The following is a 57671-nucleotide window of genomic DNA, read 5'->3' as shown; positions in this document are numbered from 1 at the left end:
TAATAGTTTGGTAATTGAAGCTGCCAGTAATGACGGCTATATGCTCAAAAATTTTGTCGAACATGATATTCCCGTGTTGGGGATAGACCCAGCCTCTGGTCCTGTAGATGCTGCTATCAAGGCAGGAGTAAATTCTATCTGCACCTTCTTTGGTAAAGAGTTAGCACAAAAGCTGCGAGATGAAGGTAAGCAAGCGGATGTATTTTTGGCCAACAACGTTTTGGCTCATGTACCAGACTTAAATGGTTTTGTGGCAGGAATTTCTATCTTATTAAAAGATCGGGGAGTAGCAGTAATTGAAGCTCCTTACTTAGTTGATTTGGTAGAACATTGCGAATTTGACACAATTTATCATCAGCATCTTTGCTATTACTCTGTCACAGCATTAGATAAACTTTTCCGAAGACATTCTTTATACCTAAACCATGTTGAGCGCACCAAAATACATGGTGGTTCTTTGCGTCTATATGTCGAACCAACAGAAGCAGTCCAAGAATCGGTTAAGTCTTTGCTCAAAGCAGAACAAGAGGCTCAGGTAGATAACATTGCCTACTACCGCGATTTTGCCGACAAGGTAATGACGTTTAAATATTCTTTGATGGATATTTTGTGGAGCTTAAAGAAAGAAGGTAAAACGGTCGTCGGTTACGGTGCTGCGGCTAAAGCCACAACTATGTTGAGTTATTTAGGCATAGATAAAACTCTATTAAACTATGTGGTGGACTTAAATTCTTTTAAGCACGATCGCTATATGGGGATCAATCATTTACCAATATTCCCACCCACTAAGCTTCTAGAAGATAAACCAGATTATGTCTTAATTTTAGCTTGGAATTTTGCTGAAGAAATTATACAGCAACAGCAAGAGTATCAAAAATCTGGTGGAAAATTTATTGTTCCAATCCCCGAACCAAAAATTGTTTAGCTATATAGCTAGTCAAATTTGAAGAAAATTCAGCTGAGGTTTGTCCGTAGCTGACAGTTTTTGAAACAAAATTAAAGTAAAGTCATTTTTTTAAAATTAAATTTCATAGAGGAGTATTTTATCATGATGCAAAATTTGATTTCTACTAGCAGTAATTTAAGAGCAAATACCCAGAAGATTGAGCATTCATGTCCCAATTGTGGTCATCATGAGCTTACTGTTTTCTACGAAGTTCGCGATGTTCCTGTACACAGTTGCTTAATGATTTCTAGTCAAAAGGAAGCAATAGATTTTCCCTGTGGAGACGTGGTTTTAGGCTTTTGCGATCGCTGTGGCTTTATTACCAATACTGAGTTTGATGCTAAATGGTCAGCCTACGCGCCCAACTATGAAGATCAACAAAGCTATTCTCCCACCTTTAACAAGTTCTCGCTGAAGCTAGCCAATCATCTAATCGATAAATACGATCTGCATAACAAAGACATTATCGAAATCGGCTGTAGTAAGGGAGATTTCTTACTGCTGCTATGTGAATTAGGCAACAACCGTGGTGTGGGTATCGATCCTAGTGTTGTTCCTGGAAGAGTAGAAAGCGAAGCAGCAAACCGCGTTACCTTTATTCAAGATTATTACTCGGAAAAACACGCTGAATATGTTGGAGACTTTATTTGTTGTCGTCATACCCTAGAGCATATCCAACCTACCTCTGAATTTATCAAAACAGTTCGTAAATCTATCGGCGATCGCGATACTGTAGTCGTATTTGAAATACCAGACAATACCAGAGTTTTAAAAGAGCAAGCTTTTGAAGATATTTATTACGAACATTGCTCTTACTTCAGTCCTGGTACACTAGCTCGTTTATTCCGCGACAGCGGTTTTGAAGTAACCGATCTTTACTGCGAATATGGCGATCAGTATCTTTTGATTGAAGCCAAACCCATAGCAATGCCTTCTGACAAAGTTCATCCTTTTGAAGAAACCGTTGAAGACGTGGCAGCAGATGTAGAGTTATTTACCGAAAAAATAACTGGCAAGCTCGAATATTGGAAAAAGTATCTCGAAGATGCTCAAGCTAATCAAGAAAAAGTTGTAGTTTGGGGTTCTGGTTCCAAGTGTGTTGCATTTTTAACCACTCTCAAAACCATCGACAAAATTGAATATGCAGTAGATATTAATCCCCATCGTCACGGTAAATTCATCCCAGGCGTGGGTAAAGAAATCATGGCTCCCGAATTTCTCAAGACTTATCAACCAGACAAGGTAATCGTGATGAATGCAATCTATCGCCAAGAAATTAGCGAAATGCTCAATGACATGGGTGTATCAACTGAGGTGGTAGCACTTTAAGTAGTCGTGCAAAATAAATTTCCTAGTTGAAATCGGCGAAAAGGGAAATGGGAAAGGGAAAATAAGAAAATCAAATGTGTAATTAATGAGGACGCGATTTCTGAGGTTGCCTTAGAAATTAAAGCCGTCCGTTTCGCCTAGGCACTTAACAGGATCGAGCATAAGAGATAAGGGATGAGAAAAAATTAATCTTCATCCCTCACTTATTTAAAGCTATTTAACGACAAATAATTTGAACGCAGCTTATTAAAATTAATCATCTATGTATAACTTTGTTATTGTTGGTGGTGGTATTGTTGGCTTGTCTACGGCAATGGCTCTTAGTCAGCGATTTCCTAACGCTAAAATTGCTTTATTAGAAAAAGAAGCATCTTGGGCTGCTCACCAAACAGGACATAATAGTGGTGTGATCCATTCTGGTATTTATTACAAACCAGGCAGTTTTAAAGCTAAACTTTGTCGTGAAGGCAATCTTTCTCTGGTTGATTTTTGCGACAAATACCAGATTAACTATCAAATATGTGGCAAGGTCATAGTGGCAACTGAACCTCACGAGTTATCCTTGCTAGACGATCTTTATCAAAGAGGTTTGGCTAATGAGCTTGAGGTTGCTAAAGTTAAGCAAGAGCAGGTAAAAGAAATTGAACCCCACGTTAATTGTTTGGCAGGAATATGGGTTAAATCCACGGGAATTGTGGACTATAAGCAAGTCTGCCAGAAATACGCCGAGCTTGCCCAAGAACAGGGAGTCGATCTACATAACAACACTCGTGTTCAAGGCATTAAATCCACCCCGGAAGGTCATGTTTTAGAGACTAATCAGGGTGAATACCAAACTAAGTTTTTGATTAACTGTGCTGGGCTTTATAGCGATCGCCTTACCAAACTTGCTAATGAGCAGCCACCAGCTAAAATCATTCCATTTCGAGGAGAATATTACGAATTAACCCCTGAAAAACGTTATTTGGTCAATGGAGCAATTTATCCTGTTCCCAATCCCCATTTTCCCTTCTTAGGGGTGCATTTTACTCCTGGTATTGACGGTAGCGTTCATGCTGGCCCCAATGCGGTACTAGGCTTTAAACGAGAAGCCTATCGTAAATTGGACTTCGATCTCCAGGATTTCATGGAAACCATGACCTATCCTGGTTTTTGGAAGCTGGCAGCTAAATACTCAAACGAAGGGATACAAGAGATGATTCGTTCTTGGAGTAAAACAATTTTTGTTCGTAGTCTACAAAGATTGATTCCCGAAGTCCAGGCTCAAGATGTTGTGCCTACCCCTGCGGGAGTTAGAGCGCAGGCTTTAAGAAGCGATGGCAAAATGGTTGATGATTTTTTGATTCTCAACCGCAACAAAGCAATGCACGTTTGTAATGCTCCTTCCCCTGCTGCTACTGCTTCGATTGAAATTGGTAAACAAATTGTGGCTCAGTTGCCTGATGTAGTCTAGAAATTATCATAAACTCATAATAATTTTATCAAAAAGGCGATCTTTAAGATTTAATAATTAAAGTAATTACTAATTATTTCTTGGCTATTTTTTCCGCAAATCAGGACGGTGATCGCCTAATATATAAGCATAATTTTTCATTGAGTAATTGAGAATAATTTACTATACTTGTACAAGAAAAAAGACAGGTTAGGGTGATAAAAAATGAAAGATGATAACAATCGTCTTGTATACGCTATAAGTGATAAGTACTTAACGATTATCTCTCGCTTTCATTATTAATCAGCAATTACGTTCTTGCCATTTCTGCCATAAATCGGGACGGCGATCGCGAGTGCGTTTGATCTGTTCCTCTTTGCGCCAGTGATCGATAAGCTTATGGTTACCCGAGCGCAATACTTCAGGAACTTGCCAACCTCGATATTCAGCAGGTCTAGTATATTGAGGATAGTCGAGCAATGTTGTTTCAAAGCTTTCTGCCTTTAAAGATTCTACTTTACCTACCGTTCCAGGTAAGAGTCTAGTTACGCCATTGATCAGCGTCAGGGCGGGAATTTCGCCACAGGTTAAAACAAAATCACCTAGAGATATTTCTTTGGTAACTAAATGCTGCCGTATTCTTTCATCTACTCCTTCGTAATGACCGCAGATTAATACTAGTTGCTGATAATTAGTCGCTAAATCCTTAAGTAAAGGCTGATCTAATGGTTGCCCTTGAGGAGTCATTAAAATAATCTCCCTTTGAGGCAAAACGGGTAATGATTCCACCGCGGCAAACATCGGTTCGGGCTTGAGCAACATTCCTACACCACCCCCGTAAGTTATGTCATCCACTTTACGGTGCTTGTCAATGGTAAAGTCGCGGGGGTTAACTAGATTTACAGTAGCAATCTTTTTGGCGATCGCTTTGCCTAATAAACTGCAATTAAGTGGAGAGGTAAAAAAGTCGGGGAAAAGAGTGATAATATCAAAACGCACGATTAATAATTTTGCAAAATTACTCAGAAAAATCAATATCAGTTTAGCTGAATCTAGAATTTAAGTAGTCTTTGACACAGCAGTTAAGTAGCCATCATAGCTACGATCGTTACTAGTCAGAGATTAATCTCTTGCCCGCAAACTCCATTATGATCAATACTGAAGTCAACAATCAAACCACGTATTCCTCACAATCTACCAAAAACGCTATTTTAGTTATTGGCGGTGCTGAAGATAAAGTACACGGCAAGGAAATATTGCAAACTTTCTTCCAACGTTCAGGAGGGACAGATGCCCTAATTGGGATTGTTCCCTGTGCATCTAGAGAACCAAGTCTAATTGGAGAAAGATACTATCGTCTCTTTAGCGAAATGGGAGCGAAAGAAATTCAAGTCTTGGATGTACGAGATCGCTCTAGCGCCGATAATTTAGCTTATCGCAGTTTTGTAGAAGACTGCACAGGAATTTTCTTGACTGGTGGGGATCAACTTCGTCTATGTGGTTTGCTGGCAGACACTACGTTAATGAATCGGATTGTAGCAAGAGCGCAAAAACGAGAAATTAGTTTGGCGGGAACTAGTGCCGGGGCAGCAGTGATGGGACATCACATGATTTCGGGAGGCAGTAGCGCCGAGCCGCCCAATCGCTCTCTAGTAGATATGGCCAAGGGTTTAAATATTATTCCTCAAGTATTAATCGACCAGCATTTTTATAACCGCAATCGTTTAGCGCGACTGTTAAGCGCGATTTCTAGCCATCCTGAACTACTGGGCATTGGTATTGATGAAGATACCTGCGCGATGTTTGAAAGTGACGGCGTAATTCAGGTAATTGGCAAAGGAGCCGTAACCATTATTGACGCAAGAGAAATGTCTTGCTCTAATCAAGCAAAAGTTCAGGGTAACGAACCTTTGAGTATGCACAATCTCAAGCTGCATATCTTAGGTTATGGCGATCGCTATGATCTAAATCGGCATCTTGCTCTCAACTAAATTGGGCGATTAAATTTTGGCAGTGGGTTGTTAAATGCTTATTAAAATGTTCATTTAGAACAGTTTGATAGAACGCTAAAACGAGATGATGAGCTAATTGTTTAGTTACCTCTTGATGCTGCCCCAAAACTTAGAACAGCAAACATAATGAGAATTCTTAAGACTCAAACCTTACGTGGTCCTAACTATTGGAGTATTCGGCGCAACAAGCTGATTGTAATGCAGCTAGATCTAGAAGAGTTAACCGAAAAGACATCCAATGAGATTCCTGGGTTTTATGATGGTGTAATTGCAGTATTACCTAGCTTAATTGAACATCATTGTTCCCGTGGGCATCGCGGTGGTTTCCTTGAAAGAATTAAAGAAGGCACTTTGATGGGGCATATTATTGAACATATTGCCTTAGAGCTACAAGAATTGGCAGGAATGCCCGTAGGATTTGGTCGCACTAGAGAGACTTCCACCCCAGGGGTATTCAACGTCGTCTTTGAATATATCGAAGAACAGGCTGGTCGTTATGCAGGAAGAGCAGCAGTTAGGTTGTGTGAATCTATCGTAGAAACAGGTACTTATTCTAATCTGGAGTTAGAACAAGACCTAGCAGATCTTCAAGAACTTTATGCTAATGCGGCTCTTGGCCCTTCCACAGAGACAATTATTAAAGAAGCTGAAGCACGAAAAATTCCTTGGATGTGGCTTAGTGCTAGAGCCATGTTGCAGCTTGGTTATGGAGCGAAGCAAAAACGGATTCAAGCTACTTTAAGCAATAGCACCAGTATTTTGGCGGTAGAACTTGCTTGTGATAAAGAAGGTACTAAAAATATTCTAGGTAATGCCGGAGTACCTGTTCCTCGAGGTACGGTGATTGAGTATTTAGATGAATTAGAGCAAGCGATCGCCGATGTCGGTGGATTTCCGATTGTGATTAAACCTTTGGATGGCAATCATGGTCGGGGGATCACAATTAACATCAATCATTGGTCAGAAGCAGAAGCCGCTTACGATCTAGCTAGTCAAGCTTCTAAAACTCGCTCTATAATTGTCGAGCAATATTATCAAGGCAACGACCATCGTATTTTGGTCATTGACAACAAAGTCGTAGCTGTAGCTGAAAGAATTCCAGCTCATGTAGTTGGTAATGGTAAATATACTATTAAACAGCTGATTGATATTACTAACCAAGACCCCAGGCGTGGAAACGGACATGATAATGTTCTGACTAAAATTATTATCGACCAAACGTCTCAAGCTGTATTAGCTAAACAGGGCTATAGCTTGGATTCTGTCTTGCCAGCCCAAAAAACTGCCTACCTGCGTGCTACGGCTAATCTAAGTACGGGAGGGATTGCAATTGATCGCACCGACGAAATTCATCCTGAAAACATCTGGGTAGCTCAAAGAGTAGCGAAAATAATTGGTTTAGACATTGCAGGAATTGATGTTGTCACCTCAGATATTAGTAAACCCCTGAAAGAAACCAAAGGGGTAATAGTTGAAGTTAATGCAGCTCCTGGATTTAGAATGCACGCAGCACCTAGTCATGGGCTACCTCGTAACGTTGGTGCATCCGTCTTAGAAATGTTGTTTCCCGAACAGGCTCCTAGCCGTATTCCCATCGTGGCAATCACGGGAACAAATGGTAAAACCACTACTACCAGGCTAACTGCCCACATCTATCGCCAAACTGATAAAATAGTCGGTTTTACCGCCACTGACGGTATTTATATCCAAGAGTATTTAGTCGAACAGGGAGATAATACTGGTCCTTATAGTGCGGGAGCAATTCTTAAAGATCCTACCGTCGAAGTAGCTGTATTGGAAACAGCGCGCGGTGGCATCTTACGCTCTGGGTTGGCTTTCGATAGCTGTGATATTGGAGTGGTATTAAACGTTGCTGCCGATCATCTGGGTTTAGGTGGTATTGATACTATCGAACAAATGGCGCGGGTCAAAAGCGTTGTGGCTGAAACAGTCAAGGCAGAGGGCTATGCCATCTTGAATGCCGATGACCCTTTGGTGGCAGCGATGGCAGAAAAGTTAAACTGCAAGGTGGCGTATTTTTCGATGAACCCTGATAATCCAATCATTATCGAACATAGTCGCCGTAGTGGGTTAGCAGCGATTTATGAAAATGGTTATCTCTCCATCTTGGAAGGTAAATGGACTTTAAGGGTGGAAAAGGCAGTTAATATTCCCATGACGATGGGAGGAATGGCTCCCTTTATGATTGCTAATGCTTTGGCTAGCTGTTTGGCTACCTTTGCTCAAGGTGTTGATATAGAGCTAATTCGACAAGGCGTACGTACTTTTACTACCTCAGCCGAACAAACGCCAGGGAGAATGAACCTGTTTGAGGTTGAGAATTATCACGTGTTGATAGATTACGCTCACAATCCTCATGGGTTTAAGGCAGTCGGCGATTTTGTGCGCAACTGGCATGGAGCAAAAACTAGTATAGTCGGCGGTCCAGGCGATCGCCGAGATGAAGATCTAATCTTGCTGGGTAGTATTTCCGCCCAAATCTTTGACCGAATTATTGTTAAAGAAGATCGAGATCCAAGAGGTAGAGAACCAGGCGAAGTTGCCGATCTAATTGTTAAGGGAATTTGTCAGATAAATCCCAATGCTGCTTATGAAATTATTCTCGATGAAACTAATGCCATAAATATTGCTTTAAATGAGGCACAAGCCGAAAGTTTGGTAGTTGTATTTCCCGAAAAAGTTGAGCTGGCAATTAGTCTAATTAAACAACGTATGGAAAGCGATCGACCTAAAATTGCGCTACCACAACCTTCCTAAACTATAGGTAAAGCAATTTAAACTTATGGAATAACTGAATAATCTCTAAATGTAGATTAAATTAACGTAGCTCTTATCAATATTTTTAGCCAAACAATTTTGCTGTCTTTGTAAAAAGACTTAATTTTAAGGTGAAATAAAATAAAAATAAGGTAATTTTCCGCTTTTAGACCGTGGTACTCTCTAGGCAATCGCAATTATTTGTGTATATATAGAGAAAGCAAGATTAGAAGCGCATATTCATATCTGCTCAGTTAACATTTATAAGCAAAATTGATTAAATGAAAAATAACCGACCAGAAAAGGATTACATTAATCGCAACGTTATGGAAGTATTAGTTTCTGATGAAATCGATAGACAGATGGTTCGGCTTCCTAATAATATCAAAAAATTTATTAATCCTCTTGAAGTAGCCACTTATGCACTCAATAGATTACCCGCTTTATATGCTTCCTCTCAACAAGGATTTAATAAACAAAAACTTAAAGGACGTTCAGAATATAGCGTCAAAATTACTCAAGAAGTGCGTAAAGGATTTGCAGCGGTTCAACAAGATCTTTTGCGTACTTCTACTCCTTTATTAGCAGAAAATGAGGCTGAAATCGACCAAAGTATTCAAGAAGCTCAAGCTGCTTTACAAGAATTAGCTGACTATTTACCAGAAAAAGATTTAACCTGGAAAAACATTATTAAGCTAGTTAAGCCTATATTAGCTGAATTGAAAGCTCAGGATCCCACAGAAGCTAATGCGCGAAAAGTTCGTTCTAGATCTAGTGGTCTTTGGGGAGATTCTGCTTATAAATAATAAAGCTAGCAATTTTTAGACTGCTGTTAGTCGATTATCTTGTTATAGGTTTTTTACCAGGCGATAAAGTCCTGCTGGAATTGCTCTAGAGACAATATTTGGATTCGCTGAGATTGAGATGCTAAATAGCGATCGCCTTGGAGATTATAGCCCCAATCTGCCAAAAATAATTCTACAGATTCTAAGTCAGTCTGTTGTATTACCTGCTGTAAAGCTTTGAGTCGATCCTCGACAAAGAAAATACTAATATCTTCTCCTGGCTGTTGATGTCTGTCTCGCAAAATTCTCAAGGTTTCATATTTAGGGCGTTTACTTTCTTTGCCGAAAATTTGAGCCATAGATAAATTTATGCCCTCTTGTGTTAGTAACTTTTGGGCAAAACGCCCTTCTTTGGTAGTGATAATATACAATTCAACCGCGGAATTAACTATTTGTTGGAGACGCTCAATTACTCCAGGGTAGAAACGATGTAGCTTGAGCCAATCAGCTAAATTATTCTCGATCCAGTTATCTCTAACTCGATCTAACTGTTGCACCACTGCTTGCTTTTTTAACCCTTCAGATTCGGTTATTTGTAAAGCGATCGCCTGAAAATTTTCCAAGATTTCTACTTCAGCAACTCCCAAGACCAACGCTCGTAGTAAAATCGGCATTTCCCAACCAGTTTCAATTACAGGGCGTAAGCGATAAAACATGGGTGCAAGGCTGTCATCCACAGCTTCAGACCATATTTGTTGATAGGCTTGTTTAGTACTGACAAAATACTCAATTAAACCATCACAAATTACACCATCAAAGTCTAATGCCAAGATATGAGGAATTTTTTGAGACATAAGAAATTAACTTGTTAAATTAACTTACTGCTTATAACTATCTTCGGCATCGTAGCACGACCAATATGCCAGAGTTGGAGCGTGAAGACTAAAATTTTTCAATAATTACGGTTTGGTTTTAATCTAACGTCGATCATCATTCCATTAAATTGCATTTATCTAAAGATTACGAATTGGTTAAAAAAATTACCAATGGAGTTACGCTTTGAGCAATCTTGCTGCATAATAGTATACGGCACTATAGATAGGGCCTTGATTAGATGAATAAATCGTCAAGCGCTACATATAGTACTATGCTTTAATATCTTCAACTCGACTAGTACCCGCAATGAAATCATCTTCTGTCGAACAAGCAGAACAAGCTAGACATCTGCTACTCAACGAATTTCAAGAACATCAAACGCCCATAAGTCTGCAAGAATTAGGAGGCAACTTAAGTGAGTCAACTAAGCTGTCTCATCGAACCCTCAAAGAAGCTGCTTGGCGGTTAGTCGAAGAGGGTAAAGCCAAGTTTAATTCTACCTGGGATTTAGAGATTTTATAATTTTCGCTGGGAATACAGCTAAATTATTACTCAAGGCTTACTATCTAGATGATAGTATGTCTTTTTTTATGCCAAATTTTAGTTGATGGTTGCTTATTAATTATGTCGAAAAGACAACAAAGACAGCATAATCCTTTTGGCAATCGGAGAGACAAGCCAGGAGATAGTCGCAAATCTTTTCAGGTAGATCGCGATCGCGTTTTATATTCTTCTGCATTTCGGCGTTTAGCACAAATTACTCAAGTTTTGACGGCGCAAGAAGGTCATGTATTTCACAATCGTTTAACTCACTCTTTGAAAGTCGCGCAGGTAGCTCGCAGATTAGCCGAAAGACTAGCAGCAGAACAACCAGAAGTAGCGAAGGCAATCGGCGAGGTAGATCCAGACGTAGTGGAAGCTGCCGCTTTAGCTCATGATTTGGGACATCCTCCCTTTGGTCATACAGCAGAAGAAGAACTAAATGCTTGTGCGATGAAAGCTGGTTTAACTGATGGTTTTGAGGGTAACGCCCAATCTTTTCGGATTCTGACTAGGTTGGCAATCCATCGCATCGATTACTATGGCTTAAATTTAACCAGAGCTACTCTAAATGCCGTTTTAAAATATCCCTGGTTGCGATCGCCTGACAGTACTTCCAAAAGACATCACAAGTTTTCGATTTATAATCTAGACCGCGAAGCCTTTTTATTTGCTCGCTTAGAACCTGGAGACTCGCAGTCAATTGAAGCTAGCATCATGGATTTTGCCGATGATATTACCTACAGCGTTCATGACTTAGAAGACTTTTATTTGGCTGGTTTAATTCCTTTAGAGCTATTAGCAACAGACTGGGATGAACTAGACCGCTTTATTACAGAATGGCTACGAGTATCTCCCAATAATCGAGTGGCCAAGGTGGTCAAAGCTAATCCTCACCGCTTCCAAAACTTTCTTAATGCAACTTACAATTTAAAAGGGCAATATCCGCCTGGTTCTTTTGAACAAAAAGCCCAAATTAAACGCGTTAGCTCGCAGCTGATTCAAACCTATGTCCAGTCAGTACAGCTAAGCACCGAATATGGCGATCGCGGTTATTTAAAATATAATCGTAATCGAGAAGAAGAACTTAAATTTCTCCAGCGTATTGTTTGGTCTTACGTTATTTCTAATCCTCGTTTAGCTACTCAAAGATACGGACAAAAAAGAATTATTAAAACCCTGTTTGAAATTTATCTCCAGGCAATTAGCGATCGCGATCTCAGTTTTATCCCTGCACGGTTTGTTAAAGAATTTTTAGAAATTGAAGCTAACTTAGACGACACAAAGCAATTGAGCCAAGAACAAACTAGGATGGCGGTAGATATTGTTGCAGGATTAAGCGAAGCAGAAGCAGTAATTCAATATCGTCGTCTCACAGGAATCAGCCAAGGCTCTTTTTTGGATAGTTGGATGTAATTAACTATTCGATCGATAGTCAGAGATTACTCAACATTTTATATTCAATCTGCTAGGAATAAAGAAGGAAGTTATTGCTAAACAAAAACCGTGTTAGATTTACTGCTTATTGTTGCCTTGGGATTTTTGGGAAGTTTTGGTCATTGTATGGGTATGTGTGGCCCTTTAACTGTAGCTTTGGCTTTATCTCAACAAGATAATCATCCCGCTCAAATTAGCGGATTACAGTTCCATTTTCTCTTAAATATTGGCAGAGTTCTTAGCTATACCTTGGTTGGTGCTGCTCTAGGTGGATTAGGTACAATTGTGGTTGCTAGTGGGCAGCTAGCAGGCATTGGCAGCAGTCTAAGACAGTTTATGGCAGTTTTTACGGGGATCTTGCTGATTTGGTTAAGTTTAGGACAGATAAAACCCAATTGGTTACCCCGCTTACCTTTTTTGCATCCTTTACAGGGAAGAATTCATCACCGACTAAGTTCGGGAATGAACCAGCTTTCAACTCAACAGCAATGGTGGACACCTGCTTTACTGGGTGGGGTTTGGGGTTTAATTCCCTGTGGTTTTTTGTATACAGCACAACTAAAGGCGGTGGAAACAGGAAGTTTATTTGCTGGTGCAGTTACGATGTTCTGTTTTGGCTTAGGTACAGCACCGATGATGTTAGGGGTAGGAGTATCCGCTTCCAGGGTAAGCGCAGATCGGCGCAGCCAGCTATTTCGTTTGGGAGGATGGGTAACTTTGGCGATTGGGGTTCTGACTCTATTACGCACAGATGCGATGGTAGACTATACAGGACATGGCGCATTGCTGTTGCTGATGTTGGCTTTGGCAGCACGCCCTTTGAGTAATTTTTGGCAAGCACCCCTACAATATCGTCGGGCAGTTGGAGTGGGAGCTTTTGTTTTGGCACTGGCACATACAGCACATATGTTAGACCATTCACTCAACTGGAATTTAGATGCGATCGCCTTTATGTTACCGCAACATCGTCTGGGGATGGCGGGTGGAATCGTGAGCTTATTTCTAATGCTTCCCGCGGCAGTTACTAGTAGCGATCGCCTACAAAAAAAATTTGGTAAACGCTGGCGCAAAATTCATCTATTAACTGTTCCTGCTTTGATTTTAGCTGTCGGTCATACCGTATTGTTGGGTTCTCACTATTTAGGAGACTTGCAGTTAAGTCTCGATAGCAAATTAAGGGCGATCGCTATTATTTTGCTAGGAGCTTTAATTTTATTAGCAAGATCGACTTGGTTTGGGAAAATCATCGGTCACCAAAAAGCCCATGTTCCACCTAAAAGTTAATTACTAATTACTTACTAATTACTAATTACTAATTACTAATTACTGTCATTGCTTCAACAATGGATTGAGAAATAAACGGTAAAATAGATTTATTCTGGGCGTTATCCTTACCTTCAGTAAAAACGGTCAGTAAATAAGGTGAAACGTTGGGTAGTTCAATATAAGCAGCATCGTGACGTACTCGACTCATCCAGCCAGCTTTTGACCATATTTGAGCATTACTGGGCAAGCTTGCGCCCAAAAAACCAGTGATTTGGTTTTCCTCCTCGCGATCGCTAAATTCTGTCGGATTAAGGCTACGCTTGAGCAACTGCATCATTTTTTGCGATCGCTCTGATGAGACTGCAACCCCGCCAACAATACTATGTAATAGTCTGGCAACCGCATCAGTAGTTAGCATATTGCGATTGTCCATTAATTCTCCTAAAAAGGCTCTTTCTCTACCATAAGCACCATCACACCAAGTTTTTTGATTAACATTAATGCTTTCCAATTCTTCCCATCCCAGAGACTTAAAGTAGCGATTAACTATATTGCGCTGCTGTTGCCAAGTTTCAAACGGCTTGAGGGGTAATTCTGGACCACTAGTAGTCCCTGTCAAAACGTCTACGAGTAAGCCTGTAGCATCATTGCTTGATTCGACAATGGCATCCCGAATCGCCCGATTCAATTCTGTTGACTCTGTTACCATTTCCCCCTGTAACCATTCCTGTATCGCCACCAAATAAAACAGTTTTACTAAGCTGGCAGGATATATTCTTTCAACTCCGCGATAACTAAATCCTTTAACCTGATATTGCCAAAACTCCGCAGCAGACAATGCCCCACCAGTGTTAACAATTACGGGTTGTTCGTAGACGATCCAGGTCAAAGCAATTTTATCTCTAGTTAGAGTCGGAAATTGTTCTCTAGTCCTTTGTAAAATCTGATGAGCAATTTCGGCTAGCTGTTCGTCTTGGCGGAAGAAAGGCATAAAAACAAGAGAAAAGGGACAACGAAACATCAAAATATTAGCATCATTATCTTACTATTTGGTTGATGGTCTTTAGAACTCTAATCATTAATTCTTTGGAGTTTCCGACAAAATTTTGCGACAATAGCAAAGATTAATCGACGATAAATCAAACTTGGAAGTATTAATTTCACTAGAACCACACAAATTAATGGCAACTAGCGATCGCAAATCTCTTAAACCAATTACTGAAGCACCACCAGCCAATTTTCAATCAAAGCAGCAAAATAACTTTTGGTTAGTTTTTAGCTCGACTTTTATCACTATTTTTCTGGCAGAAATGGGAGATAAAACTCAATTAGTTACTCTGTTAATGAGTGCCGAATCCCAAGCACCTTGGATTGTATTTGTTGGTTCAGCTTTGGCTTTAATTGCAACTAGTTTAATTGGAGTTTCTATTGGCTATTGGTTATCCAAAAAACTTGCTCCCGAAACCTTAGACTTATCTGTCGCTATCCTGTTGCTATTTATTACCGCCTGGTTGATTAGTGACATAATTAATCTTTAAGCTAACTCTAAGCTAAATGGTGCAGATTAAATGTTAAATGGAATAGATTGGCAACTTATTGGAATTAGCTTTGTTACCGTTTTTTTGGCGGAAATTGGCGATAAAAGCCAGCTTGCTGCGATCGCTCTGGGTGGTAGTTCTAATAATCCCCGCGCCGTATTTATCGGTTCGACAGTGGCGTTGATTCTGGCTAGTTTGCTTGGTGTTTTAGCTGGAGGTGCGGTGGCGCAATTTTTGCCTGAAAAACTCTTGAAATCTTTAGCTGCGATCGGCTTTGCAACTATGGCATTAAAAATTTTATGGATCGGCGGGGAAGAATAATCGACGTTACACCTTCTTGAAATGGCTAGGAAAGTAGCAAGTAGGCTTTGAGTAATTTATCTTGGTTATAAGTAGCTGGAAACAGAACGTAACTCGTCGGGAATTGGAGTATCTTCAGAAAATTCGAGAAATGTTTCGCGATCGCCTAAGTATCCAGACTCTGTAAAGGAGATTAACATTCTAGCCAGAGCCACCCAAACTTCGCGCTCGTATTCCCAATCTTTATCTCTAGAGGTAAAACAGGCGATCGATTTTAATGCCCAAAAATAACTATTACGTACTACAGAACCACCTTTTTTATGGGTTGGCAAATCTTCATGGTCAATATATAAAATATTGTCTTGTAATCTTACTCGCATTTTTAGCAATCCTTAACTTGTTCACGATAACCGAGCGAAAATAAAGCTGGCTTAGCTCAAAAAGGCTTAAATTTTACTGAAAAATAAACTCCGTTTTCCTGCAAAGAATCTCCCACTGAATCATCATCAATTAAAGGAAATCCCCAATCTATTCGTGTTGTCAAAGTTTCACCTACCGATAGCTGAAGTCCAAAACCCAAAGAAGGCAAGGTATTTAATTCTAAGGGCAAATTATCACAATTCCAAACCCGACCAAAATCAAAAAAAGGATTTAGCTCTAGGGTTAGATCTCGTTTGGGTATTTGCCATAGGGTATTACGCAACTCAGCCGAGAAAAAAAAGCCATTATCTCCTAAAACCCTCTCTTGACTATAGCCTCGAACACTTAACGCACCGCCAGAACTAAACTGCTCTAAAGCAACCAGGGAACGATCTGCTAACTGTAAATCCGAACGCAACACAATAGTAGTTTTCGGAGTTAGCCATTTTAAATATTGTGCCTGTCCTCGCCAAATTAAAAACTTACTATCAGGTACATTATTACTATTAATTGTGGCATCAAAAGCATCAATACCAATACTAAACTGAGAACGAACTGCAAATACATGCTCATTGCTGCGATCGCTATATTCTTGAAACAGACGAAGGTAGGAATTTGAGTTTTTCCTTGGTTATCTGAGCCTCTGGTTAAAAAAGGAAAGCCGCGATCCATTAATAAAAGCTGTGAATTCTGTCGCCTGAAAGTTACGCCAATCGTAATATCCTGTGGTGTCTGATATAAAGGCTGGCGATATGTAGCCTCATAATAGTCGTTTTCGCTGGCTAAATCTAAGTCTTGGAATGGTTCGCTAATAATTTGGTTGTTGCTCAGGCTGTAGGCTAGTCTAACTTCACCGTTATAAGCTCCCAAAGGGATAACATAGCTTAAGTCTTCCAAAGAGTCGCTGCCTTCATTAATAACATAAGAAACATTAAAGCGATCGCCAAATCCTAACAAATTATCCTCCCCGATAGATATTTGGCGACTAAACGAACCAACGCTAGGAGTTCGATAATTATCAAGATTCAACTCGGTGCTAAAAGAATCTGCTTCTTCAATTTTTACCTCTAGAAAGCTTTCCCCTGGATTTATTCCCTTAGATAATTCTGCCGAGATGCTTTCGATCAGTGGATTTAACTGTAATAGCTGTAGCGCATTGAGTAATTTTTCTTGATTTAATAGTGCTTTGGTTGCGATCGCCAGACGGCTACGGACATACTCTCGACGCAGTTGCTTCAGTCCATAAATCTCGATCTCTTCAATTTTGCCTTCAATGATTTCAATTTTGATAGTGCGATTGTTAATTGTTTGGGGAGGAATATAAGCACCAGAAGTAAAATAACCTTGTTCGACGTATAGCTGAGTGATAGCTTGCTGTACTTCTAATAGCTTGACAAAGGTAACAGGACGAAACAAGTAAGGTTGGAGTAATTGTTTGAGTCTAGCTTCAGGAATCACCCGATTGTTGATGATTTTAAATCGGCTTAAAAGAATTGTTCCTGGTAGGTATACTTTCAGGAGTCAGTCTTTGTCGATTAAATTTGCCTAAAGACTCTTGGGAATTGGCTTTGGCTGAAGCAGCGGCAAATATAACGCAGCAAACTAAAAATCTAGCAAATGCGGTAACTAAAGATTGAAAAAAACTTTGATTTAGTTTGAGTGACAACTTGAACTTATTCGCCAATTGAGCAGCAAATGGGCTGTTTTCTCCCATCGATTGACTGCATTTACATTCTGAGATTAGAGTATCATAGCCGATCGAAGCAGAGAAAAATTATAATAAACTGACAATTAAAGCAATTTGTGAGATAACTTGTTAGATATAATATTCTTGTTTACCTAAGCAAAAGATAGTGAATCCTTTATTCGCAAGATTTTTGAGATCGGTGTATCGTAAAGAACCTGTTTCTGGGTTTATCCTTATTTTAGGAGCAACAGATGCTCTGATTGGAGGACTCGGAGGACGGGGGAGCTTACTGTCCATTGGCTTATTTATTGCTTTACTAGGAGCGATCATGCGCTGGCGACAGGGAGAAAAAAAATCTCAGGCGATCGCTACCAAGCCAGTAAGATATTATCTTCCTCCTGATTCATCTCGCCAACCACTCCCTCTTTTGACCAGCAGTAAAATTCGGAAATAGTCAATAATTTTCTCTTTTGAGCTAATTGTGATGCGAAGCGAATCCTTTAGGGCTAATTGCCGACGGTTAATAGCTTTTCTCAACTTATGACCAACAGCAATATAGAACAAAAGCACCCCCAAAATCAAAAGGATCGAATTACAGTCGATCATTTGCTAAAGGTGCAATCAGATCCAGGCGATCGCGAGTTAGTCGAATTAGCGCGTCTGATCATTCGCTATCGTGACTTCCCAGGCGCGCGGGACATTCAACGAGATTTACAGATGACTTTAGATACCTGGCAACTAACGGAAGATGAACTTTATACTAAAACTCGTGCCATTCATGCTGTGGGGACAGTATATCGGCGTACTGAAACGGGAGAAAAACAAGATTGGACATAATCAGTATCAGTGAACAGTCAATAAATAATCAAAACAGGTCTAGCAAATGGAAGCTGAAACAGCGATCGCCTGACCGGCTAACCAAGATGTTGTCCAAGCACTTTGGAAGTTAAACCCTCCCGTTACCCCGTCGATGTCTAATATTTCTCCCGCGAAATAAAGTCCTGGGCATTTTTTGCTTTCCATTGTTTTAAAGTTGATTTCTTTTAAGCTAATTCCACCACAGGTAACAAATTCATCTTTAAACACTCCTTTACCCTTAATTTCATATTGTCCTTGAACAAGTTCGATGACTAATTTGTTTAGCTCTTTTTTGCTAATTTCCGCCCAAACTTTATGTTCAACTCCCACGTAACTAACTAAACTCTGCCAGAGGCGTTTAGGCAACTTAACTGGACAGTAATTAACTATCTTTTTCTGAGGATTAGTTTGTTTTAACTCGGCTAATATTTCTTTTAAACTTTCCCGATTGCATTCTGGCAACCAATTTATTTGTAAGCTGGAATCATACTTAAGATCGTATAAAAATCTCGCTCCCCAAGCGGACAATTTGAGGATAGCTGGGCCACTTACTCCCCAATGAGTAATTAATAATGCCCCTGTTTGTTCTAGCTTGTTTTTGCCTGCGCCTAGCCTAACTTGAGCCTCGCTGACGCTGACTCCTGCCAAATCTTGCAGCCGAGGATCTTTAAGATTAAAGGTAAATAATGACGGTACGGAAGATTCAATTTTATGACCTAAGTTCTTTGCCCAACGATATCCTAAAGGATTACTTCCTGTTGCGAGCAACAGGCGATCGCACTTTATATTTTTACCATCTTTTAATTCAACTTGAAAATAGCTTTTTCCCTCTGCATCAACAAATTGCTTAACGGTTTTGACTCCAACTCCCGTACGTAAAACAACCCCAGCTTGCTCTGCTGACTGCATCAGGCAATTAATAATCGTTTCCGAACTATCGGTAATGGGAAACATTCTGCCATCGGCTTCGGTTTTTAACTTTACGCCACGGGTTTGATACCACTGCACCGTATCTTGGGGTTGAAAGCGGGTAAATGCACCCCGCAAAGCCTTGCCGCCTCTAGGGTAATATTCGACTAAACGTCCTGGATCGAAGCAGTGATGAGTTACATTACACCTCCCCCCACCAGATATCCGAACTTTAGCCAAGGGTTTGCGTCCAGCTTCAATTAGAGTTACCTTGAGCTTAGGATTAGCTTCGGCACAGGCGATCGCACCAAAAAAACCCGCAGCACCCCCACCAATAACAATTACATTCAAATTACTATTATCAGATCGAACTACAAGAACAGTTTAGCAAGTAACTATTAGCTAATAGCTCGATCAGTATCGCCTTGTTTTGATAATTCCCCAAGATAAACCCGATACTACAGCAGTCATTAAAAACGCTGCAATAATTCCTCCTGGCAGAAATGTAATCATACCAAGTCCTCTGAGCAAATATAGGGTGATAAAACCCACAAGGGAAATAAAGAATATCTTGGCTAACACAGCTTTTTTTCAAGTATTAAGTTGAACCATTATCATAGATTTCCTTCAAAGATATAGCAATTTTGAAACTATATTCTCAAACGACAAATTATGAGAATAAATTATTTAAATTTTTCTCGACGTTGCTCGATTAACTCCGCCATTTGAGTACGTTGTTCGGGAGTTAATACCTCTCTAATTTCCAGCATAGTTTCAAAGCGATTAGTGCCTAATTCTTGATGAAGGTTTTGAACAGCCTGATGTCGATCTCTTAACTGTTCGGGAGATGAATCACTAGCTAAAAGCGATCGCATTTCTTGGCGACTTGTTTGCATTTGCTGCATTAGCGCCTGGGTTTCTGTTTTTGATTGTTCTTTTATCGCCTTAATTTGTTCTGATTGTTCGGGGGTGAGATTGAGTTGCTGCATGAGTCGTTCCATTCCTCTGCCTCTACTGCCTCTTTTATCGTGTTTCATTTGAGATAGCTGCATAGTTAAATTTTCTTCGCTAATTTCTGGATTTGCCCTAGCAACATAAGTACCCCAAGGTACGATTAACATAGCTGCGGTTACTGCGGAAAAAGTGCGCCAGTTCATCGATCGACGTCTCCAAAATTGTTTAACTTTATTAATTACTTCAATCTTATAAATTTGAGATATTGACCCACCTCGATCTAAACTCCCAAATTATTTTGGTACTTTAGGACTATGTTGCAAAGTCAAAGCAGAATCAAGCAGATTACAAGTCAAAAGCATGGCTAATATTTGGCACAAGCACCCTTTCCAATTATTTTTATACTTAGAGTGGGTATTATTAGGAATTGCCTTACTCGCTGGGTTTAGCTTTGTCATTCCCCATCCCCGTCATCATTTCATCTCTCATCTACTGTGGTTTAACTTAGCAGGAATTGGCTGTATCGCTATATTAGGCGTAATGGGTTTACGGCTTCCTGCAAATCATAAATTTTTGCCGCAGGTTTATATCGCTATAGGCTTTATGGTTAGCTGGTTGGCGATCGCTTTAATTGGTAGAGAGAGAGTTTTTCCCGCCTTACTCTTAGTGGTGGTAATTCGTGCTTGCTTATTGTTCTCTTGGCAGGGCAGAATTTTAGTTGCTATTTTGGCTTACTGTTCATTTTTGGCTTTGCAAGTGATGGCTTTAATGAGAATTAGTTTTTTGGGAGTTCCTTTAGGTAGACCTTTACCCCCCGTTCTGCGACGTTTACCACCAGAAGAATTGCGCCGTGTTTGGTTGAGCTTTACTTTTAATTCGGCATTGCTCTTTGCTTTTGTCTTGGCATTTGTACTCTTACTGGTAGGTGCTGTATTGGCTGAACATAAAAGCAGATCTGAGTTAGTCAAAGCTCACCGTCGCTTACGGGAATACGCACTCCAAATTGAGCATCAGGCAACGTTACAAGAAAGAAATCGCATCGCTAGGGAAATTCACGATTCAGTCGGTCACTATTTAACGGCTCAAAGTATTCAATTAGAAAATACGGCTTTGTTTTTAGCTGAAGATCGCGCTGTAGCAGCTACTCATTTAGCTAAAGCCAGACAGCTAGGCAAAGAAGCACTAGAAAACATTCGTTCTTCAGTAGCAACCTTAAGAAACAATCAAAATCAAGAGCGATCGCTTTTAGCCTCAATACAACAACTAATTACTGATTTTAAATCGAATACGAACCTAGAAATTATTAGTGAGATTAGCTTAGTTTCTCCCTTAAATAGTGAAGTTAACATTTCCTTATTTCGTATTGTCCAAGAAGCATTGACCAACATCACTAAACATAGTCAAGCGACTAAAGTTATGCTGCACCTGAAAGAAACTGAGAAACAAATCTTGCTGTCCATCGATGATAATGGCCGTGGTTTCGATTTAAATAATAATACTACTGGTTTTGGTTTACAGGGTATGCAAGAGCGTACGGCAATATTAAGAGGTAAATTCATGATTACCAGCAAATATGGTCAAGGATGTCAAATCAAAGTAAAAATTCCTTTATCTTCAGCTAATTATTAGTTATCAATCTTCCCTTACTTTCTGAAACTATGATTCGCGTGTTATTAGTAGACGATCAAAGCATTATTAGAGAAGGTTTATCAAGCCTGCTACAAACTCAACCCGATCTAGAAATCATCGGGGAAGCACAAAACGGTCAAGTGGCAGTAGAGCGAGCGCTTATTTTACAACCTGATGTAGTGTTGATGGACATCAGAATGCCCATCATGGATGGAGTAGCTGCAATTCGGCTACTTCGTGAACAAGCACCAAACATCAAAACTTTAGTCTTGACCACTTTTGATGATGACGAATATGTTGCTCAAGCTATGGCTTGTGGTGCAGATGGCTACTTACTCAAAGATACACCTTCGTCTGAGTTAGCCCAGGCAATTCGCTCAGTTAATCAAGGTTACACTCAAATGGGCCCTGGGTTGTTTGCTAAAGCGATGGCAACTTCTTCTCTGGAGCAATACCCGGCAACTGCTAAACCAATTTTGATGCCGCCAGAATTAACTCTATTAACTACCAGAGAAAAGGAAGTACTCCAATTAATCGCCACAGGACACAGTAATAAAGAAATTGCAGCCCAACTATATATTGCCGAGCGTACTGTGAAAAATCACGTTAATAGTATCTTACGCTCTCTTAATCTACGCGATCGCACTCAAGCTGCCATCTTAGCCAATAAGTATTTCAAATAACTACATTTGCTCTACTAAAAAGATAACTAAGACAGTATTTACCGCATAGCTTTATAAATGTTGACACTTTGGCTCGGATTGACTAAAAATTAACTCTTCTTTACCAAAAAAAAATCATGATTCTTAATCGTTGGGTTTGTGCTGTGAATGAGCTAATAATCTGACCAGTGCGATCGGTATTTATACTTGATTTATAGTTATTTATAGTTTGCTGTTTGTTGGCGTATCCTGCATTTAATAAAGCTTTGAGCAATCTCAACTTGCCAACGCCACATAGTCTATAACTTCGAGGATAAGTTTTTGCTTCACTCAGCAAAATTTATATTTGTCTTTTGTTCTTATTTATTAAATATGCAAGCTTAAAAAATTATCTAAACTCATTTAAGTGTCTTAGTAAGTAAAAAAATGATTTTTTTAGTCCAAAAACAAATATAGTAGCCAATGCTTTAAATATTGCCTATTTGTAAACCTAAACCCCCTTTATTTTCTTAGTCAATTGGCTCATAATTGCAGATATAGACGTGAAGCGGTAACTAGAGCAAGCGTCAGCACTCATTCAATCTTAGATAAATTTTCATATTTAAACGCAGGGGAGAAAAGCAACGTGGGACAAATTAGATTAGCAGTTTATGGCAAAGGTGGAATCGGTAAGTCCACAACTAGCTGCAACATTTCCGCAGCTTTAGCCAAAAGAGGCAAAAAAGTATTACAAATTGGCTGCGATCCTAAACATGACAGCACCTTTACCCTCACAGGGTTTCTTATTCCCACAATTATTGACACTCTTCAAGAAAAAGATTTTCACTATGAAGATATTTGGCCCGAAGATGTAATTTATGAAGGCTACGGTGGCGTTAGCTGTGTTGAAGCAGGTGGCCCTCCTGCTGGTGCTGGTTGCGGTGGTTATGTAGTGGGAGAAACCGTCAAGCTACTTAAAGAATTAAATGCTTTTGATGAATATGACGTTATTCTGTTTGATGTCTTAGGTGACGTAGTATGTGGTGGTTTTGCTGCACCCCTTAACTATGCGGACTACTGCATGATTGTTACCGATAATGGTTTTGATGCCTTGTTTGCAGCTAACCGTATTGCTGCATCTGTCAGAGAAAAAGCTCGTACCCATTCGTTGCGTCTGGCGGGTTTAATTGGTAATCGTACTTCTAAACGTGACTTGATTGACAAGTATATTGAACACGTACCCATGCCTGTTTTAGAAATATTACCTTTAATTGAAGACATTCGCGTATCTCGGGTCAAAGGTAAAACTCTGTTTGAAATGGCCGAAAGCGATCCTTCTTTGGCTTATGTTTGTGATTACTATCTCAATATTGCCGATCAGATTTTAGCTGCCCCAGAAGGAGTTGTTCCCAACGAATCTCAAGACAGAGATTTATTCTCATTATTGTCTGACTACTATCTCAATCCTCCAGCAGGTAAAGAAGAAAGCAAAGAAGACGAATTAGACATGATGATGGTTTAATTCATTGAGCATTGAACATTGAACATTGAATATTTATCAGATTGGATGTAGGGGCTGTTCGCGAACAGTCCCCATTAGGGATTATCGATAAAAAACGACACATCAACAATAAAATTTAGATTCACAATATTTAGATCGAGTTAGAGAGGAGATCAAAACATGACCGTTGCTCAAGAACCTTCAGCATTAAACTTTGAATGTGAAACTGGGAATTATCATACTTTTTGCCCAATTAGTTGTGTCGCCTGGCTATATCAAAAAATAGAAGATAGTTTTTTTCTAGTCATTGGCACAAAAACTTGTGGTTACTTCCTGCAAAACGCTATGGGAGTAATGATTTTCGCCGAACCTCGTTATGCGATGGCGGAATTAGAAGAAGGGGATATCTCAGCTAAGTTAAATGACTATGAAGAATTAAAAAGATTGTGTTTACAGATAAAACGCGATCGCAATCCTTCTGTAATTGTCTGGATTGGTACTTGTACCACCGAAATTATTAAAATGGACTTGGAAGGTTTAGCACCCAAACTAGAATCAGAAATCGGTATTCCCATTGTTACCGCTCGTGCTAACGGTTTAGACTATGCTTTTACCCAAGGCGAAGATACTGTCCTAGCTTCAATGGCGCACAAGTGTCCTACACAAGCACCTAAAGCGGAAGCAGAAAAAGAAGAACGCAATGCTATTTCCAAATTAATGAACTTCGGACGTAAAAAAGAAGAAGTTACCCAAGAGGAATCAGAATATAAAGACCATCCTCCCTTAGTTTTATTTGGTTCATTACCCGATCCTGTTGTAACTAACCTAACTTTAGAACTTAAAAAGCAAGGGGTAAAAGTATCAGGCTGGCTACCCTCCAAACGCTTTACAGAACTACCTGTAATTGAAGAAGGTTACTACACAGCAGGAGTTAATCCTTTCCTAAGTCGTACCGCTACTACCCTGATGCGTCGCCGTAAAACCAAACTCATTGGCGCACCCTTCCCTATTGGACCTGATGGGACTCGTGCTTGGATTGAAAAAATTTGTTCTGTTTTTAATATTGAGCCTCAAGGACTGGAAGAAAGAGAAGCTAAGATTTGGTCAAGCCTGGAGGACTATATCAAATTGATTCGTGGTAAGTCTGTCTTCTTTATGGGTGATAACCTCTTAGAAGTTTCCCTCGCACGTTTCTTAATCCGTTGCGGGATGACCTGTCAAGAAATCGGTATTCCCTACATGGACAAACGCTATCAAAAAGCAGAACTAGATTTACTAGAAAAAACCTGCAAGGAAATGGCTGTCCCTATTCCCACCATTGTCGAAAAACCAGACAACTACAATCAAATCCAACGCATCTACGCACAAAAACCCGATTTAGTCATCACTGGTATGGCACACGCCAACCCCTTAGAAGCTAGGGGAATTAATACTAAATGGTCAGTGGAATTTACCTTTGCCCAAATTCACGGCTTTACTAATGCCCGCGATATTTTAGAGTTGGCTACTCGTCCGATGCGTCGCAATAATAATTTGAAAGAATTAGGTTGGGAAAAATTAGTCAAAGAAGAAGCTAAGATTTAAAAACATAATTCAAATATTTCATGATCAGGGTTTAGTGATGCTAAACCCTTTTTTAGCTTCTGGTCACTAAATAACAAGTTAAAATGACTGTAATTAAGACAATCAAATTGTCAAGAAAAATTGTACAATATAGAATTTGCTTCCAAAGCCGAATGATATACTGAGAAGTTCTCAGCAAGTCTCAAAAATATAAGAATGGCGGAAAAAACAGCAGGTACCAAAATAGTTAGTGATAATCGTCAGGCTCGTTATCTTTACGAAATACTTGAAACTTACGAAGCAGGAATTGAATTAGTTGGCACAGAAGTCAAATCGATTCGTGCTGGTAAAGTCAATCTCCGAGATGGCTATGCTTTTATCAAGAATGATGAAGCTTGGTTAAGTAATGTGCATATATCCCCGTATCAAGCAGGAGGAAGCCATTTTAACCATGAACCGCTGCGAATTCGTAAACTATTGCTGCACCGCAAAGAAATTAGCAAACTTATCGGGCAGACTGAGCAAAAAGGTTTAACCCTCGTTCCTCTTAAAATGTATTTTAAAAGCGGCAGAGTTAAAGTGGCGATCGGTTTAGGCAAAGGTAAAAAACTACACGACAAGCGCGAAACAGTCAAAAAACGCGACGATCAGCGAGCTATAGCAAGAGCAATGAAGCGGGATTAGATAATTACTGATTACTGGTTATTTGTTACTAGCTATTAGTTAGTTATTTTTAATACTTAATCCCAGTTCCTAATACCTAGTCCCCCAATCAACAAATTTTCTATCTAGGGAGATACTTCTCTCTCAAGATCATCATAAAAGCTAGCAATAATGGCTAAAATTAACCACCAGATCGTATTAATTTGGGGACGATACCATACCGTATCCACAAAGCCATGGAAAGCAAGACTAGCTGTAGCAGCGATCGCCGCAATTAAATAAATACCTCGTTTATTTTTAGCGGAGCGTAAACGAACTAATTGGCGTATCCCATGAGTAAAGGTAGCTGCCAAAAGCCACACAAAGCAACCCAAGCCCAAGTATCCCATTTCTACAATATGTTCTAGGTATACTGAATAAGCGCTGAGTGCAGGGTAGCGCGAATCCATATAACGCGGATAAATTTGGTTGAAAGCATCGTTTCCTGGACCAATTCCAATTAGAGGATAGTCTTTAATGATCTTAAAACAGGCTGACCAAACGTTAATCCGAAAGTTATTACTGCTGTCTTCCCTGCCAGCAAAGATGCTTAAGATCCTGATTCTTAAAGGCTCTAAGGAGATAAATGCTACTAAAAACAGTCCCGCTAAAGAGCCAAATACCAGGGGTAATAACCAAACTTGCCAAAAACGAGGTAAATATTCTCGCCACCAAAAATAAAACAGTAATAGCAGCACTCCCACCAGCACCACCATCGCTAACCAAGCACCTCGACTATCTGTGAAGTACAAACAAGCTGAATTTGTCCCTGCCATAATTACCGCCAGGGTTTTTTGAATCCAGCCACGCCAGACAAATATCGCAGCTATGCTCAAGGCGATCGCCGGTAATAAGTAACCCCCCAATAAATTAGGATTTCCTAAATAGCTATAAACTCTAGTATCGTTAGCCAAAACCGACTTAGGATCGTTCCAGGTTGCTAATTGCTGTACGCCAAAAAACTCTTGGCGGATACCGTAAGCACTAACGACTAAGGCAATTAAAAGAAAGCTAGTCAGAATCCAGTTACATAATTTGGGCGATCGCAATATTTGAGCAGCGAAGGAGAATAAAATCAAATACAGAGTCAAAGTTACCCAGCCGTTCAAAGCTGCCGCTTTAACTGGTGAAAAAGCTGTAGCGATCGTGGCAATACACCAGTAGAAAAAAACTAAAACATGGACTGGAGTAATTACTAATCTTTTGGATGCCGTGGCTGTAGTTAAAATCCAGAAGGCAGCTACTGCAATTAACAACACTCCAATTAACGAAGTAGAAACAAAAGGAGCGAACAAAAAAACGAGGCTAATTAAACAAGCTCCAATTGCCTCAGACCATTGAAACAGCCAACTCGACTGTCGCCAGTTAGATAATCTACCAGCAAATCGATAAAGATAACTGCCTTTTTGCCACTGATACAATAGTGGCTTTGAAAGCATAATAGTTGACCAAGACGATTTCATGGATAAAATGATTAAATTTCAAATTTAACATTAACATCCTAAACCAGGTACAACGCCGAATCTAGAATTAGACTAACTAGATCTTCATGACGAACAATTTCAACTATTATGCACCAATTCTACTTGGGGAAACTGCAACAGGTAGCGATAACTAGAACTAGCAGAAACTTGGACTACTACTCTCCCCTCGTGTAGTTCAGTCAAATGACAGCAAAATAGTAATCCCAAAATATCACGGGGAATTTTATTAGTATTTTTATCCAGCGTGCGATCGTCATTAATCACCATCATCAAAGCTGAAGAAGTTAATAATTGATGATTGCTAAAGGCAATGTCATTGACTCCCAAATTAAAACGGTTATTAGAATTACCTTGATTAAAGCTCAAAGCTTGAGTCACAGCCTGAGAGTGAAGTTTTGCCTCACTAAAATCATCCCCCAACCAAGGATGAGAAATACCAACGGCAATATTCAGTGTTTGATTGCGTTTAGAAACATGAATCTTGACTTCTCCTCCAGCTTCAGACATCTCTAAAACGCTAATAATTAGATAGTAGAGAGCTTGACGAATTTTTTCCTTATCTAAAGACCAAATTCTACTTCCTGGCTCAATCGAAAGACACAATTCTTGTTGATGCTGTTTAGCTACGTCTGTTAGGCTGTTAATTACCTGCTGACAGAGCATTTCAATATCCACAGTAGTCAAATTGATGTCCGAACTTTGGTCACTTAAGACTCCCAGACTAACAATTTCATCTACTAAAGTAATCAGGTTTTGACCGCTATCGTGGATGATTTCTAAATATTCTCTTTGTTTGATAGTTAGAGGACCATAAACTTCCCGATGCAGTACGCTTGCCATCCCAATCACCGAAGTTAAAGGCGTCCTCAATTCTTGAGTTAGCTGTGAAAGTAACTTAATTTTGATTGGGTTGGTTGCAGTATTTGCCGTAGCTATGACAGCTTGATGTCCTACAGCTAATTTATTGCTCAAGGCTGCTTCGGTTGACATATCTAAATTGCGATCGGACGGCCAAACCAAACTGTTGACTTTTTGCCATTGTGATGGTTGTTCCAAACTGCCAATTAATTGCTCTGGTTGAGTTTTGAGCAGCTGATTGCGTTCAAATTCTCCTAGACACCAGCGAGCTAGTAGAGCTAGATGATCTATATCTCGATCATTAAACTTTCTCTCGATCCAATCCATCACCTCTAGAGTTCCAATACACACACCAGATGAGCTAATTAAAGGAACTCCTAAATAAGTTTTGATGCCATAATGCTGTGCCAAAATGCTGTCAGCAAAAACCGCATTGCTCAAAGTATTATCGATAATTAACGGCTGCTGACTATCAATGACATAAGTACTAAAAGACTCATCAAGAGATATTTTTCTTTGAGCAGCTAGCTGATTCGTCAAGCCAATGGTCGATAAACCTACTGCTGACTTAAACCATAGTTCGTCTTTGATTACCAAACCCAGAATGCTAATTGGCGCACCAGAAAAAGTAGAAGCTTTTTGAGTAGTTTCTTCAAAGATAGGAACTGCTTCTGAAACTAATAAACCTAAATTGCTCAGAGTTTTCAGTCTTTGTTCTCTTCTGGCCAAAGAAGTTAAACCATCCAAACGGCAAAAAAGTTGGTTTTGCGGTTTAGTCATATTGTTGACTGGTAACCCTAAATCTACTGCTTGCACTTGTATCACTAAATTTTTTAATAAGAGTTATTGTATGTCGATCCAAGGCTATGGCAAGCCCTGTTGTCCTGACCAAAAGCTGATTTGCTCACACAGGATGCAGCTAGTCTCTCGATCTTTTCGTCAGTTGTCGCAAGACAAAGATCTGCCTGGAAGGCAAAGTAATTAGCCGTTAGATTAAACATACTTTGCTGCTAAAAATCTGAATCAATTTAGAACAGAACTTAGGCGAACATAGCATAGTTAATTTCACATATTTAAATTTATCTACAGCATTATGCCAAACATTATTTTGCTTTACCTCAAAATTTACTATTAATTTGGGTGTCCACAAATGCCGTAAGTCCAGAAATTGCAAGAGTAAGAAATCTAAAAAATTGTTCATAGCCTGATAGTTTTATCAAAAACGACTCTATAGTTTTAGAGCTTCAAACTTCACCCGCTAAATTCTTGTCTAAATTTAATCAAAGAGAATTTGCCAGTTTTCAAGTTTGCTAGTTTTAAAGTTCCCGAAAAACAATCCGAACGAACATTTTAAGCAGAAATTCTTAAAATAATAGTGCTTTAGGCAGAAAACTTTTTGAAGATTTAATATTTTAGTTATTACTACAGTCACAGATTACTCCGCCGCTTGCCCGTGCATGATATGCCAATCGCGGATTCACGGATAAACCGCACTCCGCCCTTCGGTCTCGAAGCTTATCCGTAATAGACCAACTTCGTGTCGCACCCATCGCATTGGGGTGCTTGCACCGCATAGTTTGGTGTAAAACGACGGAGACGGCACGGACCGTTGGTCAATGATTCATTAGTCAAAAACAATTTGCGTTTAAGCAAGATTATCCTTGATTAATCATCGTTCCAGGCTGGATGAGTAAAAATGGCGTCAATAACTCTCACTCCTCTTAACTGGTTAGATAAGGGTAAATGACCTTGAGGAGCAGTCAAATCCCAAATAAATTCTTTAGGATAGCGAGTCCAAGTATTACCAGATTTCCAGTCAATTTTGTGCCACAGTTTGGCAAAATCTTTGCCGAGGGACAACCAAATTCGCCTTTGCACTGAAAAGCCAAACTTGCCTTCAGAAGACATCAGCCATAGCCGATCTAAGGTTTGTAAATCTACAATAGGAAAACTTACCACTTCTGTAAAATAAATCCATTTTCGTTCAATAGCTGCTGTCCCAGCTAGCTCACACATTTTTTGCAAAGTTACAACATCAGCTCCCTGAAAATCTTGCTGTGCTAGCAATTGCTGTAAAGGCTGATAATCAATGCCACCTGAGGATACTAATGGCACAACACCATGAGGATAGTTGTCGGCTAAAAACTTTTGAATTTGAGGACTTCGATCTTGATAAAGAGCTTGATATGTTTTGCCCAAAGCTAAATTACCAGATTGGTTTTTTTGAGAAACCATCCAGTCCATGAGAATGTTTAAGCCAGTTTCACCTTCGTCTAATAATTGTGAAACGATTTTCAATTGATTTTTCTCAGATTCTGAGTATATTAAATGGTTTTTACCGCTAATATCTTCCATACGATCTTTTCCTACAGCGGGTATTTGCAACTTTTACCAACAATCGCAGATTACACGGAGTAATCTCTGACTAAGTGTTTGTACTCAAATGTGATTTATGCAAATACTATCATGGTTTGGCTTGAAGCTTTGCTTCAAATCGTGCTTCAATTTAAAATTCTCTTTCAGCTAATAAGTAGGTTGGTTATTACTTGTATTAGCTCGTTTAGTTTAACTACGCTTTTTCATATCCTTGCTCATAAGCAAAACGTACTAACTGAGTGCGGTTACTTAAGTTAAGCTTGCTCAAAATATTACTTAAATGAGTTTGAACAGTTCTAGGGCTGATAAATAGACGTTCGCTAATCTGTTTATTAGTATAACCCTGGATAGTTTCCCAAAAAACTCTTTTTTCTGCGGGTGTTAGCGGTAAAGGTTTGGGTGCAGAACTCGACCTTGCAGCGGTAGTTGGGACAACCATTTCCGCTGGCGGTTCTGTAGTATCTTTAATTTGTACCGCAGTGCTTTTAGCTTGAGAATTGACCAGTTGCTCGATTAGGTGAACTATTTCTGCGTGAACGCGTCGCGATCGCTCGATTAAAGCCTCAATATCAGCGATTAACTCTTTCATTTCAAAAGGCTTGGTCAAATAGCTATCTCCACCAATAGTACGTCCCTGAATGCGATCGTCTAGTTTGTTCTTGGCTGAGAGAAAAATAAAAGGAACCAATTTGCCTGATGGTTGCGATCTCAATTGGCGACAAAATTCAAATCCATCCATTTCTGGCATAGAAACATCGGACACAATAATATCTGGAATATCTTGACTAAACTTAGTCAACGCCTCTTTACTCGAACCTACCGAAATTACCTGATATCCTCTTTGTTCCAAAGAATTTTGCAAAATTTTGCGTAAAGTTAAGTCGTCATCTACCACCAAGATTTTTTTCATTACGTATTATTAAAGTAACTCAAAGTAAGCTATTTTTATTGCTTTATACTTACATCTATCTCTTATTTTGCCATTAGACATTACTTAAAAATTATTTAAGATTCATTTTATGGTTTGAGCTGAGCAAATATGAGGTAAATAATTCTGTTACTGTCAAGTCAAGACAATTTAATTGTACTGTAGCTATATTCAGTTTGTTCTTGACCAGAGTTTTATGTACAAAAAACTTACCCCCCCCACTATTGGCGACAAAATCACTTTCCAAGACGGCAAGCCTGTCGTTCCCGACAATCCAATTATTCCCTTTATTCGTGGAGATGGTACTGGGGTTGATATTTGGCCGGCAACAGAAACAGTAATCGATGCTGCGGTGCAAACTGCCTATGGAGATCGGCGTAAAATCAATTGGTTTAAAGTATATGCAGGAGACGAAGCCTGTGATAAATATGGTACTTATCAGTATCTGCCTCAAGACACCTTGGATGCGATTGAAGAATACGGAGTGGCAATAAAAGGTCCTTTGACTACTCCTATCGGTGGCGGAATTCGGTCCCTCAATGTAGCTCTACGCCAAATATTTCAGCTTTATGCCTGTGTGCGTCCTTGTCGGTACTATCAGGGAACACCTTCGCCTCATAAATATCCTGAAAAACTAGAGGTGATTGTCTATCGCGAAAATACCGAAGATATCTACCTGGGAATTGAATGGAAACAGGGAGATGAGATTGGCAAGAAGCTGATCGAACTGCTTAACCAGGAGTTGATACCTAATACTCCAGAACACGGCAAAAAACAAATTCCTCTCGATTCGGGAATTGGCATTAAACCAATTAGCAAAACTGGTTCTCAACGATTAGTCAGAAAAGCGATTCAACGAGCATTGACGCTTCCCCCAGCTAAACAGCAGGTGACTTTGGTACACAAAGGTAACATTATGAAATATACCGAAGGTGCTTTTCGTGATTGGGGTTACGAATTGGCAAAGAGCGAATTTCGAGCTGAATGTATCACCGAGAGAGAATCTTGGATACTGAGCAACAAAGAAGTTAATGCTGAACTAAGTATTGAAGAAAATGCCCGTCAGATTGAACCTGGATACGATGCTTTAACACCGGAAAAAAAAGCCACAATTTGCCAAGAGGTCAAAGAAGTTCTAGACGATATTTGGGATACTCATGGTGAAGGTAAATGGAAAAATAAGGTGATGGTTAACGATCGCATTGCCGACAGTATTTTTCAGCAGATTCAAACTCGCCCCGACGAATATTCAATTTTGGCAACCATGAATTTAAATGGCGATTATCTCTCAGATGCTGCTGCTGCCATTGTTGGAGGCTTGGGGATGAGTCCTGGAGCCAATATTGGAGATACCTGCGCTATCTTTGAGGCTACCCATGGGACAGCACCCAAACACGCAGGGTTAGATCGAATCAATCCAGGCTCGGTGATTCTTTCAGGGGTAATGATGCTAGAGTTTATGGGCTGGCAAGAAGCTGCGGATTTAATTCAAGTAGGTTTAGCCAAGGCGATCGCTAATCGCGAAGTTACTTATGATTTAGCTAGGCTAATGGATCCTCCCGTAGATCCTCCCTTAAAATGTTCCGAGTTTGCCAATGCGATCGTCAAATACTTCAGTTGATCTCAAGCAGCACCAAATTGGTTGGCTACGAAGCGAAAATTTTGCCTTAAGACATGACATTGCTGAGCGGGCAAATTTGTTTTCGGCTATCAGACTTGAGTAAAATAATGTTGGCTGACAAATCCGCTCTAATCTTGTAGATCGGTTGTCAATCGTCTTACCTAACTAATTGCTGAAATGCTGGATAATTTCTAACTTTGTCCCTCAGTTAACTTAATTTTATTCGCAAATCTTATGCCTGATGAGCTAATAGGAGGACGCTACCGAGTTATCAATTGTCTGAGAACTACAGGCTTTTGTGAAACTTATGTGGCAGAGGATACTCATCTTCCTGGAGATCCTCACCCCCGTTGTGTAGTTAAAAAACTACAGCCTCAATCCAACGAAGATTTTGTGCTTGAGACGGCGAGAAGGCTGTTTGATAATGAAGCCAAAGTGCTTTACAAACTAAATAACCATCAGCAAATTCCTCGTTTATTAGCCCATTTAGAGATGGGTAAAGAGTTTTATTTAGTACAAGAATATATTGAGGGAAAAGATCTTAGTCAGACAGAAATTGTTCCTGGAGAGCGTTGGCAAGAAGCTAAAGTCAAAAGATTTTTAATTGATGTTTTAAAAATTCTCTCTTTTGTCCATCAGAACAACGTAATTCATCGTGATATTAAACCCTCCAACTTAATTCGCCGAGCTTCAGACGGCAGGATTTTTTTGATTGATTTTGGCGCAGTCAAAGAAATTACTAATATGACCTTAACTGAAGGACAGGGAAACGTTTTAACTGTTGCTATTGGTACTCCTGGCTACATGGCTAGTGAGCAGCAAAGAGGAGATCCTCGTTTTAATAGTGATATTTATGCCTTGGGAGTAACGGCGATTCAGGCTATTACCGGTGTTCATCCCGATCTGCTGCCCCGCGATCGCGATACGGGGGAAATCCAATGGCGCGATCGCGCTCCTGACTGTAGTCGAGAACTAGCTCATGTTCTCGATAAGATGGTGCGAAATGATTTTGTTCAACGTTATAAAAATGCCAACGAAGCTTTAGAGGATATTTGCAACCCAAATAAAGAAGACTTAAATGTACCTTCATCAAGCAGGCAAAAGCCTGTAACTATTAGTCCGCCTCCTGCTCCAGTTAAGACATCTGGTTCAAAAAGACTTTTACTATTTGTTGTGTTGCCTTTAAGTTTGGGATTATTATTTCTCGCCCCAAAAATTTGGCAGGCTGTACAGGCGTTGAAATATTACAACGAAGGTAATTCCTTAATTGAAGCAGGGGACTACGAAGAGGCAATATTGGCTTTTGATCGAGCATTAGCTAATCGCGACGATTTTGCTCAAGCCTGGACCAACAAAGGTTTTGCTCAAGGCAAGCTAGGCAATCATTTAGAAAAGTTTTCTGCTTGCGTTCAAGCTACAGATGTGGCTGCTGATTTTGCTGAAGCCTGGAACTGTAGAGGATTAGCCAGATTCGAGCTCAAGCAATATGAGAAGGCATTGGCAGAATATAATAGAGCGATCGCCATAGATGCTGACTTTTATCGTGGTTGGTTTAATAAAGGACAAGTCTTATTAAAATTAGGTCGTCCTCAAGAAGCGATCAACGCGTCAAGACAAGTGCTGGAAACTAAACCAGATTACTTTTTAGCCTGGACTCAGCTTTGTCAGGCTTTGTATGAGTTAGAGCAGTATCAAGATGCCAAAGCTCACTGCGAAGAATCGATAAAGTTAAACCCCGACTATACCCCTACATCCACCCTCTTGAAAAAAGTAGAAGAGAAATTAAATTCAACTCAGGCTAATCTATATCCCCGCAGTTGAAAGTTGAATCAATTTTAGCCAAACTAGCTACCTCAAAATTTGGGCTATAATCCTAACAAACTCCAAAAATCAACTTGATAAGAAATTGACTGCACTCCTCTACTTCTATATTCAGATTTCTTGGGCTGCAATTTCTCATCGAGGATAGAATTAACCAGATTACTAGCTACTAAAGCAGGTTGTTTTGCTGGACGTAAAGTAAGTAAAACCTTGCTACAGCTAGTTCCTCCTACGTTAGCGCAAATGACTGGTAAATTATTTTGGTTTGTACCAACAAAACTAATTCTAGACAAGTCGTAACCTTGTGCAGAATAGTTCTCTAGTTTTTCGGCAACCATGTTGCAAAGTTGCTGAGGAGTATCAGACGAAGTCATCGCCACTGCTTCGGGTTTCCAATTAAAAATTGGTAATTTAACGTCACTTCCGACAAACTGGGCGATTGTTGTCGGGACACCTTTGGTTACTTGACAAGAAAAGTTGACTTGAGGATCATCAGGCGAATCCGCTATTGCAGGTGTCGCCAGAAACATTGCTGCTGTGGTCAACAATGCTGATAGACATTTTGTTTTCATGAATAAATAAGCTTCATCAAAGTAGAATTTACTAGCTATTATCTGTACGCTGGATGTTTTGCATAGACATATATACATATATATGTCTAGATTTTAAAACATAAGCAATATTATTTTTTTGACTAAAAAATTCAGTCTAATTGAAATAAAACGTTGCCTAAGTTATATAATTGTTTGCCAGTAAAGCTTGTAAGTTATGTAATTTCGCGTTCAAAGAATTTAAAAAATACTTCGTCGCAGCAAATCTTTAAGCAGTAAAAATATTAACTTCACACAAGATTTACATTTGTTACTGTAATGGAACAAATTATCTTGAAGATAGCTATATTTAATTGTCTTTATGCCCTGAGAAATTTATGACTACAAATCTTTTAGAAGTGAAGAATGTTCATGCTGGATATGTCAAAGATCTCAATATTTTACAAGGAATCAATTTTCGGATAGCTCCTGGAGAATTAGTAGCGGTCATTGGGCCAAACGGTGCGGGAAAATCAACTTTAGCTAAAGCAATCTTTGGTTTACTGACTCCTGAGCAAGGAAAAATCACTTTTAAAGACAAAAATATCACGGGACTTAAATCAGACAAAATTGTCAAAAGAGGAATGTGTTATGTTCCTCAAATTACCAATGTTTTTGCTTCTCTCTCTGTGGAAGAAAACTTGGAAATGGGAGCTTTTATTCACAATGGTTCGCTTAAGCTACTCAAAGATAAGATTTACACCATGTTTCCTAAATTAGGTTCTCGTCGTCGCCAAAAAGCCGGAACTTTATCAGGGGGAGAAAGACAAATGTTAGCTATGGGTAAAGCTTTGATGTTAGAACCAGATCTGTTGTTGTTAGACGAACCTTCAGCTGCTTTATCGCCAATTTTAGTCAATTCTGTTCTAGAACAGGTAAAAGCAATTAATCAGGCAGGAACGGCAATTGTCTTAGTAGAGCAGAATGCTAAGAAAGCATTGGCTATGGCAGATCGAGGATATGTTTTAGAAAATGGACGCGATCGCTTTGAAGGCAAAGGAACAGATCTCTTGAACGATCCTAAAGTAGGTGAACTATATCTAGGCGCAGCCTTTAAATCTGAATAACCACTTTAAGCTCAAATTAATTTAATATTATTCTATGTAGCGCAATAAAAGTTTATATATTTTTATATCGTTACTGAGAATTGACAGATGTTGACCAGGTATTATAAATATGGCATATGAGATTTAGCCGTAATTTTATACATTTGGTTTTGGTAAACTTTTAGGAGAAAACATGGACTTTGTAACCAACCTTTTTAGTGCTTTTGGCAATATTAACTTTACTTTAATTTTCCAGTTGATTAGCCTTGCCTTGATTGTAATTTCTGGCCCTGTCGTAATATTTTTGCTTGCCTTACGCGGTGGCGATCTTTAAAAAAACTTTTATATTTTGTCTTTAGTACGATATCTGCTCTTTTGTATCGATCAAAAGGGCAGATTTTTTATGGAGCCGCCTGCAAATTATTCAGCAAAATTTCGGTTCTGGTAGTGATATTTGACCAGTCTTGATTAACGATCGCCTCCTGGAGAAATAAATTACTGGAGATGCCTACGGCGATCGCTCCTGCTTCGATCATGCTCTGAGCATTGTCTAAAGTAATTCCGCCAGTAGGAATTAGGGGAATATGACTTAAAGGGCCTTGTAGGCATTTGATGTATTTTGCGCCTCCAAGAGATTCGATCGGAAAAATCTTAACTACTCTTGCTCCTTGTTGCCAAGCATTAACAACTTCAGTTGGCGAAAATACTCCAGGCACAAATGGTATTTTGTAGTGAGATAAGGAAGCTTCTAATAGTGTAGGGTCAAAATGAGGCGCAAAAGCAAACTGCGCTCCTGCCATAACTGCTTCCTGTAGCTGGTGTAAGTTAATAATAGTTCCCGCACCGATAGTACATTGGGGTAATTGAGATCTTAATTGAGAAATTAAGTCGCCAGGGCAATCATTATTCCAAGTAATTTCAATTAGATTCATCCCTCCTTCTGCCACAGCCAAAGCCATTTTGTGAGCCAAATTAGGATCGCAACAGCGAATTACGGCGATCGCCTTATGCTGGCGCAAGAGTTGCAACCACCTAGATATTGGGCATTGAGCATTTAGCATTTAGCATTAATCGACCGTAGATTACTTGTCGGCAATAGGATATTTACAGAGAACGAATGCGACTTTTATAGGCTTGGTTGTCTAAACCATTTCCAGCGTTTGCAGTTTGGGGGTCAATTTGCTGCTGCAAGATTTTGATGCGATCTGAGGTTGCGGGATGAGTACTTAGAAAACTAGGCGCAGAGCCACCTTTGCTGAGTAACTTCTGCATAAAGCCTAGAATTCCCGCAGGAGAATAATTTGCCCGTGTCATATTTTCTAGTCCAAAGCGATCGGCTTCCAGCTCATCGGAGCGACCGTTAGGGCGGCTAACAGCCAACTCTACACCAATTTTAACCGCGTTGCTACGGTTTAAACCAGCTGCGGAAAGTAATCCTTGAGAAAGAGCGCGATCGCGCATTTGCTCAACGCCGTGACGACCCGCAATATGACCAATCTCATGTCCAATCACACTGGCTAATTCTGCTTCGTTATCTGCTGCTGCAATTAAGCCTTTATTGACGTAGACATATCCTCCCATCGTAGCAAAAGCATTAATGCTGGCATCATCAACTATTTGAAAAGTATAACGAATATTGGGACGCTCGCTAGTTTTTGCCAGTCGCTGACCGATCTGATCGACATAGCTGTTAATTGATTGATTGCGATAAATTCTGGCACGACCAGAACTAATTAATTCCTGATTGATAGCTTTACCTAACTCCATCTCTTGAGCATTGGAAATATTGGAAATTTGAACTATTTCAATGCCTCGAATCATTAACTCAAGCCAGGGAACGCCATAGCTGGGTTGAACATTGACCAGACTAATACTAATAGTGACTATAAAAGTAATTAAACCGTACAAAAAACGGCGGTAGTAACGGTAAGAAAAGCTAGAAAATCGCTGAAACATAGTTAAATGCCTAACAATCTATTTGAGTGCGATCGAGATTTGATAGATAAGCAGACGACAAACTAGACAATTAAGTTGCTGGTTACCGCTATATTGTCTTTGATTGAGTTACACACACAATACTTGTTGCAATCAAATGAAGGTGAGTTCGGTTTCTATTTTTACTCGAGCGATAATTTTGCGATCGCCTTTGCCAAAACTTTATTACAATAGCTTTAAACTACGCTTGCTCACTCTTAAGTAATCCCCAAACAAAAGTATCAAATATACCGTTTCGAGTTCTTGTATGTTGTCTTAAACATCCTTCTAACTTAAATCGGTTTTTTTCTAAAATCTTTGCCGACGCTACATTGAAATCGAGAGTATGAGCGGTAAGACGAGTTACCTCAAGATTATTAAATGCGTACTGGATAAAAACGCTTAAAGCATCATTGATTAATCCTTGATCTTGATAGGCTTTCGCTAGCCAGTATCCAACTTCGACTCGATGTGTTGTTCCTATTTTGAAATCATCTACACCAACTGAACCAATTAAATAACCTTGAGGATTACGAAGCGCGAAAGATATCTCCTTTTTATTCTCACTCAAAAATCTGAGTCGACGTTTTATCCACCAATCAGCAGCAGATTCCGTATAAGGGTAAGGTAGTAATGGAATTGCATTGGAAATACTTCGATCATTAAGATGTTCTAAATAACCATCTTTGTCATTGGAATAAACGCTGGTTAAGTAAAAATCGTCACGAACCTTGAGCTTTATATTTTTTATTTAGATCGAGCTGTATCTTTTTTCTTGGTTGTGGGTTTTTATATTGAGCGCGATTGCGAAGGACGCGAACTTCTAATCCTTTAGGGCTAGCCGAAGGCATCGCATTTTTAAGTAAACTATTGGCTGTTAATCCAATTCTCGTAAAATATCTTGTAATTGCTGCTGATAGCGTCCGTATTCAACCCAGTTGCCCTGTTGCAAGGCTTCTTGTGCTTGCTGATAAATTTCTAAAGCCGATTCAGATTGATTATTTGTAGTGGCTGGAATATTAGAGTCAGTCAATCCAGGGGGAATTTGCTCGAATACCGCAGCTAAAGATTGCTCTAAAGTAGGAGTCATCACAATTTCCTTATCATATGCCACGATAATACGAGTCAGTTCGGGTAATTCCCCCTTTTCGGCGCGCAGATAAAGCGGTTGGACATAAAGTATTGACCCATCAATAGGAATAACTAAAATGTCTCCTCTAATTACTCTCGAGCCTATTTGACTCCACAGGGTTATTTGTTCGGCAATTTCAGGTGCTTGGTCAATTCTCGCTTCGATTTGAAACGGACCATAGATAAGCTCTTGTTTGGGAAATTCGTATAGTCGCAGTTTACCGTAATTGTCACCATCAGAACGAGCAGCCATCCAGGCAATCATATTGTCTCGATTTACGGGAGTAAAGGTCAAAATTAAGACAAATTCCTCTTCTGTTTCCCCTGGTAATTTCATGATTAAATAATCAGGTTCAACCTGCTGTTGTTGACCAGCATAAAGTTCGGTAGCAAATCGCCAGTCATCTTCACGGTTATAAAATACCTGGGGATCTTCCATATGATAGCTTAGGTACATTTTGGCTTGAATTTCAAATAAATCTTGAGGATAGCGAAAATGAGCCTCTATTTCTGGAGGAATGGTGTCTCTACTTTTAAATAAATTAGGAAATATTTTACGGTAGGTAGCTATGATGGGTTCGTCTTCATTTATTAGATAAAATTGCATCGTGCCATCCTTTGCATCGACGACAACTTTCACAGGGTTACGGACGTAATTAATATTTTTATCAGTAATTAATTCGGTTTTTTGGTCATGAGCCACTGCTTCGGAATAGGGATAGCGATCGCTCGTTGTATAAGTATCAATAATCCACTTCAATCTGCCATCCACAACCACCATGTAAGGATCGTTGTCATACTGGAGAAAAGGAGCAACATGATGCACTCGTTCGGTAATTTGCCGATAGTAGTGGATCCGCGAATTTGGGGTAAAGTAGTTGGAAATTAAAATCTTGAGACTACCCTGTTCATAGGCATAGACTAATCTACGCCACCAGTTACCTAGAGGAACACCACCCAAACCATCGTATTTAACAAAAGCATTTTCATCACCACGGGGATAGTCAAATTCAAAAGTATCCATGCCCGTATAGATGTAGTCATTGGTTAACTCACCGTAATAGATTCCTGCTTCTTCGATCTCTAATTCGGTTTGCGAAACAGGGGGAATATTTTTGACAAACAACACGGGTAAACCATCCTCAGTTACCTCGTTGACAGGACTCATAACCAGACCATAGCCGTGAGTGTATTTGAGTCTTTGATTAACCCAAGTTCGAGCCGAAGATGGTACTTGACTATAATTAAATTCTCTAGGGGAAAGCATTACCTGACGATAATTACCGTCAAAGGTATATCGGTCAACATCAACGTCATTGAATCTATAGTAAAAGCGGATTTCTTGTAGCTGCCGATAAGTAGTTAACAGAGGGCGGTAGTCCCAAAGACGAATATTGTCGATCGTGCCTTGATTTTCTGACAGAATATTGGCATTAGAGCTACCTGATGGAGCAAGTTGGTAATCTTGAGTATTGATCTTTGCCAGGTCGTAAGCTTGTCGTGTAAACTCAATATTATGCTTAATATAGGGGATCTCCTTGGCTAATTCATTGGGTTCAACCACGAAACGCTGCTGCAACTCAGGATAAGTACCATTAACTACTACTAAGATTAGAGCATATACCCCAATACCGTAGACGGGACGCAGTAGACTATTTGACCAGGTAGCAGTTATTAGCCAGATTCCTAACAGCACCGAAGCGACAATCATGACCCAAAAAGCAAACAGACGAGCATGAGTATCGGTATAGTCTGCCCCCCAGACTACTCCTTTAGAAGAATAGAGTAGTTCGTAGCGTTCGAGCCAAAAATCGACAGCAATATCTATAGCGATCGCAGCTAGCAATAAACTCAAATGAACTTTAATCGGCTTGGTAACTAGTTTTTGCCATTGTTGTTCCACCACTAAATTTTTCCATCGCCAATCAAAGCGGATGATTCCTTTGAAAATGTAAACCAGTACAGCCAGAACCAATCCTGCAATCAACAGCGTCAGCCACCAGTTTTCCAGATTATCTAGCAAGGGTAGACGAAATAGATAAAAGCTCAGATCTTTTTTATAGATCGGATCGAGGCGTTTAAATTCAGTCGCGTTCAGAAATTGAGGCAATAATTCCCAGGATGCAGCACTCAGATTAGCAACGCTCAGAGAAACTATGAAAACTATAACAGCAGCAATATAATTGGCAAATCTTTTAGTGTATGGCTCTAGTTCGCTAGATTCGAGAAACCGAAAAGCGCGATCGCCCGTCAGACGCAATGCCAGCCAATAATTAAAGCCCAAAAAAGCTACAAAGACGACAAATGTGACCAGCCAAATAGCCACCTGCCAACTAATACGTTGCCAAAAAACAGGAGCAAAGCCTACTGCCTCAAACCACCAAGATTCGGTTAACAGATGAACTACTGCTGAAATCAATGTCAACCCTGCGATCACTACTATGAAGAGAGATATTATTGCTTTTTGCTTAGGTTGCATCACCAGTACAGGCCAGAAAGAAATTGTCAGGGTAGTTCCGATTGTGTAATCGTAATCTTTAACAATATTTTAGAGCGGTTTTCCCTTCAATAAACTGCCGTTTATCTTTCAATTAGGAATACTTACTAACACTTTTGATAGCAAAGGTTAGTCTCGATCCTTTAATATCATAGCCTTGTTGCCAATCTTTAGCTGCTTTTATTGTCAAATATTCTCTATAGCTAGGGTGAATCCTGAAAATCGTCGACCCAGTAGTTCAGCTTCGTTCACCAGACTTTTACACTAATTAGCTACTTTTTTAATAGAAGCTTAATTATTACCTTGAATTTAATCATTCATTGATTCGCTTCATAGATTACGCCCATTAAAAAGTATCCTCAAAATATTAGTCAATTGTATTTCTAGCCACAGCTAAACCAAAAACAAATGTAAAAAACTCGATTATGTTAATTGCTTTTATTTATCCGTAAAAAACAGTTAAATTGCTAAAAAATAAGCGCATTTTGCTAAAACCTTGCTGAGTAACAGTTTAAGCAATGGGCATTAAGCTTGATTTCCTAAAGTAAGTTATTAGTTATCTTATATTTTATTTTTTTTAGTTTAGCTATTAATTCAAGCGCCTTAAAGCCAGAAACATCTGCAAGCAAAAAACCAAAAAACCAGGTCTAAGACCTTTGTCTAATTACCAAAAGAGGATTAATTATGTTGGGCAATATAAGAACTAGAGAGACACCAGTAAACAGGCACATAGAGCGTGTAGAGCAAACAAATGCGCTCGAAGTTTCGATTATCATGCCCTGTTTAAATGAGGCGGAAACATTAGAAACCTGCATTAGAAAAGCTCAGTGGTTCATCGCTGAAAACGATCTTGCTGGAGAAGTAATTATTGCCGACAACGGTAGTAATGACGGTTCTCAAGAAATCGCTAGAAGGCTCAATGCCAGAGTAATTGATATTCCTGCTAAAGGTTATGGTAGTGCGCTCAAAGGTGGTATTGCAGCAGCTAGAGGCAAATATATCATCATGGGCGATGCTGATGACAGTTACGACTTTAGCAGCCTAAATCCTTTTATTAAAAAGCTACGTAACGGTTACGATTTGGTCATGGGAAATCGCTTCCAAGGCGGAATTGAATCTGGAGCAATGCCTTTTTTACACAGATATCTAGGCAATCCTGTGCTAACTGGTATTGGCAAACTTTTATTTGGTAGTCCTTGTAATGATTTTCACTGTGGATTAAGAGGTTTTCGTAAAGATGCAATTTCTAATTTAGATTTGCAAACTACGGGAATGGAATTTGCCAGCGAGATGGTCGTCAAAGCCACTCTCCATAAAATGCAAATTACAGAAGTACCGACAATTCTCTCTCCCGATGGTCGTAGTCGCCCTCCTCATCTTAATACCTGGCGTGATGGTTGGAGACACCTGCGTTTCTTGTTAATGTATAGTCCTCGCTGGCTGTTTTTCTATCCTGGTATCTTTTTAATTTTGGCTGGCTTGTTAGCAACTTTGTCTTTATTACCAAGTCCTAAAGTACATAGTTTACTTTACTCTTCTACGGCGATGACTATTGGTTTCCAAATTGTCCTGTTCGCCCTGTTTACCAAGGTATTTGGCATTAGCGAAGGATTTTTACCAGAGGACAGACGCTTGAATCGACTGTTTGATTATCTCAATCTAGAAACAGGCTTGATTGCTGGAAGTATACTAGTGGTTATGGGTCTAGCAGCGTCAGTTTATGCCTTTGATATTTGGGGACAACATGACTTTGGTTCTCTTAATCCTACGGAAACAATGCCGATTGTCATTCCTGGAGTTACTTGTTTAGCTTTAGGTATTCAAACAATTTTCTCTAGTTTCTTTTTGAGTATTTTGGGCTTAAAACGATGATTAAACCGCCTTGGTTATCAGTTATTATTCCTACTTACAACGGCAGCAAGTATTTAGCAGCAGCCCTTGATTCGATCGCTCTGCAACAAGACCGAGAAATTGAATGTGTCGTAATTGATGACGGCTCAACAGATAATACTCTAACAATTGTCGAGAAATATCGAAAGCTGCTGAATATTAAATTAATTACTAAAGCCAGACAGGGTAACTGGGTTGCTAATACCAATCATGCCCTCTCAGAAGCTAGTGGAATCTATACCTGTTTTCTACATCAGGATGATCTGTGGCTAGAAGGACGGTTAGACAAACTTAAAAAAGCGATCGCTGCTTACCCCCAAGCTGTTTTATATCTCCACGACTCCGTATTTATTGATGAGCAAAGCAAACCTCTGGGTTTATGGGGATGTCCTTTGCCAACTAGAAAGAAAATAATTTCTGCCGAGGGGATGATGGAGAAACTATTGGTGCAAAACTTTATTGCCATTCCCGCACCTGTGTTTAAGCGAAAATTAGCTCTTGAGGTGGGCGGATTAAACAATGAACTGTGGTATACCGCCGACTGGGACTTCTGGCTTAAATTAGCTGCGGCGGGTGATACCTGCTATATTGCTAATCCTTTGTCAGCATTTAGGGTACATGGAGACTCGCAAACTATCCGCCGAAGCTCTAGTGTGGAAGAATTTCGCCAGCAAATGCGCTCGGTGGTCAATCGTCATCTGCCGCCAAAATCCAATAAAGAAGTTACTAAGGTGGCTTTATTCTCGACGGAAGTTAATACTACCCTGGCAGCAATGGTTCATGGTGAATCGACTAACTTGTTCAAGCTAGCTGCCAACTTTATGCTGCTAGGACCAATGGGTTGGCGTAGATACTTGCAGGATTCTCGAATTCAAGAGCGCGTAGCTGCTCGCTTAAAAGCAAAATTACAGACGCAGGCATAAGTCTAATTACTCATCAATTGTAATCTTTATGAAGCCTAATTTATTTATTGTCGGGCAGCCCAAATCTGGAACAACAGCTCTACACCAATTTTTGGGACAACATCCTGAAATATATATGTCGAGCATCAAAGAGCCACACTTCTTTTGTTCTGATTTTCATTTAGAGAGCGATCGCGCTTATGGTAGACAACGTTTTTTTGACTTTAGAAATGAGTCAGCTTATTTACAGCTTTTTAGCAAAGCCAAAAATGTCAAAATTGCAGGAGAATCCTCGACTAATTATCTCTATTCTCAGGTAACAGCGGAAAAAATCCATAATTTCAATCCTGATGGCAAAATTATTATTATTTTGCGTGAACCGGCTAAGTTTCTCTATTCGCTTCATAGTCACTACGTTAAATTTACCGAAGAGAACGAACCAGATTTTTTAACGGCTTTGGACTTAGAAAAAGAACGCCACCAAGAAAAATTTCTGAGTCCTAGGGTAACTAGCCCTAGCTATGTTTACTATTCTCAGCGGGTGCAATATTATCAGCAGGTAAAGCGGTATCGCGATCGCTTTAGTAATAATCAGATTAAAGTTGTAATCTTTGAAGAGTTTCAGTCCGAAAATGAACGTGTCTTTCGAGAAATACTAGAGTTTTTAGGAGTATCGAACTTTACGCCAGAATACGAAGCGGTAAATGTTAACAAAGAAGTTAAGTTTAAAGCGATTAATAACTTAATTAATAATCCCATGGTGAAAAGCATCTCTAAAAACCTAGTTTCTCAAGAATTTAATGATTTTGTGCGGGATAAAATTGTCGAAAAATTGCTTTGGTATCAAGCCCCGAAAGCCAAAATGCCCGAACAAATCAAAATGCAACTGATGCAGCAATATAAGCCCGAGGTTATTAAAATATCAGAATTGCTTGACATAGACTTAGTGACAAAATGGGGGTACGATACGTTGAATTGATATTTGGCATTGATAATTAATGGGTGCGCTCGAGTCAAGAGTATCCCCATTCGGGGACAAGCCACAAGGGTATAACATCAAAAGTCAAGAGCTAATACAATTTTTTTCAAGTTTAATGCTCAATGTTAAATGCTTAATTCTCAATGTTAAATGTTAACTAAAAAAAACGTTATATCTAGTATTTTATCCCTGGCTTTAGGATTTTTCTTGGTCTGGTTAATCCTGCGCTTTACTGAGGTTGATCTTGAGCAAATTGTAGCTAGCTTCTATAGCCTGAATCCGCTGTATGCCGGATTGGCAATTACAACTCTAATTGTCCATACTTTTTTAACGGCTTATAAATGGGGTTTAGTTACTCAAAAGCTAACTCCAGATAACCAACAGCCAGTAAAATTTTATTTTTTTTATACTACTCTAGGTTCTTTGACCATGCAGTTTATGCCTCAGTATGTAGGCATGGTCATAGTGCAAAATTTAGCTTTACGAGTACATAAAATCAGTTCTATTTCTAAAGGCTTTCTTTCAGTTATTTATGACCAATTTTTTAACTTTTTAATCCCTTTATTATTATTTCCAGCTGCGATTTTATATGTGTTTAGCTATATTTCTTTATCAGTAGCAGTTTTTATTTGGATTGCGACGATTATTTTGACCCACTTTGTGATCGACAAATGGCATCGCAGTTTGATATCTTGGTTGATTAAAGTTTTGACTTGGGTTAAACAATTAAAGGCAGGAAAAAATAAAGCAGCTCAAGCAGAAATAGCTACAGGTAATGATTCTATTCTGGGCAAAAAATTTACCCTTTATCTCTATTGGATTTCGGTAGTCCGTTATATAGTCTGGATTATTCGCGGAATTTTCATTGCGATCGCAGGCGGCTTAAAAATTAAGCTGTCGGCTGTAGTTTTTGTAACTCCTATCGTGCAGTTGGCAATGTTGTTAAGCTTTACTCCTGCTAATTTAGGACTGATGGAATTTAGCTGGATTGGTTTATTAGGGTTATTTGATGTATCAGATGCCAGTGCGCTTAAGTATTCTCTGATGCAGCGGTTTCTCTATATCGTCGCAGTAGTAATTGTTCTAGCGGTGTTTGCCGTAATTTCTTTTGTTGAACGATTTGCTTTGTTTACCTCCAAACAAAATTAACTGATATTTATTCCCAATGTTAGATTTTGCTACGAAACAGGAACGATCAAAACAGCGACGACTGGGAATAGAGACAATATTATCTATAGTTGCGCTAACTCTAACCGTCTCAGTATTTCTCAAAGTAATCTTAGATATCGACAACAACTACGATCCTGGCTGGTATCATCTACCGTTTGCTGGCAGAATTTGGGGAATTTTGCCCAAGGAGATGTTTACAGGAGACGAAAAATGGTTTGAGCCACGTTTTGACGGCTTTCCTCTACTGGCGCATTTTCTTCAAGGTTTTTTTTGGCGCATTACAGGGCGAATGCAATCGACAAATTTAGTCAGCTTTTTAAGCATAGTTGGCTACTGGTTTTTTCTGAGAAATTATTTTGCAGTACCTCTATATCTCTCAGTAATAGCTTTATTTTCGATTCCCCTAGTTTTAACTCACGCTAGTACTAGCTTTGTCGATCTACTTGGTAACGTCGGGACATCGATACTGGTGATGATGACCTATAGCTTCTATAAGAATAGGCAGTTGCCCAGGATACAAGAACTGTTGATTGCCTTTCTCGGTGCAGCGATCGCCGTTAATACTAAAACTCAACTACAGCCTTTAGTATTCGTAATTTTGATAGTTGTCGGCATCAGATTAGGCTGGCTCTATTGGCGAGAAAAATCACTGACTAAACTGTTCAAAATCCTGCCAATTGCTCTATTGGCCTCGATTATTATTTTCGCTAGCCCAGTGAAAAATACCGTTCTCTATGGCAATCCTTTATACCCAATTAAAATTGAGGTAGGGGGAATTGTCTTAAACCACAAACTTAATCCAGAAGCATTTGAGGAAGGAAATAGACAACTAAGCTGGCTTAAATCCGTACTAGAAATAAATGCTCCATTAACTTGGACACCCGATCAATGGAGTAATTACCCTAGTCGCAGCCGTCGCGGAGGTTTCTTTGGTGCTTATGTGGTGTTTAATCTGTTGCTGCTTTTGGGATTTTTGGTTAGAGAGTTAATTCAGAATAGATCCTTGCCTAAAAACGATCGCCCCAGGGAAGCAAAGTTTGCGGTGCTAACAGCGATCGCCATGACTCTAGTTCCTCTGAATTTTCCTCAATCCCACGAACTGAGATACTTTATGTACTGGATGATCTGTTTAGTATCTCTCAACCTTTATTTAGTTTCTTTACCCAAGAACCAGCAGCTTTTAGGACGATGGTTGCAGCCCAAATATGTGAGTTTAGTTTATGCCGTATTTCTGACTATTGTTCTGGTAAAAATAGGTACGTTCTTTGCCAAACCATCTTTAATAACCTTAGATAAATACGTTACTTTTGGCGTGAAGCCAGGATTTCTCAAGCAAATTCAACCAGATGCGCAAGTCTGCTTAGTTAGTAAACACATCGGCGAAGATATTCAAACTGCACCCATAGCACCTTTGAAATATGTCTTTTTGTATAGCTCGTATTTTCATCCCGAACTAGATTACGATTATTCAGTTCAAGCGGCACTAGATTTAAAAGCGTGTGGCGATCGCACGATTATTCCTGGTTATTTGAATAAATCTTCTTAAGCAAGCTATAGCGGTTCTCATTCACATAAGCTACAGTCTGACCCCCTGGTTTTTTGCTAATAGCTAATGGTTCATGCCTAATTGAAGTGTACCTTATAACTTATAAATATGAGAATTGCTATATTAACCGCTCAAGAGTGAATTCAAACTTACAAAGCTACAAACTAAGATGAAATAATCAATTTTTTACCTTGGTTTGACATACTTTAATTTAATATTTAGTAACTAGTAATTAGTAATCAGTGCTAAAGAAGAATAGGCAAGTATTAGAAATAATTCTGAGTATAATTGCCATAATCATCACCATCTCAATCTTTCTCAAGGCAATTATTGATGTTGACACTAACTATGATGTGGGTTGGTATCATCTGCCTTTTGCTGCCAGAATTTGGGGTATTGTTCCAGAAAAATCTTTTATTTCAGAAAATTTAATCGAGCATCGTTTTGATGGCTTCCCCCTGCTGGCAAATTTTTTCCAGGGGTTGTTATGGAAGATTACAGGGCGAATCCAGGCGACTAACTTAGTAGGATATTTAAGTTTAATTATTTATTTTTTATTTCTGAGAAGCTATTTCAAAGTTCCTCTTTACCTATCAGTAATTGCTATTTTTACTATTCCCGCAGTCTTAACTCATGCTACGACTAGCTTTGTCGATCTCCCAGGCAATATTGGTGTAGCAATAGTAATGATGATGACCTATAGCTTTTTTCGCCAGTCCAAATTACCGAGAAAGGGGGAACTATTAATTGTCTTTTTAGGTGCAGCCACCGCAGCAAATACTAAACCGCAACTGCAACCGCTGATCTTTTTACTCTATTGGATATTAGGAATTAGAGTGATTTGGCTATACTTCAAACATTCTAGTGCTGGCCAGGGTAAACTATGGCTGACTATACCATTGGCGGCGATCGCATCAGGATTAATCTTTGCTACACCAATCAAAAATGTGGCTTTCTATGGCAACCCTTTTTACCCAATCAAAATTGAAGTTGCCGGAATAGTTCTTAATCATCAACTAACTCCTAAAACCTACAGTGAGGGCAATAGACCCCAAAAATGGCTGCAATCGATTTTAGAAATAAATACTCCTCAATGGTCAGCAGATCAGTGGAATGGGGGCAATCCTCGGCATTTAGATCGTGCAGGAGGTTTTTTTGGGGCTTATGTGGTGTTCAATCTGCTGTTACTAATCGGTTTAACTATTACAGAGCAACTGCAAAAACGAACATTTGCTAAAGATAAGTCAAGTAATGCTACTACAGCCCTAGCTATTATCTTGCTAGTGTCATTTGTTCCCGCCAATTTTCCTCAATCTCATGAACTGCGCTATTTCATGTTCTGGATGATTACTTTGGTATCTTTGAACTTATGTGTCGTTACCTCGTGGCAAAATCGAGCCAGAAGATGGTTGCAGCCTCAATATTTGGGGTTAGTTTGTCTGCTTTTTGGCACGATCATGGGTATCAGAATTAATGACTATTACCTTAAACCTGTATTCAACTCCTTTCAACCTTATCTTAAAAACACCGTAAAAACAGAGCTTTTAAATCAGATGATTCCTAATGAGCGTACCTGTATGATCGCTCGTCATGCAATCTCAAATCCCAATTCAGTCCCTTTTGCTCAAATCCACAATGCTTTTTACTACAGTTCTTATTTTCATCCCGAAATTGAATATGACTACAGTATCAAAGCTACCGTAGACCCTAGAGATTGCGGAGATTTAACGGTGATTCCCCCTAATGCCGCAGAATTTATCAAACCTTAAAAATGAGTCTATCACGGATAAGCGGAGCAGCGGACGCGAAGCTACGCAAATAATAAGTAATGAGGTTTAGCTATTGTTAGTTACTTGCTACTTGCTACCTCAAACTCAACCAATCAATAACAAAGTAAATGACTAGAAGTATTGGGCTGCATCTGGGTTTACTTTTACAGTCATGTCTTGCAATGCTCAAGAATTATGATAAATTCAACTATCAAAAATAAAAATACTTCCCCATCTCAAAAACCAAGGCTAGGATTACAAACTGTTCTCAAAGCGATCGCTCTTTTGCTAACTATCTCAATTTTTCTCCTGGGCATTATTGATGTTGACCCTACTTATGATACCTGGGGTTATCATCTTCCTTTTGCCGCTAGAATCTGGAACATCGTGCCAGCCGAAGAATTTATTAATATGGAGCCAAGATTTGCGGGATTCCCCTTATTAGGAGAGTTTTTTCAAGGATTTTTCTGGTTGATTACCCAAAGAGTTCAGGGAGCAAACTTAGTCGGATTTTTTAGTTTAGTTTTGTATGCCTATTTTCTCAAGACTTATTTTAAAGTTGCTTATTACTTAACGGCGATCGCACTTTTAGGTGTTCCTTTAATTCAGGCTCATGCGGTTAATAGTTATGTGGACTTAATCGCCAATGTTTTCTTAGCCATGATGATTATGATGGCTTATGTTCTTTATCAGCAGCGAGACAATCCTAGTCGGCGAGATTTATGGGTAATATTTTTGGCTGGGATAGGTTCATCAAATAGTAAACCTCAGTTAGAGCCATTGGTGTTGAGCGTTTTGGCTGCGATCGCCATAAGAATACTTTGGTTACGTTGGCGTTCAACTAATAGACAGCAGCTATTTACCTGGCTACTAAAATCCATCCCCGTTGCTTTACTGGCTTCGTTGGTAATTTTTGCTACTCCCATTAAAAATATTGCAATTCACGGTAATCCTTTTTACCCCGTCCGCATCGAAATTGCCGGACAGGTATTAAATCATGCTTTACCAATGTATAGTGATGCTCCTGGCTATCTTGCGGATGCACCAACAGCCCAACGGTGGCTTTATTCTATTTTAGAGATCAATTCTGCCTACTGGAATCACGATCAGTATAGTAAAAATCCAGACCGCAATCGCATGGGTGGTTTTTTTGGGGCTTATGTGGTGTTTCAAGTTCTGTTGCTAATTTATTTAATTGCTAAAAATCGCGATCGCCATACTAAAGTTGCGGCAATAGTAGTTATAGTCATGTCTTCGATCGCTGCTAATTTTCCCCAATCCCATGAACTGAGATATTTCCTGTACTGGATGATGGTGTTGATTTCTCTTAACCTATATCTGGTTACTCACCACCAAAATCGGTTAATCAAGCCTAGCCGAGTCGGGTTAATATCCTTAATTGCTCTAATTATTGTAGGTATCAAAACCAATTTTATTTATCTTGCGCCTCATTTTAATACTCTGGCAAGATTTAAACAAACCTATATCAGTCGGGAAATTATCGCGAAAATAGAACCAGGAGATAAGATTTGTTTGCCCAATACATATCCTTATGCCTTTGCTTACACTCCTTGGTTTCATCAAGAATTAAATTATACCTACCGCGTTCGCTCAGGTTTCCGCGATCCTTGTGCCAAATCGGAAAAAGTCTTATAGACGTTGTTAGTTAAATAGATCGTCAACAAGAAGCAGGGGGCAGGGAAGAAACCCCATCCATGAATGGAGGGGCTTAAAATAATTTCCCTTAAATACCACAAACCGATAAACTTGAACTTGTTTATCGCTCTATAGGAGTATCAGATTTCCTAAGATAGAACTAGATACTAATATTTAGGTATAACAATTTCTCAATTAACATCGCTGAACTAGGCTAGAAAAAGCTAATAGCTATTAGCTACAAATATTATCATTAGCAAATTCATACTTCAAATCAACAGCGTCTTTTAAGTTACAGCTTTACTCACACACAACAGGATAAATCATGACAGCAACAACTACTCGTTTTCCCATCGACTTAGGTGCTTATAAGCCTTTGGCATTAGACCCTAGCAATTCTACTCTGACAGACGAACAGAGAGAAACTTTAAAAGCTAATATTCAACTTTGCCGCGAGGCGATCGTTTTCTTTACCGCTACTGGTGGTGCTAGAGGCGTTGGTGGTCATACTGGCGGACCTTTTGATACTGTCCCTGAAGTAATGATCCTGGATGCTTTTTTCCGTGGTGCGCCTGATAAATTTGTACCCATCTTTTTTGATGAAGCGGGACACCGCGTCGCCACTCAATATTTGATGGCGACATTGAATGGTGACTTACCTCAAGAAGAATTAGTTAACTATCGTGGTGCTAATTCTAGGCTACCAGGACACCCTGAATTGGGTTTAACTCCTGGAATTAAGTTTAGTTCTGGTCGTTTAGGACATATTTGGCCTTACATCAACGGTATAGCACTGGCTAATCCTGATAAGGTAGTAGTTTGCTTAGGTTCGGATGGTGCGCAACAAGAAGGTAATGATGCTGAGGCGGCTCGTTTAGCAGTAGCGCAAAACCTCAACGTGAAGCTATTTATCGACGATAATGATGTAACGATCGCTGGACATCCTTCTGATTATCTTCCTGGCTATGATGTTGCTAAAACTTTAACTGGCCATGGTTTAGAGGTTAACACGGGAGACGGCGAGGATCTTGATTCTCTATATAGCCGTATGTGCGCTGCGGTAACTGGTAATGGTCCCGTTGCGTTAGTTAACAAACGTCCCATGTGTCCTGGTATCGATGGGATTGAAGGTTCTACTCATGGACACGATGTGATTGCTGTCGATAAAGCGATCGCCTATTTGGAAAAGCATCAACAAGGTGCAGCCGCCGACTTTCTCAAAAACATTAAAAAATCCAGTAATGACTATAAATTCTTGGGTGTCACCGATAAGGTTGGCTCTAACCGCACTGTCTTTGGTGACGCTGTAGTTTCCGTACTTGGGGAAATGAGTGATGCCGAACGCAAAGCAAAAGTTATTTTTATTGATAGTGACTTAGAAGGTTCTTGCGGTTTTAAACAAATCCACGATGCTTATCCTGAAGTCTTTATTCCCTCTGGCATTATGGAACGGGGTAACCTTTCCGCTGCTGCTGGTTTTGGCATGGAGGAAGGAAAACAGGGCGTGTTTGCTACCTTTAGTGCTTTCTTGGAGATGTGTATTTCGGAAATCACAATGGCACGTCTCAACAAGTCTAATCTACTGTGTCATTTCTCCCACGCTGGTATCGACGATATGGCGGATAATACCTGTCATTTCGGAATCAACAATATGTTTGCCGACAATGGACTAGATGATGGTTATGAAACCCGTCTCTACTTCCCCGCTGATGCTAACCAAATGAGTGCCTGTGTGAAAAAGGTATTTCATCATCCAGGAATGCGCTTTATCTTTTCTACCCGCTCGAAAGTTCCCATGATCCTAGATGATTCGGGCAACGAGTTATTTGGTGGTGACTATACTTTTACGCCTGACAAAGATGAAGTAGTTCGCGAAGGAGATGCAGGCTATATCGTCAGTTTTGGCGATGCTCTTTATCGTTCTTTAGATGCGGTAGAACGTCTTAGACAGGAGGGCATTAATGTTGGTCTAATTAATAAATCTACTCTCAACGTTGTAGACGAAGACATGCTCGACAAAATTGGGCAAGCACCTTTCGTATTGGTAGTTGAATCTTTCAATCGTCGTACTGGTTTGGGTAGTCGCTTTGGTTCTTGGTTACTTGAGCGAGGCTTGACTCCTAAATATGGTTATCTTGGTGTACACGAAGAAGGCTGTGGTGGACTTTGGGAACAATTCCCCTATCAAGGATTAGATCCAGAAGGCATTATGAGCCATGTTAAAGGATTGATCTAATAAAGCTGCGATCCGTTAGCTAACTTAATCTGTTTGGTGGGCAAATTGCCCACCTTTTTTATTACTTAAATACTAATTTTGCTGGTGTTGCATCCAGGCGGGATGATCTGATAATAATGAGGAATAAAATGTCCAAATTGTCAGTCTAATCAAATTCGCCAAAACGGTCATCGTAGAGTCAAACAACACTACCAGCGTAAAGAGTGCCCTAAAGGACTAGCTCCGCGTCACGCTCGCCTTGCCCAATGCTCCTGAAATTCAAGAGATTCCAAAAATTACTTTTTCCTAGGTAAAAAAAATAAGAAATGGTTATGGACAGTTGTTAATCATTTTTCACTAGGGATTTTAGCTTGGAGATTAGGAGATCGCACAGCGAGAACCTTCAAAGCTCTGTGGCAAACAATTAGAGGCGGGAAATCTTTTCTTTATGTTACTGATGGATGGCTAGTTTATCCTTGTTCTATCGACGATTGTGATCATCTAATTCTTAAAACTTACATGCCCCGTGTTGAGGGATGAAAATACTCGTCTTGGGCATTACTTAGCTCGTTTGAAGAGGAAAAGCTTATGCTATTCCAAATCCGAAGAGATGTTCCAACTGTCAATCAAACTTTTGCTTCACTATCTTCATTGTGACACCATCCCCCTTTGAATCATCCCGTCCGGATGCAACGCCCATTTTCTTTCTAAATAACTTAAGAAAATAAAAACTATTTATTTTGCTGTAAACGCTCTAGCGATATCTGCGCTGCTTCTTTTACCTGAGGGTGCAGATCTTTAGCTAAAAACTTTAATGCTGAAATACTTTTTTCGGTCTCCAAATTACCCAATGCCTCAGCAATTCTCTGACGAATTAGCCAATCTTCTGAGGCGGCAAAATTAAGAATATTATCTACTGCTTCGGTGGCTTTAATTTCTCCTAGCGCTGCGATCGCCGCTTGCTGTAGAATAACCTCATCACTATCGAGGGCTTCTATTAGTAATTCTTTCGCTCTAATATCCTGTAAGTTACCCAGAGATACAGCAGCACTAAATCTAACCAGCCAGTTTGTATCTTCGTAAAAAGCTCTAACCAAATGTTCAAAAGCACGAATGTCGTTTAGATAGCCCAACGCTCCCGCTGCATCCGCCCTAATTCCATAATCTGGGTCACTTGCTAACAAATCGATCAACAGTGGAAAACATTCTACGGTAGGTTTCACTCCTAAAGCAAAAACCGCCATTGAACGCACAGGAAGTATTTCGTCATTTAAAACTTTTTTAATCAAAGGAACAGCATCCTCTGGTGCAACTTTCCTCAAAGAGGTCAAAGCCAATAAACGATCTTTAGAATCAGGACTTTCCAACTGAGCAGCAATCTTGTCTAAATCTGGCATCTATATAAAAAGTTATTTGCTTATAAAAGCTAAAAGCTAATAGCTTTTAGCTGCGAACATCATTACTCGAAATATTAAACTTTAAATCAACAACGTCTAATAAATAAGCCCCCGCCAAGCAAGTAGCAGAGGCTTATTTATATACTAAACCGTAACTAAGCTAATAGTTTCAATAGTCACTTAGTCTAAATCAGGCATAGATAGTGTTGGTTCGGTTTCGCGATCAATACCTTTTTCAAACCCACCAGCAGCAGCCCTAGCACGTCCAGCGTGCCATAGGTGACCGATGAGGAAGAAGAAGGCAACAATGAACTGGAATGAAGCCAACCATTGACGAATGTTAACGAAGTTAAAGGAGTTGGACTCAGTGATAATACCACCAACAGAGTTGATCGAAGCATTAGGAGCATGAGTCATGTACTCAGCAGCACGACGTAGTTGCCAAGGCTGGATGTCATTTCTAACTTTATCAAGGTCAATACCGTTAGGTCCACGCATAGGCTCTAACCAAGGACCACGAAAATCCCAAAAACGCATGGTTTCTCCACCCAGGATAATTTCACCTGTAGGAGAGCGCATCAGGTATTTACCAAGACCAGTAGGACCTTGAGATGAACCGATGTTCGCACCCATTTGCTGGTCACGAGCTAAGAAAGTAAAGGCTTGTGCTTGGGAAGCTTCAGCGTTAGTAGGGCCGTAAAATTCACTGGGGTAAGCAGTGTTATTGAACCAGATATAGCAAGAAGCGATGAAGGACATCAAAGACACAGCACCGATACTGTAGGAAAGGTAAGCTTCACCATTCCAAATCAAAGCGCGACGCGCCCAACCAAAAGGTTTGGTTAAGATGTGGAAGATACCGCCAGCAATACAGATCAAACCGACCCATATATGACCACCAATAATATCTTCCATGTTGTCAACACCGATAATCCAACCTTCGCCACCAAAAGGAGCGGCAGTTAGATAGCCAAAGATTGTGGCGGGATTAAGAGTGGGGTTAGTCACAATCCGAACGTCACCACCACCTGGAGCCCAGGTATCATATACACCACCGAAGAACATGGCTTTAAATACTAATAGAAAAGCACCAAGTCCTAATAGGATTAGGTGATAACCAATGATGTTAGTCATTTGGTTTTTGTCTTTCCAGTCTTGGCTAAAGAAATTGGAATACCCTTCTAGTGTTTCTGGACCACGAAGTGCGTGGTAGATACCGCCTAAACCAAGAACAGCTGAAGAAATTAAGTGTAAAACACCAACTACGAAATAGGGATAAGTATTAATTACTTCACCACCTGGCCCTACACCCCAGCCTAATGTTGCTAGGTGAGGAAGTAGGATCATGCCCTGTTCGTACATGGGCTTTTCAGGGACATAGTGAGCGACTTCATAGATAGTCATTGCACCAGCCCAGAATACGATCAGTCCAGAGTGGGCAACGTGTGCGCCCAAGAGCTTTCCTGAAAGATTAATTAAACGAGCGTTACCAGCCCACCAGGCAAAACCTGTAGACTCAATATCACGACCTGCGCCTGCGCCAAGATTAGAGAGCGTTACCACGTGGTAGAACCTCCTCTGGGAATTCAAAGTTTTGATGTGGTTGGTCTTGAGTTGCCATCCATGCTCTTAGACCTTCGTTGAGCAGGATGTTTTTGGTGTAGAAAGTTTCAAACTCAGGGTCTTCGGCTGCTCTCAACTCTTGTGAGACAAAATCA

At 39.7% G+C, this 57671-nt stretch carries 50 protein-coding genes and 2 pseudogenes (1 of these 52 running past the window's edge); 31 read left to right on the top strand and 21 right to left on the bottom strand.

All coding sequences use genetic code 11. The annotated features are described in order from the left end of the window. From V6C71_03545 to lhgO, 3 genes are all read left to right on the top strand, one after another. Nucleotides 1–925: the 3' portion of a class I SAM-dependent methyltransferase gene (locus tag V6C71_03545; GenBank protein ID HEY9767565.1), read on the top strand. Its footprint begins 305 nt before the window's first position; the window shows 925 of its 1230 coding nt (coding positions 306–1230); its start codon lies beyond the left edge, outside the window; its stop codon occupies nt 923–925. A 123-nt stretch (nt 926–1048) separates the two neighbouring features. Continuing rightward, nucleotides 1049–2275 carry a methyltransferase domain-containing protein gene (locus tag V6C71_03540; protein HEY9767564.1) on the top strand — a complete coding sequence of 409 codons (1227 nt, stop codon included), beginning with the start codon at nt 1049–1051 and terminating at the stop codon, nt 2273–2275. Between the two features lie 262 nt (nt 2276–2537). After that, nucleotides 2538–3728 carry an L-2-hydroxyglutarate oxidase gene (lhgO, locus tag V6C71_03535; GenBank protein ID HEY9767563.1) on the top strand — a complete coding sequence of 397 codons (1191 nt, stop codon included), beginning with the start codon at nt 2538–2540 and terminating at the stop codon, nt 3726–3728. Nucleotides 3729–4010: 282 nt separating this feature from the next. On the opposite strand, the gene trmD is transcribed toward lhgO, so the two are convergent. Then, on the bottom strand, nt 4011–4706 hold the full coding sequence (gene trmD / locus V6C71_03530; GenBank protein ID HEY9767562.1) for a tRNA (guanosine(37)-N1)-methyltransferase TrmD: 696 nt from the start codon (nt 4704–4706) through the stop codon (nt 4011–4013). 149 nt (nt 4707–4855) lie between these two features. On the opposite strand from trmD, the gene V6C71_03525 reads away from it, so the two are divergent. The 3 genes from V6C71_03525 (at nt 4856) to V6C71_03515 (ending at nt 9303) form a co-directional block, all read left to right on the top strand. Beyond that, the gene (locus V6C71_03525; GenBank protein ID HEY9767561.1) at nt 4856–5698 is read left to right on the top strand and encodes a cyanophycinase; all 843 of its coding nucleotides are present in this window, start codon (nt 4856–4858) and stop codon (nt 5696–5698) included. 147 nt (nt 5699–5845) lie between these two features. Beyond that, entirely contained in the window at nt 5846–8497 is a 2652-nt protein-coding gene (cphA, locus tag V6C71_03520; protein ID HEY9767560.1) for a cyanophycin synthetase, read from the top strand. A 281-nt stretch (nt 8498–8778) separates the two neighbouring features. Further along, nucleotides 8779–9303: a late competence development ComFB family protein gene (locus V6C71_03515; GenBank protein ID HEY9767559.1), complete on the top strand. Its 525-nt coding sequence runs from the start codon at nt 8779–8781 to the stop codon at nt 9301–9303. A 53-nt stretch (nt 9304–9356) separates the two neighbouring features. Here V6C71_03515 and V6C71_03510 read toward each other — a convergent pair whose 3' ends face one another. Beyond that, nucleotides 9357–10136, bottom strand: coding sequence for an HAD family hydrolase (locus V6C71_03510; GenBank protein HEY9767558.1), 780 nt, complete (start codon nt 10134–10136; stop codon nt 9357–9359). Nucleotides 10137–10464: 328 nt separating this feature from the next. On the opposite strand from V6C71_03510, the gene V6C71_03505 reads away from it, so the two are divergent. The 3 genes from V6C71_03505 (at nt 10465) to V6C71_03495 (ending at nt 13419) form a co-directional block, all read left to right on the top strand. Then, nucleotides 10465–10680 carry a hypothetical protein gene (locus tag V6C71_03505; protein HEY9767557.1) on the top strand — a complete coding sequence of 72 codons (216 nt, stop codon included), beginning with the start codon at nt 10465–10467 and terminating at the stop codon, nt 10678–10680. Nucleotides 10681–10782: 102 nt separating this feature from the next. Continuing rightward, entirely contained in the window at nt 10783–12114 is a 1332-nt protein-coding gene (gene dgt / locus V6C71_03500; GenBank protein HEY9767556.1) for a dNTP triphosphohydrolase, read from the top strand. A 90-nt stretch (nt 12115–12204) separates the two neighbouring features. Continuing rightward, entirely contained in the window at nt 12205–13419 is a 1215-nt protein-coding gene (locus V6C71_03495; GenBank protein HEY9767555.1) for a sulfite exporter TauE/SafE family protein, read from the top strand. 28 nt (nt 13420–13447) lie between these two features. Here V6C71_03495 and V6C71_03490 read toward each other — a convergent pair whose 3' ends face one another. Next, on the bottom strand, nt 13448–14422 hold the full coding sequence (locus V6C71_03490) for a serine hydrolase (GenBank protein HEY9767554.1): 975 nt from the start codon (nt 14420–14422) through the stop codon (nt 13448–13450). Between the two features lie 124 nt (nt 14423–14546). Here V6C71_03490 and V6C71_03485 point away from each other — a divergent pair, with 124 nt between their 5' ends. Further along, nucleotides 14547–14939, top strand: coding sequence for a TMEM165/GDT1 family protein (locus tag V6C71_03485; GenBank protein HEY9767553.1), 393 nt, complete (start codon nt 14547–14549; stop codon nt 14937–14939). 30 nt (nt 14940–14969) lie between these two features. Continuing rightward, entirely contained in the window at nt 14970–15260 is a 291-nt protein-coding gene (locus V6C71_03480; GenBank protein HEY9767552.1) for a TMEM165/GDT1 family protein, read from the top strand. A gap of 65 nt (nt 15261–15325) precedes the next feature. Here the strand turns inward: V6C71_03480 and V6C71_03475 are convergent, their stop codons facing one another. The 4 genes and pseudogenes from V6C71_03475 to V6C71_03460 all read right to left on the bottom strand — a co-directional run bounded on the left by V6C71_03475 (nt 15326) and on the right by V6C71_03460 (nt 17373). Next, nucleotides 15326–15619 (bottom strand): hypothetical protein, encoded by a 294-nt coding sequence (locus V6C71_03475; GenBank protein ID HEY9767551.1) that lies wholly within the window; start codon nt 15617–15619, stop codon nt 15326–15328. A gap of 56 nt (nt 15620–15675) precedes the next feature. Then, on the bottom strand, nt 15676–16260 hold the full coding sequence (locus V6C71_03470; GenBank protein ID HEY9767550.1) for a ShlB/FhaC/HecB family hemolysin secretion/activation protein: 585 nt from the start codon (nt 16258–16260) through the stop codon (nt 15676–15678). 95 nt (nt 16261–16355) lie between these two features. Further along, a pseudogene (locus tag V6C71_03465) lies at nt 16356–17117 on the bottom strand (POTRA domain-containing protein). A 16-nt stretch (nt 17118–17133) separates the two neighbouring features. Then, nucleotides 17134–17373 (bottom strand): hypothetical protein, encoded by a 240-nt coding sequence (locus tag V6C71_03460; protein ID HEY9767549.1) that lies wholly within the window; start codon nt 17371–17373, stop codon nt 17134–17136. Between the two features lie 172 nt (nt 17374–17545). On the opposite strand from V6C71_03460, the gene V6C71_03455 reads away from it, so the two are divergent. Together V6C71_03455 and V6C71_03450 are read left to right on the top strand one after the other, a co-directional pair. Next, the gene (locus V6C71_03455) at nt 17546–17800 is read left to right on the top strand and encodes a hypothetical protein (protein HEY9767548.1); all 255 of its coding nucleotides are present in this window, start codon (nt 17546–17548) and stop codon (nt 17798–17800) included. Nucleotides 17801–17886: 86 nt separating this feature from the next. Continuing rightward, on the top strand, nt 17887–18183 hold the full coding sequence (locus V6C71_03450; GenBank protein HEY9767547.1) for a DUF3288 family protein: 297 nt from the start codon (nt 17887–17889) through the stop codon (nt 18181–18183). 39 nt (nt 18184–18222) lie between these two features. On the opposite strand, the gene V6C71_03445 is transcribed toward V6C71_03450, so the two are convergent. Then, a complete protein-coding gene (locus V6C71_03445; GenBank protein ID HEY9767546.1) occupies nt 18223–19464 on the bottom strand; it encodes an NAD(P)/FAD-dependent oxidoreductase in 1242 nt (413 codons plus the stop codon). Between the two features lie 332 nt (nt 19465–19796). Further along, entirely contained in the window at nt 19797–20270 is a 474-nt protein-coding gene (locus V6C71_03440) for a Spy/CpxP family protein refolding chaperone (protein ID HEY9767545.1), read from the bottom strand. 157 nt (nt 20271–20427) lie between these two features. On the opposite strand from V6C71_03440, the gene V6C71_03435 reads away from it, so the two are divergent. The 5 genes from V6C71_03435 to smpB all read left to right on the top strand — a co-directional run bounded on the left by V6C71_03435 (nt 20428) and on the right by smpB (nt 26085). Beyond that, entirely contained in the window at nt 20428–21696 is a 1269-nt protein-coding gene (locus V6C71_03435) for a sensor histidine kinase (GenBank protein ID HEY9767544.1), read from the top strand. 29 nt (nt 21697–21725) lie between these two features. Beyond that, entirely contained in the window at nt 21726–22379 is a 654-nt protein-coding gene (locus V6C71_03430; GenBank protein HEY9767543.1) for a response regulator transcription factor, read from the top strand. 613 nt (nt 22380–22992) lie between these two features. After that, the gene (bchL, locus tag V6C71_03425) at nt 22993–23859 is read left to right on the top strand and encodes a ferredoxin:protochlorophyllide reductase (ATP-dependent) iron-sulfur ATP-binding protein (protein ID HEY9767542.1); all 867 of its coding nucleotides are present in this window, start codon (nt 22993–22995) and stop codon (nt 23857–23859) included. A gap of 159 nt (nt 23860–24018) precedes the next feature. Then, the gene (locus V6C71_03420) at nt 24019–25422 is read left to right on the top strand and encodes a ferredoxin:protochlorophyllide reductase (ATP-dependent) subunit N (GenBank protein ID HEY9767541.1); all 1404 of its coding nucleotides are present in this window, start codon (nt 24019–24021) and stop codon (nt 25420–25422) included. 195 nt (nt 25423–25617) lie between these two features. Continuing rightward, nucleotides 25618–26085 (top strand): SsrA-binding protein SmpB, encoded by a 468-nt coding sequence (gene smpB / locus V6C71_03415; GenBank protein HEY9767540.1) that lies wholly within the window; start codon nt 25618–25620, stop codon nt 26083–26085. Between the two features lie 104 nt (nt 26086–26189). Here smpB and V6C71_03410 read toward each other — a convergent pair whose 3' ends face one another. The 4 genes from V6C71_03410 to V6C71_03395 all read right to left on the bottom strand — a co-directional run bounded on the left by V6C71_03410 (nt 26190) and on the right by V6C71_03395 (nt 31731). Beyond that, on the bottom strand, nt 26190–27542 hold the full coding sequence (locus V6C71_03410; protein HEY9767539.1) for an IctB family putative bicarbonate transporter: 1353 nt from the start codon (nt 27540–27542) through the stop codon (nt 26190–26192). 123 nt (nt 27543–27665) lie between these two features. Continuing rightward, complete coding sequence (locus V6C71_03405) at nt 27666–29270, bottom strand: GAF domain-containing sensor histidine kinase (protein HEY9767538.1); 1605 nt, start codon at nt 29268–29270, stop codon at nt 27666–27668. 840 nt (nt 29271–30110) lie between these two features. Beyond that, on the bottom strand, nt 30111–30800 hold the full coding sequence (locus V6C71_03400) for a GUN4 N-terminal ARM-like repeat domain-containing protein (GenBank protein ID HEY9767537.1): 690 nt from the start codon (nt 30798–30800) through the stop codon (nt 30111–30113). Between the two features lie 214 nt (nt 30801–31014). After that, nucleotides 31015–31731 (bottom strand): response regulator transcription factor, encoded by a 717-nt coding sequence (locus V6C71_03395; protein HEY9767536.1) that lies wholly within the window; start codon nt 31729–31731, stop codon nt 31015–31017. Nucleotides 31732–31945: 214 nt separating this feature from the next. Between V6C71_03395 and V6C71_03390 the strand changes: the two genes are divergently transcribed. Together V6C71_03390 and V6C71_03385 are read left to right on the top strand one after the other, a co-directional pair. After that, nucleotides 31946–33370, top strand: a complete 1425-nt coding sequence (locus V6C71_03390; protein ID HEY9767535.1) for an NADP-dependent isocitrate dehydrogenase — start codon at nt 31946–31948, stop codon at nt 33368–33370. 234 nt (nt 33371–33604) lie between these two features. Then, nucleotides 33605–35191 (top strand): serine/threonine-protein kinase, encoded by a 1587-nt coding sequence (locus V6C71_03385; protein HEY9767534.1) that lies wholly within the window; start codon nt 33605–33607, stop codon nt 35189–35191. Nucleotides 35192–35235: 44 nt separating this feature from the next. Here the strand turns inward: V6C71_03385 and V6C71_03380 are convergent, their stop codons facing one another. After that, the gene (locus tag V6C71_03380; GenBank protein HEY9767533.1) at nt 35236–35763 is read right to left on the bottom strand and encodes a COP23 domain-containing protein; all 528 of its coding nucleotides are present in this window, start codon (nt 35761–35763) and stop codon (nt 35236–35238) included. Nucleotides 35764–36119: 356 nt separating this feature from the next. Between V6C71_03380 and V6C71_03375 the strand changes: the two genes are divergently transcribed. Further along, nucleotides 36120–36848: an ABC transporter ATP-binding protein gene (locus tag V6C71_03375; GenBank protein ID HEY9767532.1), complete on the top strand. Its 729-nt coding sequence runs from the start codon at nt 36120–36122 to the stop codon at nt 36846–36848. Between the two features lie 172 nt (nt 36849–37020). Beyond that, complete coding sequence (locus V6C71_03370; protein HEY9767531.1) at nt 37021–37161, top strand: photosystem II reaction center protein Ycf12; 141 nt, start codon at nt 37021–37023, stop codon at nt 37159–37161. Nucleotides 37162–37228: 67 nt separating this feature from the next. Here the strand turns inward: V6C71_03370 and V6C71_03365 are convergent, their stop codons facing one another. The 4 genes from V6C71_03365 to V6C71_03350 form a co-directional block, all read right to left on the bottom strand. Then, nucleotides 37229–37888 (bottom strand): bifunctional 4-hydroxy-2-oxoglutarate aldolase/2-dehydro-3-deoxy-phosphogluconate aldolase, encoded by a 660-nt coding sequence (locus V6C71_03365; GenBank protein ID HEY9767530.1) that lies wholly within the window; start codon nt 37886–37888, stop codon nt 37229–37231. Nucleotides 37889–37931: 43 nt separating this feature from the next. After that, nucleotides 37932–38783 (bottom strand): M48 family metallopeptidase, encoded by an 852-nt coding sequence (locus V6C71_03360; GenBank protein ID HEY9767529.1) that lies wholly within the window; start codon nt 38781–38783, stop codon nt 37932–37934. A 220-nt stretch (nt 38784–39003) separates the two neighbouring features. After that, nucleotides 39004–39543 (bottom strand): GNAT family protein, encoded by a 540-nt coding sequence (locus V6C71_03355; protein HEY9767528.1) that lies wholly within the window; start codon nt 39541–39543, stop codon nt 39004–39006. Between the two features lie 135 nt (nt 39544–39678). Continuing rightward, nucleotides 39679–42411, bottom strand: coding sequence for a UPF0182 family protein (locus V6C71_03350; protein HEY9767527.1), 2733 nt, complete (start codon nt 42409–42411; stop codon nt 39679–39681). Between the two features lie 702 nt (nt 42412–43113). Here V6C71_03350 and V6C71_03345 point away from each other — a divergent pair. The 9 genes and pseudogenes from V6C71_03345 (at nt 43114) to V6C71_03305 (ending at nt 55229) form a co-directional block, all read left to right on the top strand. Beyond that, the gene (locus V6C71_03345; GenBank protein ID HEY9767526.1) at nt 43114–44301 is read left to right on the top strand and encodes a glycosyltransferase family 2 protein; all 1188 of its coding nucleotides are present in this window, start codon (nt 43114–43116) and stop codon (nt 44299–44301) included. Then, nucleotides 44298–45242, top strand: coding sequence for a glycosyltransferase (locus V6C71_03340; GenBank protein ID HEY9767525.1), 945 nt, complete (start codon nt 44298–44300; stop codon nt 45240–45242). The genes V6C71_03345 and V6C71_03340 overlap by 4 nt, the downstream gene beginning before the upstream one ends. Nucleotides 45243–45270: 28 nt before the next feature. Further along, on the top strand, nt 45271–46200 hold the full coding sequence (locus tag V6C71_03335) for a sulfotransferase (protein ID HEY9767524.1): 930 nt from the start codon (nt 45271–45273) through the stop codon (nt 46198–46200). Nucleotides 46201–46350: 150 nt separating this feature from the next. Next, nucleotides 46351–47349 (top strand): lysylphosphatidylglycerol synthase transmembrane domain-containing protein, encoded by a 999-nt coding sequence (locus tag V6C71_03330; GenBank protein HEY9767523.1) that lies wholly within the window; start codon nt 46351–46353, stop codon nt 47347–47349. A 16-nt stretch (nt 47350–47365) separates the two neighbouring features. Beyond that, nucleotides 47366–48916, top strand: a complete 1551-nt coding sequence (locus tag V6C71_03325) for a hypothetical protein (GenBank protein ID HEY9767522.1) — start codon at nt 47366–47368, stop codon at nt 48914–48916. 242 nt (nt 48917–49158) lie between these two features. After that, nucleotides 49159–50685 carry a hypothetical protein gene (locus V6C71_03320; GenBank protein ID HEY9767521.1) on the top strand — a complete coding sequence of 509 codons (1527 nt, stop codon included), beginning with the start codon at nt 49159–49161 and terminating at the stop codon, nt 50683–50685. Nucleotides 50686–50880: 195 nt separating this feature from the next. Then, nucleotides 50881–52341, top strand: coding sequence for a hypothetical protein (locus V6C71_03315; GenBank protein HEY9767520.1), 1461 nt, complete (start codon nt 50881–50883; stop codon nt 52339–52341). Nucleotides 52342–52666: 325 nt separating this feature from the next. Then, nucleotides 52667–54577, top strand: coding sequence for a transketolase C-terminal domain-containing protein (locus tag V6C71_03310; protein ID HEY9767519.1), 1911 nt, complete (start codon nt 52667–52669; stop codon nt 54575–54577). 291 nt (nt 54578–54868) lie between these two features. Further along, nucleotides 54869–55229, top strand: a pseudogene (locus tag V6C71_03305) (IS1 family transposase). A gap of 58 nt (nt 55230–55287) precedes the next feature. Here the strand turns inward: V6C71_03305 and V6C71_03300 are convergent. The 3 genes from V6C71_03300 to V6C71_03290 all read right to left on the bottom strand — a co-directional run. Continuing rightward, the gene (locus tag V6C71_03300; GenBank protein ID HEY9767518.1) at nt 55288–55953 is read right to left on the bottom strand and encodes a HEAT repeat domain-containing protein; all 666 of its coding nucleotides are present in this window, start codon (nt 55951–55953) and stop codon (nt 55288–55290) included. A 180-nt stretch (nt 55954–56133) separates the two neighbouring features. Further along, on the bottom strand, nt 56134–57516 hold the full coding sequence (gene psbC, locus V6C71_03295; GenBank protein HEY9767517.1) for a photosystem II reaction center protein CP43: 1383 nt from the start codon (nt 57514–57516) through the stop codon (nt 56134–56136). Then, nucleotides 57500–57671: photosystem II protein D2 (locus V6C71_03290; protein ID HEY9767516.1), on the bottom strand; the 172-nt coding region annotated here is incomplete at its 5' end. The genes psbC and V6C71_03290, both read right to left, overlap by 17 nt.

The sequence above is a fragment of the Coleofasciculaceae cyanobacterium genome (genome assembly GCA_036703275.1).
Taxonomy (GTDB): domain Bacteria; phylum Cyanobacteriota; class Cyanobacteriia; order Cyanobacteriales; family Xenococcaceae; genus Waterburya.
The sequence above is the reverse complement of the archived record's forward strand: the minus strand, read 5'-3'. Positions and strand labels throughout refer to the sequence as shown.

Bases quoted from the DNA above. Each gene is read 5' to 3' on its own strand.
- V6C71_03325 (HEY9767522.1), top strand. From the start codon at position 47,366: ATGTTAGATTTTGCTACGAAACAGGAACGATCAAAACAGCGACGACTG.
- V6C71_03390 (HEY9767535.1), top strand. From the start codon at position 31,946: ATGTACAAAAAACTTACCCCCCCCACTATTGGCGACAAAATCACTTTC.
- V6C71_03375 (HEY9767532.1), top strand. From the start codon at position 36,120: ATGACTACAAATCTTTTAGAAGTGAAGAATGTTCATGCTGGATATGTC.
- V6C71_03330 (HEY9767523.1), top strand. From the start codon at position 46,351: ATGTTAACTAAAAAAAACGTTATATCTAGTATTTTATCCCTGGCTTTA.
- V6C71_03385 (HEY9767534.1), top strand. From the start codon at position 33,605: ATGCCTGATGAGCTAATAGGAGGACGCTACCGAGTTATCAATTGTCTG.
- V6C71_03515 (HEY9767559.1), top strand. From the start codon at position 8,779: ATGAAAAATAACCGACCAGAAAAGGATTACATTAATCGCAACGTTATG.
- V6C71_03510 (HEY9767558.1), bottom strand. From the start codon at position 10,136: ATGTCTCAAAAAATTCCTCATATCTTGGCATTAGACTTTGATGGTGTA.
- V6C71_03420 (HEY9767541.1), top strand. From the start codon at position 24,019: ATGACCGTTGCTCAAGAACCTTCAGCATTAAACTTTGAATGTGAAACT.
- V6C71_03365 (HEY9767530.1), bottom strand. From the start codon at position 37,888: ATGCTAAATGCTCAATGCCCAATATCTAGGTGGTTGCAACTCTTGCGC.
- V6C71_03440 (HEY9767545.1), bottom strand. From the start codon at position 20,270: ATGAACTGGCGCACTTTTTCCGCAGTAACCGCAGCTATGTTAATCGTA.
- V6C71_03435 (HEY9767544.1), top strand. From the start codon at position 20,428: ATGGCTAATATTTGGCACAAGCACCCTTTCCAATTATTTTTATACTTA.
- V6C71_03340 (HEY9767525.1), top strand. From the start codon at position 44,298: ATGATTAAACCGCCTTGGTTATCAGTTATTATTCCTACTTACAACGGC.
- lhgO (HEY9767563.1), top strand. From the start codon at position 2,538: ATGTATAACTTTGTTATTGTTGGTGGTGGTATTGTTGGCTTGTCTACG.
- V6C71_03370 (HEY9767531.1), top strand. From the start codon at position 37,021: ATGGACTTTGTAACCAACCTTTTTAGTGCTTTTGGCAATATTAACTTT.
- V6C71_03475 (HEY9767551.1), bottom strand. From the start codon at position 15,619: ATGCGAGTAAGATTACAAGACAATATTTTATATATTGACCATGAAGAT.
- V6C71_03400 (HEY9767537.1), bottom strand. From the start codon at position 30,800: ATGGAAGATATTAGCGGTAAAAACCATTTAATATACTCAGAATCTGAG.
- V6C71_03505 (HEY9767557.1), top strand. From the start codon at position 10,465: ATGAAATCATCTTCTGTCGAACAAGCAGAACAAGCTAGACATCTGCTA.
- smpB (HEY9767540.1), top strand. From the start codon at position 25,618: ATGGCGGAAAAAACAGCAGGTACCAAAATAGTTAGTGATAATCGTCAG.
- V6C71_03335 (HEY9767524.1), top strand. From the start codon at position 45,271: ATGAAGCCTAATTTATTTATTGTCGGGCAGCCCAAATCTGGAACAACA.
- V6C71_03490 (HEY9767554.1), bottom strand. From the start codon at position 14,422: ATGTTTCGTTGTCCCTTTTCTCTTGTTTTTATGCCTTTCTTCCGCCAA.
- V6C71_03525 (HEY9767561.1), top strand. From the start codon at position 4,856: ATGATCAATACTGAAGTCAACAATCAAACCACGTATTCCTCACAATCT.
- V6C71_03395 (HEY9767536.1), bottom strand. From the start codon at position 31,731: ATGAAAAAAATCTTGGTGGTAGATGACGACTTAACTTTACGCAAAATT.
- V6C71_03450 (HEY9767547.1), top strand. From the start codon at position 17,887: ATGACCAACAGCAATATAGAACAAAAGCACCCCCAAAATCAAAAGGAT.
- V6C71_03315 (HEY9767520.1), top strand. From the start codon at position 50,881: ATGATAAATTCAACTATCAAAAATAAAAATACTTCCCCATCTCAAAAA.
- V6C71_03380 (HEY9767533.1), bottom strand. From the start codon at position 35,763: ATGAAAACAAAATGTCTATCAGCATTGTTGACCACAGCAGCAATGTTT.
- V6C71_03345 (HEY9767526.1), top strand. From the start codon at position 43,114: ATGTTGGGCAATATAAGAACTAGAGAGACACCAGTAAACAGGCACATA.
- V6C71_03360 (HEY9767529.1), bottom strand. From the start codon at position 38,783: ATGTTTCAGCGATTTTCTAGCTTTTCTTACCGTTACTACCGCCGTTTT.
- V6C71_03310 (HEY9767519.1), top strand. From the start codon at position 52,667: ATGACAGCAACAACTACTCGTTTTCCCATCGACTTAGGTGCTTATAAG.
- V6C71_03460 (HEY9767549.1), bottom strand. From the start codon at position 17,373: ATGGGAGAAAACAGCCCATTTGCTGCTCAATTGGCGAATAAGTTCAAG.
- V6C71_03430 (HEY9767543.1), top strand. From the start codon at position 21,726: ATGATTCGCGTGTTATTAGTAGACGATCAAAGCATTATTAGAGAAGGT.
- V6C71_03410 (HEY9767539.1), bottom strand. From the start codon at position 27,542: ATGCTTTCAAAGCCACTATTGTATCAGTGGCAAAAAGGCAGTTATCTT.
- V6C71_03300 (HEY9767518.1), bottom strand. From the start codon at position 55,953: ATGCCAGATTTAGACAAGATTGCTGCTCAGTTGGAAAGTCCTGATTCT.
- V6C71_03480 (HEY9767552.1), top strand. From the start codon at position 14,970: ATGTTAAATGGAATAGATTGGCAACTTATTGGAATTAGCTTTGTTACC.
- cphA (HEY9767560.1), top strand. From the start codon at position 5,846: ATGAGAATTCTTAAGACTCAAACCTTACGTGGTCCTAACTATTGGAGT.
- V6C71_03540 (HEY9767564.1), top strand. From the start codon at position 1,049: ATGATGCAAAATTTGATTTCTACTAGCAGTAATTTAAGAGCAAATACC.
- dgt (HEY9767556.1), top strand. From the start codon at position 10,783: ATGTCGAAAAGACAACAAAGACAGCATAATCCTTTTGGCAATCGGAGA.
- V6C71_03350 (HEY9767527.1), bottom strand. From the start codon at position 42,411: ATGCAACCTAAGCAAAAAGCAATAATATCTCTCTTCATAGTAGTGATC.